Source organism: Sphingomonas sp. EC-HK361, assembly GCF_902498785.1.
Lineage (GTDB): Bacteria > Pseudomonadota > Alphaproteobacteria > Sphingomonadales > Sphingomonadaceae > Sphingomonas.
Map to the genome: position 1 here is coordinate 166,968 of NZ_LR701492.1, position 48,033 is coordinate 215,000.

Below are 48,033 nucleotides of genomic sequence, written 5' to 3' on the forward strand. Positions count from 1 at the left end.
TGGAAAGAGCGCTATGCCCAGGAGCGCGAGGCGCATGCACTGGCGCGAAAGGACGCCGATGCCCGCGTCGCCGCGGAGCGCGACACCTATGCCGGCACGCGCAAGGAGCATGACGCGGCACTCGCCGCCGAGCGTGCGCGTGCCGACGAGCTGGAGCGCGAGAACAACCGGCTTGCAAAGGCTGCACCGGTGACCGCCGCGACGATCGCGCCGCGTGACCGCGCGGTGCCTGCGGACCGCCCCCTCACCGAGACACGCCCTTACCGCAATCGCGGCGGCTGGTTCGGCCGCGGCAACCGCATCGGCACTAACGGCTGACGCAACCGATCAGCGCGCCTTCAGCGCCGCCTGCGCCGCGGCAAGGCGCGCGATCGGCACGCGGTAGGGCGAGGCGCTGACGTAATCGAGCCTGACGTCTTCGCAAAAGGCGATCGACGCCGGATCGCCGCCATGTTCGCCGCAAATGCCCAGTTTCAGCCCGGCGCGCGCCGCGCGGCCGCGTTCGGCGGCCAGTTTCACCAGCTCGCCGACACCGTCCACGTCGATCGAGACGAACGGATCCTTGGCGTAGATCCCCTGTTCGACATAGCTGGTCAGGAATCGTGAAGCGTCGTCGCGGCTGACCCCCAGCGTCGTCTGGGTCAGATCGTTGGTCCCGAACGAAAAGAACTCCGCGCTCTCGGCGATCTCGCCGGCGCGCAGCGCCGCGCGGGGTAGCTCGATCATCGTGCCGACGAGATAGTCGAGTGCGTGGCCGCGTTCGGCGAACACCGCCTCGGCGGCCTTGTCGACGACCGTTTTCATCAGATCGAGCTCGCGTTTCGTCGCGACGAGCGGGATCATCACCTCGGGAATCGGAGCCTCGCCTGACTTGTCCGCCACGTCGAGTGCCGCCTCGAAGATCGCCCGCGCCTGCACCTCGTAGATTTCCGGATAGGTGACGCCGAGCCGGCAGCCGCGATGGCCGAGCATCGGGTTGAACTCGTGCAGTTCGCTCGCGCGGCGTTTGAGCTGATCCACGCTCACCCCGGTCGCGGCCGCCACGTCGGCGAACTCGGCTTCCTCGTGCGGCAGAAACTCGTGGAGCGGCGGATCGAGGAGGCGGATCGTCACCGGCAACCCTGCCATCACCTCAAAGATCTCGGTGAAATCCTTGCGCTGTTCGGGAAGGAGCTTCTCCAGCGCGGCGCGCCGGCCCTTCTCGTCGGTCGCGAGGATCATCTGGCGGACCGCGGTGATCCGCGACGCCTCGAAGAACATATGTTCCGTCCGGCACAGCCCGATGCCTTCCGCACCGAACTCACGCGCGGTGCGGCAATCGGCAGGCGTCTCGGCATTGGTGCGCACCTTCAGCCGGCGCGCGACATCCGCCCAGGCCATCAGCGTGCCGAAATCACCGGAGAGCTCGGGCTGGACGGTCGCGACACTGCCGATCATCACTTCGCCAGTCGTGCCGTCGATGGTCAGCGTATCACCCTCGCGCACCTCGCGCGCGCCGACGCGCATCACCCTCGCCTTCGCGTCGATCGAAAGCGTACCCGCGCCCGAAACGCACGGCCGACCCATGCCGCGCGCGACGACGGCGGCGTGGCTGGTCATCCCGCCGCGCGCGGTCAGGATGCCCTTGGCCGCGTGCATGCCGTGAATGTCCTCGGGGCTCGTTTCGGTGCGCACCAGGATCACCGCTTCGCCGGCCGCGGCGCGCTTCTCCGCGGTATCGGCATCGAACACGACCTTGCCCGACGCAGCGCCCGGCGAGGCTGGCAAACCCTTGGTCAGCACGTCACGCGTCGCATCGGGATCGAGCGTGGGATGGAGCAGCTGGTCCAGCGCAGCCGGATCGACGCGCAGCACCGCCTCGTCGCGGGTGATCAGCCCCTCGCCCGCCATGTCCACCGCGATCTTCAGCGCGGCCTTGGCGGTGCGCTTGCCGGAGCGCGTCTGGAGCATCCAGAGCTTTCCCTGCTGCACCGTGAATTCAATGTCCTGCATGTCGCGGTAATGGTCTTCCAGCCGGTCGAACACCGCCGCAAGCTCGGCATAGACCGCGGGCATCGCCTCTTCCATCGACGCCGGCTTGGCCCCCGCCTCCTCGCGCGCCTTCAGCGTCAGATATTGCGGCGTGCGGATGCCGGCGACGACGTCTTCGCCTTGCGCGTTGATGAGGAACTCGCCGTAATATGCACGGTCGCCTTTGGACGGATCACGGGTGAAGGCGACACCGGTCGCCGAGGTTTCGCCCATATTGCCGAAGACCATCGCCTGCACGTTGACCGCGGTGCCCCAGTCGCCGGGGATGTCGTTCAGCCGGCGATAGACCTTCGCGCGCTCCGACTGCCACGATCCGAACACCGCGCCGACCGCGCCCCAGAGCTGGTCGTGCACGTCCTGCGGGAAGGGCTTGCCCCATTGCTCCTCGACCAGACCCTTGTAGGTCGCGACGAGCGCCTTCAGGTCGTCGGCGGTGAGATCGGTGTCGAGATAATAGCCGTTATCCTCCTTCGCGATCTCCAGCGCTTCCTCGAACGCACCGTGATCGAGCTCCAGCACGACATCGGCATACATCTGGATGAAGCGACGATAGCTGTCCCAGGCAAAGCGCGCGTCGCTCGACACGGCGGCCAGCCCCTCGACGGTCGCGTCGTTCAGCCCGAGGTTGAGGACGGTATCCATCATCCCCGGCATCGACACCCGCGCGCCCGAACGGACCGAGACGAGCAGCGGATCGGCCGCGTCGCCGAAGCGCTTGCCCGTCACCGCCTCGATATGCGCGAGGCCGTCTGCGACCTCGGCACGGAGACTCTCGGGAAACGCCTCGCCCTCGTCATAATAGCGCGCGCACATCGCGGTAGAGATGGTGAAGCCCGGCGGCACCGGCAGTCCGATCGACGCCATCTCGGCCAGGTTCGCGCCCTTGCCGCCGAGCAGGTTCTTGTCGCCCTTCCCGCCATCGGAAACGCCGCCGCCGAAGCGATAGACGTAGCGCGCCTCCGGTGCCGGGTTCGCTGCGGTCGCCATCGTCACGCCTCCTCACATACGTATGTTGTGCACCGCACCACACGCTTTGCCGGGGGTTTGCAAGCCCTGTTTGGCGTGCGCAGCGGCTGTAATCGGTTACGCTCCCTGCGCCCCGTGCCGGAAAGCGGACGGAGTGGATTCAGCTCATCTTTCAATAGCTATGCAAGCGCGCAAACGGCGAGGCGCCGGGTATTCGGAAAAGGAAAGCGCGGCGTTTTCGGCTCAGCCCTCGATCCGCGAGAAGTCGGCGACACCGTGCACCGCCGAACGCACCCGCGCGAGCAACGCCAGCCGCGCGTCGCGTTTCGCGGGATCGGCGTCGTTCACCGTCACATCGGTGAAGAACGCGTCGATCGGCGCACGCAGCGTCGCGAGCGCGGCCATCGCCCCGGCGAAGTCCTCCGTCGCTACGGCTGCAGCGGCTTGCGGCTCGGCAGAGTCGAGCGCGGCGATGAGCGCCGCCTCCGCGGGCTCTGCGGCGTAGCCTTCTCCCCTCCCTGGAAGGGAGGGGTCGGGGGTGGGTCGGCCCGTGGCTGGCGCATCGTGGTCCGGCGACGCACCCACCCCCGGCCCCTCCCTGCGTGCAGGGAGGGGAGCAATGCCCTCCTTCTTCAGAATATTCGCCGCACGCTTGTAGCCAGCGAGCAGGTTCGCCCCATCCTCGGTCGCGACGAACGCCTGCAGCGCATGGACGCGGGCGAGCAGCCGGACGAGGTCATCCTCCCCACCGAGCGCGAACACCGCGTCGATCAGGTCATGGCGAACCCCGGCTTCGCGTTGCTGGACTTTGAGGCGGTCGGCGAAGAAGTCGAGGAGGTTATCAGCCGTTGAAACCGCGTAGCTCAGAATTTCTTGGACTGCGGTGCGAGTAGCAGGAATCTCTTCGAGAACCGCCGCATCGACGGTCGTTGTAAGCGCCTTAATTAGCAGCCGATCCGACCGTTCGAACAAATCGCGCCTGATACCATCGCCGGCCGGGAAGTTGCGCGCGCCAAGCGGCAATGCATGCTTCGCCAACATGTATCGCAGACAGATCCTGACCCTACTTGCGAATAGCAATTGCAAAACGGCAATCGCTGCGCGGCGAAGTGCGAAAGGGTCTCGCGATCCGGTCGGAGGTAAATCCTCGCCGAAGAATCCAACCAACGTATCCAGCTTGTCCGCCAGCGACACCGCCACCGTCACCGGATCGATTGGCACGTCGTCGCCCTGCCCCACCGGCCCCTCGACTTTGCTCGGGACAGGCTTGTAGTGGTCGCGGATCGCGTCCGCGACGCGGGGGTCCTCGCCCTGCGCGCGGGCGTAGTAGCCGCCCATCACGCCCTGCAGTTCGGGGAACTCGCCGACCATGCCGGTGACGAGATCGGCCTTGGCGAGCCGCGCGGCGCGTTCGGCGAGGTCGGCCAACTCTCCCCTCCCTGGAAGGGAGGGGGCGGGGGTGGGTCGGCTCGTGGTTGGCGAAGCGATCTCCCCGAGCGCACCCACCCCCGGCCCCTCCCTGCGTGCAGGGAGGGGAGACGAGCCGACGATCCCTTCTTCCACCAGCCAGCGCGCGAGCTTCGCGACGCGGTCGACCTTGTCGGCGACGGTGCCGAGCTTGTCGTGGAAGACGATCTTCTCGAGCTTCTTCGCCTGATCCTCGAGCAGCACCTTGAGATCGGTGTCGTAGAAGAACTTCGCATCCGAAAGCCGCGCGGCGAGGACCTTGCGGTTGCCCTCGACGATCTTCGCGCCGCCGTCCGACGCGTCGATGTTGGCGGTGCAGATGAAGGCATTCGCAAGCGCCCCGGCGCCGTCGCGGCACACGAAATATTTCTGGTTCACCCGCGCGGTGAGCTGGATCACCTCCGGCGGCACGTCGAGAAAGGCTTCGTCGAAACGGCCGAGCAGCGGCACCGGCCATTCGGTGAGGCCGGCATTCTCGACCAGCAGCCCTTCATCCTGGACGAGCTCGAGCCCGGCCTTGCGCGCCGCCATCGTCGCGCCGAGCGCGATGATCGACCGGCGCTCGTCCTGATCGACGATGACATGCGCGTCGCGCAGCTGTTCGACATAGGCGCCAGCACCGGTGAGGGCGATCGTGCCGGGGCTGTGGAAGCGGTGGCCGACGGTGGCGTTGCCGCTGGCGATTCCGGCGATCTCGAAAGGCACCACCGCACCGCCCAGCAGCGCGACGATGCCTTGCAGCGGGCGGACCCAGCGCAGCGATTCGGTGGAGGCGGACGCCTCGCCCCAGCGCATCGACTTGGGCCAGGGGAAGGCGCGGACGATCGCGGGGATTGCGGTGGCGAGCACATCAGCGGTCGCGCGACCGGCACGCTCGATCACCGCGAACCACACGCCGTCGCGATCGACGAGCTGGTCCTGCGTCAGCCCGGTCTTGCGCAGAAATCCCTCCAGCGCCTGCGGCGTCGCGGACGTGCGCGGGCCTTTCACGTCCTCGGCGGTCGCTTCGGCCTGCTCCGGGAGGCCATGCGCGATGAGCGCGAGACGGCGCGGGGTGGCGTAGGTGGTGATGCGCTCGGCCCTGAGGCCGGCGGTGGCAAGTTCTGCGGTAAAGAGGCGGGCCAGGTCCTCGCGCGCTTTCGCCTGCATGCGGGCGGGGATTTCTTCGGAGCGGAGTTCGAGGAGGAAGTCGGTCATTTTGATTCACGCGGAGGCGCGGAGACGCGGAGAGAAGAAGATGCGGCACGAGACAGGGCGCGAAGCCTGCCTTGAGCTTCGTCGAGGGGGCGCAAAGATAGAGGGTGTCGATCGTCGCGCGTCAGCGCGACCTTATCGCTTGCCAGGCGCGAGTGATTTGAAAGCCGCTGGCGCGGCAGACACACCACCTCCGCGTCTCCGCGCCTCCGCGTGAAACTCTTCGTCTTTGCGCCCCTTCGACGAAGCTCAGGACAGACCTGGCACCTTGGCGTGAGCACGCTCACGCCGCCCATCCGTTCTTCGTCATCCATGCCGCGCACGCCCCCTTCGCCAAGTCGCGCACCCGTCCAATATAGGCTTGGCGTTCCGCGACCGAGATCACGCCGCGGGCCTGAAGCAGGTTGAAGGTGTGGCTCGCCTTGATCGCCTGTTCATAGGCCGGGATCGGCAGATCAGCGGAGAGGCAATTCTCGCACTCGGCCGCCGCCTTGCGGAACAGGTCGAACAGCGTGTCGGTATCGGCGATCTCGAAGTTCCACTTCGACATTTGCTTCTCGTTTTCGAGAAACACGTCGCCATAAGTCACGCCGGCATCATTGAAAGCCAGATCGTACACGCTGTCCTTGTTCTGGATATACATCGCCAGCCGCTCGAGCCCGTAGGTCAGCTCGCCCGCGACGGGCTTGCAGTCGAAGCCGCCCATCTGCTGGAAATAGGTGAACTGCGTCACCTCCATGCCGTCGCACCAGACTTCCCAGCCGAGCCCCCATGCGCCCAGCGTCGGGCTTTCCCAGTCGTCCTCGACGAAGCGGATGTCGTGGAGCAGCGGATCGATGCCGATCGCCTCGAGCGAGCCGAGATAGAGCGCCTGGAGGTCGGGCGGGCTCGGCTTCAGGATCACCTGATACTGATAATAATGCTGGAGCCGGTTGGGGTTCTCGCCGTAGCGGCCATCGGTGGGGCGGCGGCAGGGCTGGACGAAGGCGGCGTTCCACGGGTCCGGCCCGAGCGCGCGCAGCGTCGTCGCGGTGTGGAACGTGCCGGCGCCCATCTCCATGTCGTAGGGCTGGAGGATCAGGCAGCCGTGGCGGCTCCAATAGGCGTGGAGCGCGAGGATCATCGCCTGGAAGGAAAGCGGCCGGGTCGGTGTCGCGTCTGTCACGCGCGCGGCTTTGGCGGATGGCCGGCAAGGAGGCAAGTGGCCGGTTGTGGCGTATTAACCCAGGCGCCCCTACATCCACGCGGTTCGAGACAATCCAGGACCCGTCCGTGACCGCACATCCGCTCAAGACCCTCGGCCGCGCCGCCGCCCTCCTTCTCGCCACCGCATCGCTCCCGGCCTGCGCCCAAACCGCGCCCAGGTCCGCCAACGATGCCGATCCGGCGCTGTGGGTGGTGAAGGACCAGGACACGACGATCTACCTGTTCGGCACCGTCCATGTCCTGAAGCCAGGCCTGACCTGGTTCGACGAGGCGGTGAAGACCGCGTTCGACAAGTCCGACACGCTCGTCCTCGAACTCGTCATGCCCGATACCGCGACGATGCAGGGGCTGGTGCAGGCAAAGGGCGCGAACCCGACCGGTCCGACGCTCACCGAGCGCCTGCCCGCCGACAAGCGCCCGGTGTTCATCAAGGCGGTGACCGATCTCGGCCTGCCCGCCACCGCGCTCGACCGGGTGAAGCCGTGGCTGGCCGCGACGACGCTGTCGGTCGTGCCGCTCGGCAAGCTCGGCTACGATCAGGCGAACGGGCCGGAGGAGGTGCTGACCACCGCCGCCAAGGCCGGGAACAAGCGGATCGAGGGGCTGGAAACCGCCGAACAGCAGCTCGGCTATTTCGCGGGGCTTTCGGATACCGCGCAGCTATCGTTCCTGACGAGCACGCTCGACGAACTGCCCAAGCTGGGTTCGACGATGAGCGAGATGGTCGACGACTGGGCGGCGGGCGATCCCGACAAGCTGGCGAAGCTGCTGAACGAGGACCTGAAGACGACGCCCGAACTCGGCAAGGTGCTGCTCGCCGATCGCAACGCGCGCTGGGCGAAGTGGATCGAGGCACGGATGGCGAAGCCGGGCACCGTCTTCGTCGCGGTCGGCGCGGGGCATCTGGCGGGCAGCGAAAGCGTGCAGGCGATGCTGGCAAAGGACGGGGTGAAGGCGACGCGCATCGCCTATTGATCTGCGGTTCGGCCGTGCGGCGGGGGTGGACTTTGCCCCCCCGCCGGCCTTACCGCGTCCGATCAAAGGAGACACGCACATGGCCGGCATGGGCCCTTTCGACTGGTCGGACCCCTTCCTTCTCGACGAGCAGCTGACCGACGACGAGCGGATGATCCGCGACACCGCGCGCGCCTATGCCGAGGACAAGCTCGCGCCGCGCATCATCGATGCGTTCGCCAACGAGCTTACCGATCCGGCGATCTTCCGGGAGATGGGCGAACTGGGGCTGCTCGGGCCGACGATCCCGGAGGAATATGGCGGCGTCGGCGCGTCCTACGTCTCCTACGGACTCGTCGCGCGCGAGGTGGAGCGGATCGACTCGGGCTACCGATCGATGATGAGCGTCCAGTCGAGCCTCGTGATGTTCCCGATCAACGAATATGGCTCGGAAGCGCAGAAGCGGAAATATCTGCCGAAGCTCGCGACAGGCGAATGGATCGGCTGTTTCGGGCTGACCGAGCCCGATGCGGGCTCCGACCCCGGCGGCATGAAGACCCGCGCGACGAAGGTCGACGGCGGCTACCGGATTTCCGGGTCCAAGACGTGGATCAGCAACTCGCCGATCGCCGATGTCTTCGTCATCTGGGCGAAGAGCGACGCGCATGGCGGCGGCATCCGCGGGTTCGTGCTCGAAAAGGGCATGAAAGGGCTGAGCGCGCCGAAGATCGAGAACAAGTTGAGCTTGCGCGCGTCGATCACCGGGATGGTGATGATGGACGAGGTCGAGGTCGGCGAGGACGCGCTGCTTCCCGATGTTCAGGGACTGAAGGGTCCGTTCGGCTGCCTCAACCGCGCGCGCTACGGGATTTCCTGGGGCGCGATGGGCGCAGCGGAGTTCTGCTTCCACGCCGCGCGGCAATACGGGCTGGACCGCGCGCAGTTCAACAAGCCGCTGGCGGCGAACCAGCTTTACCAGAAGAAGCTGGCCGATATGGAAACCGAGATCGCGCTTGGGTTACAGGCGAGCCTGCGGGTCGGGCGGCTCATGGACGAGGGGCGGTTCGCGCCGGAAATGGTCTCGATCGTCAAGCGCAACAATGTCGGCAAGGCGCTCGATATCGCGCGGATGAGCCGCGACATGCACGGCGGCAACGGGATTTCGGGCGAGTATCAGGTCATGCGGCACCTGATGAACCTTGAGACGGTGAACACCTATGAAGGCGCGCATGACGTGCATGCGCTGATCCTTGGCCGCGCGATCACGGGGATCGCGGCGTTTTGATCGGGGCGAGATGTATCCCCGCGAAGGCGGGGATCCAGACTGGGCTCCCGCCTTCGCGGGAGCACAATAGTGGCTAAGCCCCACCCCCTCACCGGCATCAAGGTCGTCGAACTCGCCCGCATCCTTGCAGGCCCGTGGGCGGGGCAGATCCTCGCCGATCTGGGTGCCGAGGTCGTCAAGGTCGAAAGCCCCGCTGGCGACGACACCCGCACCTGGGGTCCGCCCTTCGTCGAGACCGCGGACGGTGACCGCTCCGCCGCCTATTTCCACGCCTGCAACCGCGGCAAGACCTCGATCGTCGCGGACTTCACCGATCCCGACGACGTCACCCGGGTAAAAGCGCTGATCGCCGACGCCGATGTCGTGATCGAGAACTTCAAGGTCGGCGGCCTCGCCAAATACGGCCTCGACTATGCCTCGCTCGCCGCCGAGCACCCGCGCCTCGTCTACTGCTCGATCACCGGTTTCGGGCAGGACGGCCCCTATGCGCCGCGTGCGGGCTACGACTTCATCATCCAGGGCATGGGCGGGATCATGTCGCTGACCGGCGAACCCGACGGCGCGCCGCAGAAGATCGGCGTCGCCTTTGCCGACATCATGACCGGGCTCTACGCGACGATCGGCATCCAGGCCGCACTCCTGATGCGCGAACGCACCGGCCGCGGGCAGCAGATCGACATGGCGCTGCTCGACACGATGACGGGCGTGCTCGCGAATCAGGCGGCGAACTACTTCGCGAGCGGTGAAAACCCGGCGCGGATGGGCAATGCGCATATGAACGTGTCGCCCTACGCCGTCTTCCCGTGCGCCGATGGCTGGTTCATCCTGGCGGTGGGCAACGACGCGCAGTATCGCCGGTTCTGCGCAGTCGTCGGGATCGATGAAGACCCGCGCTGGGTGACCAACGCCGGCCGCATCGATCACCGCGACCCGCTGTTCGCGCTGATCGAAATGCGCACCCGCACCTTCGCACGCGACGCTCTGCTTTCGAAGCTGGAAGCCGCGGGCGTGCCGGCAGGACCCATCAACACCGTCGAACAGGCCTTGAATGACCCGCAGGTTGCGGCGCGCGGCATGGTGCTATCGGCGAACGACGCACGACCGATCGCGGGGCTGCGCACGCCGATCCGGTTTTCCGATGCCAACCTCGCGCTCGATGCGGGAGCGCCGTCGTTGCCGCGCGGCTAGGACAAAATGATGTATTGGATCCAATCTAATTTCCGTTCGGGCTGAGCCTGTCGAAGCCCCTTATTTTCTTGCCTCGGAGAAGAACGGCACTTCGACAAGCTCAGTGCGAACGGGTTCGGGTGTGTTTGGCGCTCAAGCGCCTGCCACCGCCGGGAAGAAGCGCTGGACGATATCGCGCGCCAGCCGTGCGGGGCGGAGCGTCTCCGCGTCGATGCAGCACCAGCTCGATTTCACTTCGGCCAGCACGTCTTCGCCGCGCTTGATGATCGTTTCGTAGAAAGCGCGCGCGCCCTGCACCTTTTCGAGCAGCACGGTCGCGATCACGTCATCGCCGAGGAAGGTGGGCTTGCGGTAGGTGATCTCGTGCTTCAGCGCGACCCAGAGATGCTGCGCGACAGCGTCTGCGGGCGCGAGCGAGCGCCAGTGATCGATCACCGCGTCCTGCACCCATTTCAGGTAGCTGGCGTTGTTGACGTGCCCCATGAAGTCGATGTCGGCGGGATCGATGCCGATCGGATATTGATGGGGGGCCGCGTTGCTCACATAGATGTAAGTAGCACTCCCGCGCCGCAGCCGCCAGCGCCCTAGCGAAGCGGCCAGACAAAAAGAATGAGCGGGGTGCCGACGATCAGCACGATGACCGACAGCGGCGCGCCGAGCCGGGCATAGTCGCCGAATTTATATCCCCCCGGCCCCATGACCAGTGTGTTGCACTGATGCCCGATCGGGGTGAGAAAATCACACCCCGCGCCGACCGCGGTCGCCATCAGGAACGCCTCCGGCCGGTAGCCGAGATCGCCCGCAAAGGTCGCCGCGATCGGCGCCATGACCAGCACCGTCGCGGCGTTGTTGAGGAATGGCGTGACCGCCATCGCCGCCGCGAGAATCAGCCCGACCGCGCCCCAGGCGGGCAGCGTCTGCGCGACATGCGCAAGCCCGGTCGCGATCACGTCCGACGCGCCAGTGGTGCGCAGCGAGTCCGACACCGGGATCAGCGCGCCGAGCATGATGAGGATCGGCCATTCGACATGGTCATAGGCCTCGCGCACCGGCAGCGCGCCGGTCACGATCACCGCCCCCGCCGCAGCGAAGAAGGCGACCGCGACGGGGACAAGGCCGAGCGCGGTCGCGGTCATCGCGATGCCGAGGATGATGATCGGCAGCCATCCGCGCCGTGCACTGCCCAGCCGCAACTGCCGTTCGGCCAGCGGCAGGCAGCCCAGATCGCGCAGCCGTTCGGGCATCAGCTCGAGCGGCCCCTGCATGACGACGACGTCGCCGGCGTTGAGCACGGTGTTCGCCAGCCGCCGCGACAGGCGTTCGCCGGACCGCGAGATCGCGATAAGATTCACCCCGTAGCGCGCCTGGATCGCGAGCTGGCTCGGGGTCGATCCGATCAGGATCGAGCCGGTGTTGATGACCGCTTCGATGACGCCGATTTCGTCGCCGTCGCTTTCCTCCGCATGTTCGCGGTCCTCGCCCTCCAGCTTCAGCTTGTCGCCCGCGATCGCACGTTCCAGCGCGTCCGGCTCGCCGCCCAGGATCAGGATGTCGCCCTCTTCCAGGTGCATCTCGTGATGCGCCGCGCTGCGCAGGCCGGCGCGCAGCATCTGGGTGATGACGATCTCGTCCTCATGCCGCTTCAGGAAGTCGCCGGCCGTCTCGCCGATCGCAGGCGAGCCGGGTGCGATCGTCACCTCGGTCACATAGCCCTTGATGTCGAGCGCCTCGCCCATCGTCGGCGCCGCGCGCCGGTCCCGCGGGATCAGCCGGTAGGCGAAGCGCAGATAGACGAGTCCGACCGCGAGCAGCACGAGCCCCACCGGCGCATAGTCGAACATGCCGAAAGGGTATCCGGTCATCTGCTCTCGCACGCGGCTGACGATGATGTTGGGCGAGGTGCCGATGAGCGTCACAAGCCCGCCGAGCAGCGACGCGAAGGCCATCGGCATCAGAAAAACCGACGGGCTGGCGTCGTTCTTCTTCGCCATCTGGAAGGCGGCGGGCATCATCATCGCCAGCGCGCCGATATTCTTGACTAGCCCCGAGGCTATGCCGACCGAGCCGGTAAGGACGAGGAGTTGCGAGCGGACGGTCGTGATCCGCCGCGAAGTCGCACGCAGCGCGCGCTCGATGATGCCGGAGCGCTGGACCGCTCCCGAGATCACGAGCGCGGAGCCGACGATGATGACGATATCGTCGGAGAACCCCTTGAACGCGTCCTTCGGGCTCACGATGCCGAGGCACAGCGCGACCAGCAGCGCGATGATGGCGGTGACATCGTAGCGGAAGCGGCCCCAGATGAAGAGCGCCATCATGCCGACAAGCGTCAGGATCGAAAGTGTCTGCGGTACGGTCATCGTGCCCCGGTTGCGACGAACTCAGGCGTAAACGTCACGGCCCAGCAACGGTTGCGGAGCCAGCCTCAGTAATCCTTCGAGACGCGGATATTCGCGCTCTGCCGCCCAAGCGTAGAGATGCTGGAGAGGATCGAGAGCCAGCGCGTGACCTGGAACTCGACCTGCGTCGCGGAATAGCCCTGACCGTCCGTCACGATCTCGGCATAGAAGCGCCGGGTGATATACTTGCCCGCGGCGACCGACGTGCCCTGCCCGGTCTGCGGATCGGCCGGCAGGATACGCAGGCGATCAAGCCCCGCCGCGCGGCGCACCGCGTTGATCGGGTTCAGCCCGTTGCCGCCATTCTGGAGCGCCGCAACCGCGGCGGCGAGTTGCAACGCCTCCGGCGCCGACAGGTTGGTGATCGAGGTGCCGAACAGCAGCCGCGACAGCAGCTCGTCCTGCGGAAGCGCCGGCACGCTGGTGAAGGCGATCTCCGGCTTCTGCGCGACGCCGGTCACGCGGATCGTCGCGTTCAGCCCGGTGACGTTGGCGTTCGCCTCGATATCGAGCGCGGGGTTGGCGGGGACTTCGCCGGCGAAGCGGATGACGCCGCGTGCCAGCTCGAACTCGCGGCCGGCAAACTCGAAGTCGCCGCGCACCAGGTTGGCGCGGCCGGTGATCGCCGGATTGTCGGGCTGGCCGCCGATCTGGAGGTCGGCCGACCATTCGCTGGTCAGCCCCAGTCCGGTGACCGCGAGATTGCCCGGCGACCGCGCCTTCAGGTCGAGCCGCCACGGCGTCGTCGGCACATCGTCTTCCTCGCCGCCGCCGGGCAGGTTGATCTCGCGGATGTTGAGCTTGGGCACCGCGGTCGCCGCGGTCGCCTGGCCGAGGCGGTAGCGGCTGCGATTGAGCACGACATCGCCCGAGATGACGCCGCCGGTCCCGCTTGACCGGATCACGATCGGCCCCGTCACCGTCGCGCCGATATCGTCGCGGTCGATCATTACCGCGTGATCGGCCTGAAGTTGCAGGTCGAGCCCGATGCCGTTGGCGGCGGCGAATTCGAACCGGCCGCTGCCGGTGACGCGCCCGCCCTTACCCGCGTCGGCGGCGAAGCTGTCGATCGACAGCCGCGAGCCGACGAACTGGCCGCCCGCCCGCACGTTGGTCAGCACCGTTCCCGTCGTCGCGCTCTCGATCCGTGCGCCCTGCGCCCGCACGACACCGCGGATCGCTGGTGCCGCGACGGTGCCGCGCACATCCGCGCCGATCGCGACGGGGCCGGACAGATCGAACAGCTCGACCCCGGTCAGCCGCCACAGCGTGTCCGCCGGCCCCTTGTAGCGCAGCTGCGCGAACACCCCCGCATTGGCGTAGCGCGACGCGAGGTCGCCGCCTGCTGTCGGAGTCAACACCGCTTGCGCGCGGCCGATCGTCGCGCCGCCCGATGCCATGACGGCGCGCACGACCGCGCGCTGTTCGGTCAGCAAGCCGGCGACGCCGACATCGATGGGCCGCGACGACAGCACCAGCCCGGAGCGCGAAAGCCCACGGATGGTGAGGTTGACCTTGCCGGTCGGCGCGCCGCTGCCCACCCACGCATAGTTCAGCGTGCCCGACGCGGCACCACCAAGGCCAAGCCCCGGATAGCCGATGTCGAGCAGCGACAGCGGCAGCCGCGCCAGCGTCGCGTCGATCGCGGAGCCGGCGGTGGAGAAATGCCCGCCGATCGTCGCCTCGCCGCCAGCAAAGCTCAACTTCGTCGGGGACAGTCGCCAGCCGTCGCCGTCCTGCTGGATAACTGAAGGGCTGAGCAGCTTGAGCGGCTTGCGATCGACGGTGCCCTGCCCGGTGACGACATAGCGATCGGCGGTGATCTGCGTGACCGTCTGGATGTCGAACGCGCGGCCGTGCTGGCCCGAGATCGATGCGCGCACCTCGCCGACGCCACTGCGAAGCTTCGCGCTGCCGACGAAGCGCCCGATGCGGAGCTTGCCGCGCGACAGACCAACGCCGCTGGCGGTCGCGTCGATCGTCGTGCCGGCGGGGTCGAGCAGGATCGTCGCGTCCACGCGCGCCCTTCGCACCCGCCAGGCGCCCGCCAGCTGCGCGTTCTCGGCGGTAAGCTGCACCTTGATCTGCTGGATGCCGCCGACCGGCTGGAGCGCGATCTCGCCGCCGATACCGCCGCCAGCGACCTTGAGCGTCCCCGCAAACCCGCCGTCGACGATGGCGAGCAGCCCAGCTGCCCGCGTCCCGCTAACGACCAGCTCGTCCACCGCGATCGCTGCCTGACCGCCGCGCGGCAACAGAATGCGCCCGCGCCCCGCGAACGGCCCCAGCCGCGATCCGCCGTTCGCGGTGAAGGCGAAGCCGTCCGCGGTCGGATCGAGGTGCGCCTTGACCGCGCTCAGCCCCAGCGCTGCGTTCGGATTGGCGAAGACGAGGTCGAGGGTCGGCTTGTCGATCTTGCCGTCGAGCTTCAGCGTCAGCGGTCCATAGGTCGCCTGCCGCCCCTGCCCTTCGAAATGGAAGGTCCCGTCCCGCCGGCGATAGCCGTTGCCGGTCAGCCGGATCGCGGGTGCGGTCAGCACGAGGTTGGTGAAGTGCAGGATGCCGTCCGGCGTCCGCTCCAGCCCGGTCACGATCCGCGGCAGGCCGCCCGCGAGGCTGCGGAAGAAGGCGTTGTCGAGCCGCACCATCTGTGCGGTTCCCTGCCCGACGACGCGTGTGCCGTGCCCGCCAGGCCCCGGCACGACGCGCAGGGTGGAGGTCACATCGACGACGCCGAGCCCGGGGATCAGATAGCGCCCGAGCGCGCCGTTGAGACCGACCTGATAGCGCCCGGTCGCGAGATCGAGGACGAGCGAGATGCGCCCCTTCAGCTTGTCCGACGAGAGCTTGAGGTCGTCGCCGGTCACCAGCTTCGACGTGACGCGCAACACGCCGTCCACCGACAGATTGCCGAGGATGCCCCCCGCGACATCACCGACCCCGGTCACCCGCCGCGCGGTAAAGCGCACCGGCACGACCACCGGCGCCTTGGAGAACCGGCCATGTCCCGCCGCGCGCGCACCCTCGAACCCGGTCTGGTCGAAGGCAAACCGGTCCGCGGTGATGCGGTAGTCGAACTTCGCGGTGCCGAATGCGCCGTCGAGAATCGCGCGCAATTCCATGTTGCGCGCGGTCATGTTCGGGAACAGCGCTGCCGGACGCAGCAGACGCGCCTTGATGCGCAGGTTGCGAAACGCGCTGCTGCCCAGATCGACGACGCCGGTCGTATCGATCGCCAGCGCACTCGATCGCAGCGACACCCCGCCGTCGAGCCGCCGGTTGGCGAAGGTCGCGTTGCCGTTGACGAGGATGCGCTGCCCGCTCATCCGCTGGACCTTCCCCTTGGTCACGGTGGCGAGCGCCAGGTTGCCAGTGAGCGTGTAGCTTCCAGCACGATTGCCGAGCAGCAGTTCGGCCACCTGCGTGCCGCCGACTTTGGCGACTGCGCTGCCGTCCCATTTCGCCCAGCTACCGTCCCCGCTGACGTCGAGCGCGATCGGCTTGCGGAAACCCGACAGCCGCGCGAGCACCCCGTCTGCGGTCCCCCGCGCGATCACATCGATATCGAACCGGTCCTTGTCGGGGGCAGCGTCGATCGCGAGTTTCAGCCGGTCGCTGCCATCGACCACAGCGGCCAGATCGACGAGCGCGCGCCCGGCCCGGATATCGGCACGCCCATTGATCCGCCCGGTCCGTGCTACCCCCGTCACAGCCTTGTCGACCACCAGCCGGTCAACCGCGAGGCGTCCGATATGGATATCGAAGTCGGGAAGCAGCGGGCCTTGCCTGCCGGTCGGTGTCGTTCTGGGCAATCTGGCGAGCGTCGCCTGTGAAATGTGGAGCTCTGCGATTTCCAGCCGATTGCGGAACCAGAGCAGCGGCGACCAGTCGAGATCCGCGCGCGGGGTTACGAAGAAAAGGCCTTGGCGGTCATAGACCCGCACGTCCCGCAACGTCGCACGACCGTAAAGCGACCCGTCGATCCGCCCGATCGTGAAGCGCAGGCCGTTGGCGGTCCTGATCGCACCGATCCGATCGACCACCCAGCGGTGGCCGACATCGCTGTCGACGACAAGCAACGCAACGCCGAAGATCGCGAGCAGCCCGACGACCGCCACCGCGATCCAGCGCAGCCAGCGTCTCAAAACGCCTGCCCCAATGAGACATAGACCGCGATCCGGCTGTCGCCCGGCTGCGGGGTCAGCGGCGTGCCGACGTCGATACGGATCGGTCCGAAGTTCGAATAATAGCGCACGCCGATGCCCGCGCCGTAGCGCAGGTCCTGCAACTTCGGCAGCGGCGACGTGTAGATGTTGCCCGCATCGAAGAACGGCACGACGCCGAACGGCCCGAACGCCTTCACCCGCGCCTCGATCGAGAACTCGGTGAGACTCCGTCCGCCGATCGGATCGTTGTTGGGATCGCGCGGGCCGATCGACTGATAGCCATACCCGCGCACCGATGCGCCGCCGCCCGCGTAGAAGCGCCGCGACGGCGCGATCTGATCGCGCGGGGCGCCGGCGATGGTGCCCAGCCGCACCCGGCCTGCCAGAACCACACGGTCCGAGACCGGCTGATACGCGCTCGCGTCGAGCTGAACCCGCGCATAGCCGAAGGTCGCGCCCTGCAGCGACACTTCGGGGCTGAACCGCCCGCCCAGCCGGAACCCGCGCGTCGGGTTGAGCAGGTCGTCCGACCCGTCATAGTTGAGCGAGGTCGGCAGCGCGCCTATATAATAGGTGCGCCGCCGCGGCGCGCCGGTGGATACGATGACGTCGCGCTCGTCCGAGGTCACCAGCTCGGCGCCCAGCGACCATGTCCATGCCTTCTGGAAGAAGATGTTGGTCTGCCGCTCCAGGCTCCCCGACAGCGAGAAGGTCTTCGCCTCATAGGCGTTGCGTTTCAGGTTCGCGGCGGAAATCTGCGCGGTCAGCACGCGGTCGCGGCCGTGGAAATTGTTGCGCCGATAGATGAGCGAGGCGAGCTGTTCCTGCGTGCCCGCGACCCCGCGCAGCGTCACCGCACCTTCGGGCGGGAAGAAGTTGCGGTGCGTCCAGCTGACCTCGGCGCGCGCGCCTTCGCCGGTGCCGTAGCCCAGTTCGCCCGCGATCGTGCGCGGCGGCGCGGGCGCCAGGTTCACCGCGACATCGACCGTGCCCGGATCGGTCCCCTCGACCGGCTTCACATCCGCGGTCGAGACGAGGCCGGTCTGGATCAGCGCGCGCCTGAGATCGTCAAGCGCGGAGGCGTCATATTCCTGTCCCGGCACGAACCGCGCGATTTCCTGCACATGGCCCGCCCCGAAAACGCCGTTGTCGGAATTCGTCGTGATCTTGCCGAACCGCCGCACGCTGCCCGGCGCGAGGTCGAGCGCGAGCGTCGCGGTCTTGGTCGCGTGATCGACGACGATCTCCGGCTCGCCGATCTTTGCGAAGGGAAAGCCCTCCTCGCCGACCGCGGTCGTCAGCGCGGTCTGCCCCGCGACGATCGTGTCGGCGTTGACGGGATCGTCCGTCTTCACCCCGAACGCCTTGGTCAGCGTATCCGCCTTCGCCCCGGCGGCGGCGACACCATCAATGGTGACGCCCTTGAACCGGTAGAGCGTGCCTGGCGCGGCTTCCAGCACGACGACCGGTTTCCCGGCGGTGATATCGACGCGGGTATCGACGCGGGCGTCGTAATAGCCTTCGCCGCGCAGCAGCGTCGTCAGCAGGTCCGAATCCTCGCGCGCACGGCGATCGAGCTGGGCCGCGTTCGACGTATCGCCGTCATGCTGGTTGAGCGTCGACAGATCATCGAAGCGCTTGCGCAGCACCGCGCTGTCGATGCCGTCCAGCCCGTCGATCCGCCAGCTGTAGCGCGTCTCCGCCGCCGCATTGGTGGTGGCCGCGGTCGGCGCATCGGGCGCGGTCGCGAGATCGGGCCAGGCGACACCGAGCCCCGGCAGGTCCGCCATCGGCGCATCGGGATCGGGGGTACCGGACGGCGGGGTGGTCTGGGGAGGCGCGGGCGCGGGCGATGAGCCGCCCTGCTGCGCCCCGGCAGCAGGCGCCGCGATCAGCGCTAACCCTGCGGCGACGCCGTACACCGCGCCCAGCCGCCCCACCCGAGGATACATCGCGCGACCCTAGCGGGCCGTGCCCGCGCGGCAACAGCGAAGTTGGCTTTGGCGCGCCCTCGCCTAGTGGACCGTGCCCACCGCGCGGTCGGCCGACATCAGCACGATCAGCCGCTCGATCTGCCGCCAGCGGCAGAAATGGACGAGATTGCCGATATCGCGCGCCTGATCGGCCTTCGCCGCCGCGGCAAAGGCCGCGTCCTCGCCGTGCGCGGCAATCAGCGCCGTCGCGGTCGACACCTCCCCGCGATCGACGACATAGGGAAGGGGCGATGCGGGATGCGGCTCTTCAAACACGCGCGCATCCTCACAAGCCGCGTGCCAAAGTCCGAAACCGGCGCCCGTCCGCCCGACACGAAGGTAAACGGCGCGCAATGAAGTGCCCCGCCCCGTCCCGTCCATCCCGCAACGGAACACTGGCGTCCGGATATGGGACGTGGCAGGACGCGCGCCGATGACCAGCCCCCCGTCACCGCCCGCCTCTCCCCCCGCCGCAGGCGGAGCCCTGATCGCCCTCGGCGCGATCGGTGGCGCGGTGATCGGCTTCCTGATCGGCGAAGCGACGCCGGGCTTCCTGATCGGCACCGGCATCGGGATCGTCGTCGCGGTCCTGCTCTGGCTGCGCGACCGGCGACGCTGATCCGTCAGCGCGGCTTGCGGATGAGGAGCTTCACGCGCCCGCGCACATCGGCATCGATCATCGGCACGGTTCGATCCGGATAGGCCGGGTTGTCGCTGGCGACGATCAGCGCATCGCGATCGCGCCGCAACCGCTTGACCAGCAGATCGTCGGCCAGTCGCACGACGAAGATACCGCCGGCTGCGTCAACCCTGCGATCGGCCCCATCCACCAATAACCGGTCGCCGTCGAGGATGCCGGGCGCCATCGAATCGCCGCGCGCATCGATGATCGATGCGTCCGCCGCGGCGACACCGGCCTCACGCAGGAGCGAGCGTTCGAGCATCACGTCGCGCAGCCGTCGTTCGGATTCGCCCGTGCGGCCCGGCCCGGCGGAGGCCGCGACGGACAGGCGCGGGACCGCGACGACAGCCGGCGGTTGCGCCTGCGGCGCGCCGAGCACGGTTTCCTCCACACCGAAATGGTCTGCTAGCAGCCTTCGCTCCGCCTCTGGCAGAATCCGCGGCGAGCCGCGCTTCACATATTGCTGGAGATAGGCGGGGTTGCGCCGGAGCATCCGCGACAAGGCCGCAAGGCTGTCGCCTGCCGTCTCCGCCAGCGTCGCAAGGCGCATCCTGGGATCATCACCGGACATGCCCGATCCTAGTCATAGGAAATTTCCTAGACAAGTTGGAAAATGGAGAACAGATTGAGAACACACATAGCAACGGAGTCGCGGGTGTCATGGAATTGCTGGTCAAGATCGAACGTCATCTGCGCGCCACCGGCATGCCGCGGACGCGGTTCGGGCGGGATACGGTGAACGATCCGCGGCTGGTTGATGACATGCGCCGGGGGCGCGTGCCGGGCGCGGACGTGCGCGCCCGGATCGAGCGCGCGCTGGCGGGAGCGCGCGCGCAATGAGCAGAGGTCCGGACGCGGCGACCTGGTTCGAGCGAGAACTTGTCGCGATGGCGAACGATGCTGGCGTCGCCATCGCGCTCCATGCCGTATCAAGCACACCCTGGCTGAGCGCGACCTTTGCTGGCACGCAGCTGACCTTGAACGTCGATGCGCAGGATACCCTTGCACTCGACCATTGGCTGCAGGCGTTGCCCGAGGCGGAGTTTCGGCCCGGACGCTATCTCGTCGCCGATCTGGCAGTTACCCGCCGACCTCGCGCCGATAAGGGCGCCCGCGCGGAACTCGCGGTCCTGATCGTTGAGCGTTGCTGAACCGCGCGCTCAGGTTTTACTGCGCGGCGAGTCGCCGAAGCACGCCGATCGTGTCGGCGACCGAATGCCCACTGGGGCGAACCGGGCGGCCATTGGTCTTCGCCTCCAGCCGGTCGATGAGCGCGGTGAGGCTCGGGCGATCCTCCGGCACCGGCATGTCGCGGCGCAGAGGAGTGAGTTCGAACGTTTCCAGCCTTTCGGGTCGCGGCCTGGCGGCGATCGCACGCACCGGCTCTGCCGGAACCGCGGGGATCGCGCCCGGATCATAATAAGCCAGCGGCACGTCGAGATTGCGCGGCAGTGCCTGCGCGGCGGGCTGGGGCAGCGGCGCGGGCGCGGCGGCAATGACCGGATCGATCGCCGGCAGCGGCGGCCCAAGTTCCTCGCTCGCCCGGATCGGACGCCGGGCCGGCGCATCCGGGTGAACATCGGCGCGGCGCAGGACCGGCATGCTCCCCGCGCCGGCGCGGCGCGTCCAGTGGGTGCCCACCGTCAGGACGATCACCGCCCACACGACCGCAGCCATGACGGCGCCTGCGGCGATCGCCAGCGTCACGCGCCCGGTGACCCCGATCGGCGGCGCGGCGGCGGCGACCAGATCGGGCAGCCCGGCCGCATCGATCAGGGCGCCGAGGGTCGCGGCCGGGCTCGCCGCGATCCCGGCCGCGACCAGCGCGCCCGCAAAGGCGGCGCCGATGGCCGCGACGGGAAGGGTCAGGGGTGCAGTGCGGGGGTTCGCTGCCATTATTCGTCCATACGCTTGAGGCGAACGAGCCTCTGGTAAACCGGGGTGTAACGCGAAATATTTGACGACCAGTTACGCTCGGCCGCGACGAACGCCGCTGCGCGGTCGCGCCGGGAATCCCAGCCGCCGCGGTTCACGAGCAGATCGGTGAGGGCGCGGGCGATCGCTTGCGGGTCGTCGGCGGCGAACAGCGTGCCCGTCTCGCCGTCACGGACGAGTTCGCGGTGGCCACCGACATCGGACGCCGCCACCAGCCGCCGCTGCGCCATGGCTTCCAGCGGCTTCAGCGGAGTCACGAGATCGGTGAGCCGCATCCGCTTGCGCGGATAGGCCAGGATATCGACGAGGCTGTAGTAGCGCTCCACCGCGTCATGCGGCACGCGCCCGACAAAGGTTATCCGGTCCGCAACGGGCGAGGCCGCGGCTTGCGCGCGCAGCGCCGCCTCCATCGGGCCGCCGCCGACGAGCAGCAGCCGCGCCTGCGCGCGCTGCGCCACGAGCATCGGCATCGCCGCGATCAGATCGTCCAGCCCTTCATAATCGTAGAAGCTGCCGATGAAGCCGATGACCTCGCCGTCGAGGCCGAGCTGCGCCGCGAGCGCATCGTCGCGCGGCGGCGGCGCACCGAACAGCGACAGATCGACGCCATTGGGGGACACCACGATCTTGTCCGGATCGATTCCCCGCGCGATCAGATCGCCGCGCAACCCTTCGCAGATCACCGCGACCGCATCGGCACGGCGCACCGCCCATGTCTCCAGCGCGCGAGTCGTGCGGTAGCGGATCGAACCCTCGCGACCGGTGCCGTTGCCGACCGCCGCATCCTCCCAGAATGCACGGATCTCGTAGACCAGCGGCAAGCTCCGCTTCCGCGCGACCCACAACGCGGCAAGCGCATCGAGCACGGGCGAATGCGCGTGGAGGACGTCCGGGCGGAATGCCGCGACGGCCGCGTCGATCCGCCTTGCAAAGGCGCGGATTTCCGACAGTTCTCCCAGGGGTGAGGGCAGTGCGCCCGGCGGGAGGGTGCGGTGGAAGTCAATGCCATCGACGGTCTCGAACGATCGATCCACATCCCCCTGCCGTGCGCCGGTCACCGCCGCGACGGTGAGCCCGCTCGCGATCTGCGCCTTCAGGATCGCGCGCGTCCGGAACGCGTAGCCGCTGTGCAGCGGCAATCCGTGATCGAGGATGTGGAGGACGCGCATGTCGGCAGCGTCCCTGCCACGCGACTGTTTAACGCGGCGTCAACCCGGCTGGGCTTAGGCGGGGAAAAGCCCCTTCCCGTTCGGGCCGAGCCTGTCGAAGCCCTCCACTGTCTCAGCAGGAAAGGACGGCCCTTCGACAGGCTCAGGGCGAACGGCGCAGGGCACGGGAAACGGCACAGAGCACGGGAAAGGCGTTCGACATGATCGACAATCTGGCGCTCGGCCTCAGCCACGGCCTGCTCCTGCTCGCCGCCTTCCTGCTGTTGCGCCGCGACGATCTCGATCACGAATCGCGCCCCGGCGAGACGAAGCGCGCGCGCTTCGGGAAGCGCTGACCGCTTGCGCGATCTCGCCTTTATCGGATTTCTCGTCGCGCTCTTCGGGATGGGCTTCAGGAAGCCGTTCCTGTTCGTCCTCGCCTATGTCTATATCGACATCGTCTCGCCGCAGCGGCTGACCTATCTGCTGCTCAATTCGGTGCCGATCTCGCTGATCGCCGGCGCGCTCGCGATCGGCGGCTGGGCGCTGGCGGACGACAAGAGCGACGCCCGGTTCGCCCCGCGGCAGGGGATGATCCTGCTGCTGATGGCCTATTGCTTCGCGACGACGCTCGGGGCGGATTTCCCGCTGGAAGCGAAGGACAAATGGGAATGGGTGTGGAAGGCGCTGGCCTTTGCCGCCTTCCTGCCGCTGACCCTGCGCACGAAGCTTCGCATCGAATCGCTGCTGGCGTTCATGGTGCTGTCGGCGAGTTCGATCATCATCGTCGGCGGGATCAAGACGCTGGCGGGCGGCGGCGGCTATGGCCAGCTGAACCTCATGGTCGAAAACAATGCCGGGCTTTACGAGGGCAGCACGATCTCGACCGTTGCCGTCGCGATCATCCCGATCATCCTGTGGTTCAGCCGCCACGGCACCATCTTCGCGCCCGATTGGCGGGTGCGGACCTTTTGTTACGCGCTGGTCTTCGCCTGCCTGCTGATCCCGGTCGGCACATCGACGCGAACCGGCCTGGTCTGCATCGCGCTGCTCGCGGTGATGATGCTGCGCGATGTGAAGCGTCGAATGCTGTATCTCTCGGCGCTCGGGCTGGCGGGACTCTGCGCGGTGCCGCTGCTGCCGTCCGCCTTCACCGAGCGGATGGATACGATCGGCAGCTATCAGGCCGATGCCTCGGCCTCGACCCGGATCGCGGTGTGGCAATGGACCTGGGATTACGCGAAGACGCATCCCTTCGGCGGCGGGTTCGAGGCGTATCGTCAGAACCGCATCCGCTATGACACCGTCGCGGTGGTGAAGGATGGTGCCGGCGCCTCGGTCGAGCGCAATCTGCAGGTCGACCAGGGCCGCGCCTATCACAGCGCCTATTTCGAGATGCTGGGCGAGCAGGGTTATTTCGGCCTGGCGCTCTGGCTGCTCATCAACATCGCCGGCATCGTGCGGATGGAGGTGATCCGCCGCCGCTACCGCGATGCGGGCGAGACCGAACGCTGGATCGCCCCGCTCGCCAGCGCGCTCCAGCAGGGGCACATCGTCTATCTGCTGGGCGCCGCGTTCATCGCCATCGCCTTCCAGCCCTTCGTCTACATGCTGATCGGCGCGCAGATCGGACTCGACACCTATCTGGCGAGGAAGCGCAGGGAGGCCGAGGTGCGCCCGCTCCGGCGCCCCCGCGCCACCCCGCTGCCGACATGAGCATCCAAACCGAACTGCGCGGGCTGACCGGCGCGCGCGGAGTCGCTGCGTGGTTCGTGGTGCTATATCACATCCGCTACGGCATCGCCGGCCTGCCCGATCCGCTGCTGCGCATGTTCGCCAAGGGCTATCTCGCGGTCGATTTCTTCTTCCTGCTGTCGGGATTCGTGATCTGGCTCGCCTGGCACGATCGCCTGCGCGCCGCGGGTAGCGCCGGCATAGCTGTCTTTCTCCAGCGCCGCGTCGCGCGGATCTGGCCGCTCCATCTCGTCATGCTCGCCTTCGCCGTGGCGCTCGCCCTGGCGATGCTGGTGACGGGTCGCGATGCCTCGGCGGAGTTTCCGTGGCCGGAACTGCCGCTCCATATATTCCTCGTCCAGAACTGGGGGTTCACCGACAGCCTGACATGGAACGATCCCGCCTGGTCGATCAGCGCCGAGCTTTCCGCCTATCTCGCCTTCCCGCTGCTGGTGCTCGCGACCGACTGGCGCCGCTGGCCGACATGGGCGCTCATCGGCGCCGCGGCGGTCGTGCTCGGCATCCTTCATATCGTGATGGCGCGCGCCGGGGCGCCGACGCTTGGCTGGCAAATCCAGCGTTTCGGCGTGCTGCGCTGTCTGGCGGAATTCACGACGGGGTCGATCCTGTGTGCCCTATGGCTGCGCTGGCGTGACTGGCGGCCGGCACCGCTGCTGACCGGCACGGTGATGATCGCCACCGCCGGGCTTTGGGTAGCGGGCGTAGCCGAAACGGCGACGGTCCCCGCGCTGTTCGCCGCATCGCTGCTGACGCTCGCGCTGATCGACCCCATCAACCCGCTCGCGCGCCGCCTGCCCCATTATCTGGGGGAGATCAGCTACGCGACCTATCTGTCGCATTTCCTGCTCTTCGTGGTGTTCAAGCTCGTTTTCGTGACCGATCCGCGCGCGATCCCGCCGGCCTATGTCGCGCTCTATCTCGCGCTCGTGCTGACGGCTTCGATCGTGCTCTACCACGGCGTCGAGCGGCCGGCGCAGCGCTGGATCAACCGCTGGTCGCCGGTGCGGGCGCCGCATTGGTCGGGCGCCCGCACCGGCTGAGCGTCACGCCGCGGCTTCGGCGGCGATTTCGGCTTCGAGCATCTTGAGGATCGCCGCGTTGAAGGCGGGGATGTCGTCGGGCTTGCGGCTCGTGATGAGCTTTTCGTCGACCACCACTTCCTCGTCGACCACATCGGCGCCGGCATTTTCCAGATCGGTGCGCACCGATGGCCAGCTCGTCATGCGGCGCCCGTCGACGACGTCCGCCTCGACGAGCAACCACGGCGCGTGGCAGATCGCGGCGACGGGCTTGTCGTCCTCCATGAACTCCTCGACGATCGCGAGCGCGCGGTCCTGCAGGCGCATCTTGTCGGGATTGGCGACACCGCCCGGAAGCAGAAGCATGTCGAATTCCTCGGTATCGACCTCGTCCAGCGTCATGTCGGGAGTGATCGTCTTGCCCTCCTCGCTGTCATGGACGACGCCCTGGATCGCATCGGTCCTGATCGACGCTAGCTTCACCGTCGCGCCGGCGTCGAGCAGCGCCTGACGCGGTTCGAACAGCTCGGCCTCCTCGAACCCGTCGGTCGCGAGGATGAGGACTTTGGCGCGCGAAAGATCGGCCATCGGATAAGCTCCTGTCTGCGGGATTGATGCCGTCAGAACGGCCTGCGCGCGCCGGGCGTTCCGGAACGAAGCGATGGCCCGCGCATTTTTCGGGGGCGAACCGCAAGGGAGGTCCAGTGAGCGGCCGGATAGTCTATTCCGATGACAGCGAACCCGGGATCACCCGCCGCAAGGTCCGCCACGGCTGGGGCTATTGGGACGCGGAGGGCAAGCGGATCACCGACCGCGACGAGATCGACCGACTGAATGCCGTTGGCCTGCCTCCCGCCTACCGCGACGCCTGGTTCAGCCCGAAGGCGAACGGCCATATCCAGGCGGTCGGCTGGGACGAGAAGGGCCGCAAGCAATATCGCTACCACGCCGATTTCCGCGCCGCGCGCGAGGACGAGAAATACGATCTTTGCGGGGCGTTCGGTGAAAAACTTCCCAAGCTGCGCGCGCGGGTGGAGGCGGACCTGCGCCGGCGCAACATGGGCAAGGACAGCGCGGTCGCCGCCATCGTCCGCCTGCTCGATCTGGGGCATCTGCGCGTCGGCAACGAGGGCTATGCGAAGGCCAACAAGTCGTTCGGCGCCACCACGCTGCGCAACCGCCACGCGGTGCTGAAGGGCAAGACGCTGAAGCTGCAGTTCAAGGCCAAGTCCGGCAAGCTGCGCGTGCTGACCATCACCGACAATTCGCTCAGCCGCTTCGTGCGCAAATGCCAGGATCTGCCGGGCCAGCATCTGTTCCGCTGGCTGGACGATGCGGGCGAAAGCCACCCCGTCTCCTCGTCCGACGTCAACGACTATATCCGCGACGCGATGGGCGACGAATTCACCGCGAAGCATTTCCGGACCTGGGGCGCGAGCGTCGTAGCCTATGAGGCGCTGGCGAGCGCGAAGACCGACATCAGCTTGAAGACGATGCTGGAGCCCGTCGTCGAGAAATTGGGCAACACCCCCGCCATCGCGCGCAAATCCTATGTTCACCCCGCGCTCATCGCGCTTGTGAAAGACGGGCAGGCGGCGTTCCGCGCGGGGTTGAAGCTGCCACGCGCCACGCGCTACCTTGGCCGTGCCGAACGCGGCCTGATCGCCTTTCTGGAGACCGGCCAGGCGCCGCTCCGCAAGGCCGCCTGATCCAGTTTTTCGGGAACCGCATGACCGTCAAGACTACGACTGCCGCCGCCAAGACCCCGGTCATCGCGCCTGAAAAGGTGCAGGATCAGGTCAACGATCTCTACGTCGCGAGCGTTCAGTGGCTCCAGAGCCACTGGCTGCAGATCCTCGTCGGCATCGGCGTCGCGACGGGAATCGCGCTGTTGCTGTTCTGGCTGCGCGGCTTCGGGCCGAAGCTCGCGCTGCGCAGCAAGAGCGGCAAGGGGTGGCCCGCGGTCTTCGGCCGCGCGATCCAGCGGACCGGCACCTTCTTCATCATCATGCTTTCCGCGCGGCTCGTCACGCGCTTTGCCGGCGCGCCCGATCAGGTCGCGTCGACGATCAACTTCCTGTTCACGATCGCAACCGTCTTCCAGGCGGCGGTGTGGGCGCGCGAGATCATCCTCGGCGCGATCGAGCACCGCGCGCGGTCCGAACATTATGCGGGCGAGGCGCTCGTCTCGGCGATGGGGCTCATCCGGCTTCTCGTCACCTTCGTGCTGTTCGCGATCGCGCTCATCGTCGTGCTCGACAATCTGGGGGTCAACGTCACCGGCCTCGTCGCGGGCCTCGGCGTCGGCGGCATCGCGATCGGCCTGGCCGCGCAGGGCATCTTCGCCGATCTGTTCGCCGCGCTCGCGATCATCTTCGACCGGCCGTTCCGGCGCGGCGATGCCGTCAGCTACGACCAGACCTCGGGCACGGTCGAGGAGATCGGGCTGAAATCGACGCGCATCCGCGGGGTGAACGGCGAGGAGCGGATCATCTCGAACAAGCAATTGCTCGACAAGGAAATCACCAACAACACCCGCCGGGAGTTCCGCCGGACGAAATTCGTCATCGGTGTCGCCTATGAAACGCCTGCCGAGACGCTTGAGCGAATCCCCGCGCTCTTCAAGGACGTTATCGAGGGACTGGAGGGCATCTTCGTCCGCTCGGGCTTCGCCGTCTTCAACGCCTCCAGCCTCGATTTCGAGCTGGAGTTCGACAGCCCCCATCCCGATTTCCAGCACGCCTATGATCTGCGCCACAAGGTCGGCCTTGCGATCGTCAAGCGCTTCGCGGACGAAGGAATTTCGATCCCCTACCCCACGCAAACGACCTTCACCGCGGCACCTGACGGGCACTTCATCATGCCCTATGCCGATGTGCAGGCCGTCAAGCGGGTCGATCTGCGCGAGGGTGAAGCCTAAATCGTCACCCCAGCCCTTCGACTGCCCGCAAGGCAGGCGCTCAGGATAAACTTCGGCCTTGGGCCGAAGGCTGGGGTCAATGTCTGGCAGGTGTGCCACCCGATAGAGACATGGATCCCGGCCTGCGCCGGGATGACGATCAGATACCGCCCTCGTCCAGCGACAACAGGGACGCATTCCCGCCCGCACTCGTGGTATCCACCGACACCGCACGCTCGACGCAGAAGCGGTGGAGGTAATGCGGGCCGCCCGCCTTGGGGCCGGTGCCCGACAGCCCTTCGCCGCCGAACGGCTGCGAGCCGACGACCGCGCCGATCATCGACCGGTTGACGTAGAGGTTGCCGACATTGGCCGTCGCCTCCGCCACCTCGCCCGATCGCGCGATGCGGCTGTGCAGGCCCATGGTCAGCCCGTAACCCTTGGCGTTCACCAGCGCGATCGTCTCGCCAAGCTCGCCGGCCTTCCACGTCGCGACATGGAGCAGCGGCCCGAACCATTCGGCGGTCAGGTCCTCGATTCTATCGAGCCGGATAAGCGTCGGCGGGACGAAGCGCCCGTCCGCAGGCGCATCGAGCGTCTTGATCCACTGGCCCTGCGCCTGCGTGCGGTACGCCATCAACCGGTCATAGGCCGCCCGATCGATCACCGGCCCGACATCAGTCGCGGGGTCCGCCGGATCGCCGAGCGTCAGTGTCTCCATCGCGCCCTTCAGCATGGTGATGACGCCGTCTGCGACCTCCTCCTGCACCAACAACAGCCGCAGCGCCGAGCAACGCTGACCCGCCGATCGGTAAGCGGAAGTCACGACATCGGCCACGACCTGTTCTGGCAGCGCGGTCGAATCGACGATCATCGCGTTGATGCCGCCCGTCTCCGCAATCAACGGCACGATCGGACGCGCATCGTCTTCCAGCAGCGAGCGCGCGATCTTGCGTGCCGTCGCGGTCGATCCGGTGAAGGCGACCCCCATGATGCGCGGGTCGGCGGTCAGCGCCGCGCCGACCTCGGGACCGCCGGGGACAAGGATTAGCGCGTCCTCGGGGATGCCCGCCTCATGCGCGAGCCCGACCGCATAGCCGGCGATCGCCGGCGTCTGCGGCGCGGGCTTGGCGACGACGGTGTTGCCGGTGACAAGCGCCGCCACCGTCTGGCCGAGGAAGATTGCGAGCGGGAAGTTCCACGGTGCGATCGTCGCCCACACCCCGCGCCCTTCGAAGCGCAGCGTGTTGCGCTCGCCCGTCGGGCCGGGGAGTTCGATCGGCACCAGCCCGCGCCGCGCCTGCATCGCATAATAGCGGCAGAAATCGGCGGCCTCGCGCACTTCGCCCAGCGCGTCGGGGATGGTCTTGAACGCTTCCTGCACGCAGATCGCCATCAGCGCGTCGCGGCGCTGTTCGAGGAGATCGGCGAGGCGATCGAGGCAATTGGCGCGCTCTTCGATGGGAGTGGATGACCAGGCAGGGAAGGCGGCGTGCGCGCGGGAGATCGCTTCCCTCACATCGGCACCACCCCGGCGAAGGCCGGGGCCCAGTTGCGGACGGCCCGATGCTGGGCCCCGGCCTTCGCCGGGGTGGCGGGAAACTGTGCCGGCCACCTCGCGCAACACATCCCGATCCGCCAGATCGATGCCCATCGAATTGCGGTGCCCGTCCGCCTGCGCAAACAGATCGACCGGCAGCGGAATGCTCGGGTGCCGCGTCCCCCCGACCGCAGCGATCTTCGCGACGGGATCGGCGAGAATCTCCGCCTCGCTCAGCCGCTCGTCCGCCAGCTGGTGGACGAAGCTGGAATTGGCGCCGTTCTCCAGCAGCCGTCGGACGAGATACGCCAGCAGGTCGCGGTGGCCGCCGACCGGCGCATAGATGCGGCAGTGATAGCCATGCTCGCGCACCAGCCGCTCATACAGGCCTTCCCCCATGCCGTGGAGCCGCTGGAACTCGAAGTCGCGGGAATTGCCCGCCCATTCCATGATCGTCGCGACGGTCAGCGCGTTGTGGCTGGCAAAGGCCGGCCGGATGTTCGGCGCATCAAGCATGTCGCGCGACACCGCCAGATACGACACGTCGGTCGCCGCCTTGCGGGTGAAGAGCGGGTAGTCGGACAGCCCCTCGACCTGGGTGCGCTTGATCTCGCTGTCCCAATAGGCGCCCTTGACCAGCCGCACGTTCATCACCCGGCCGAGGTCGTTCGCCCACGCGACGACCGGCCGCGCGCGCTTGCCATACGCCTGCACCGCCATGCCGAAACCGTCCCAGCCCTTCAGCGACGGCAGCGCGGCGACCGCACCGATGATGTCGAGGCTCATCTCCAGCCGCTCGGACTCCTCGGCGTCGACGGTCAGCGCGATTCCCTTGCCCGCGGCCTGCACCGCCAGCGCCTCCAGCATGCCGGTGAGCGCCGGCACGCACTCGTCCCACTTCGCGACCTCGTAGCGCGGGTGGAGCGCAGAGAGCTTGACCGAGATCGAATGCCCCGCCGCCGGATCGCGCCCCACCGCCTCGATGGCATCGGCGTAGGATCGCAGATAGCGCTCGGCATCCTCGTGCGTCCGCGCGGCCTCGCCCAGCATGTCGAAGCTCGCGGTGAAGCCGCGATGCTCAGGCTTCTTCATCCGCCGCATCGCCTCTTCGATGGTGCGACCCATGACAAAAATCTCGCCCATCATCCGCATCGCAGCACCGACCGCCTGCCGCACGAACGGCTCGCCAGCCCGCGCGATCAATCGCTTGAGCGGCCCGGCCTCCCCCTCGCCGACCAGCACGCGGCCGACGACGAGGCCCCAGGTCGCCGAGTTGACGAGCTTGGACGCCGACTTGCCGGTATGGGCGCGCCAGTCCGCGTCGCCCAGCTTGTCCGCGATCAGCAGGTCGGCGGTTTCCGGATCGGGCACGCGCAGGAACGCCTCGGCCAGCGACAGCAGCGCGACGCCTTCCGACGAATTGAGCCGATATTCCTGAAGGAACTGGTTCACCCAGCCCTTGCCCTGTGCCGCGCGCAGATCGGCGAGCAGCCCGGCGGCATGGCCCATCACGCGCTCCCGCGATTCGGCGGTCATCGCTGCGCGGTCCAGAAGCGGCTTTAGAACATCGGGTTCGCTCGCGCGGTGGAGCTTCGCCATCATTGCGCGAGGGGCGGACGTTACGGCACTGGCCATGTTCAAGCTTTCGGTCGGCAAAGGGTTGCGAGGGCGGGCTGCCCCCGCCTACAGGGATGCGGAGCGCTTAGCGCGGATGAGGCTGGAAAGGGAATCCCCGGGGCGATGACCGCAGACGAGATGAAGGCCGCGATCGGCAAGGAAAGCGTGTCCGACTGGATCGAGGTCACGCAAGCGATGATCGACACGTTCGCCGATGCGACCGGCGACCACCAGTTCATCCATGTCGACCCCGAGCGCGCCAAGCTGACCCCGTTCGGCACGACGATCGCGCACGGCTTCCTGACGTTGTCGCTCCTGCCGCAGATCGCGATGAAGACACAAGACGCGCCACGGCTCGACGGGGTGAAGATGGGCGTCAATTACGGCGGTAACAAAGTCCGCTTCCTCGCGCCGGTGCCGTCAGGATCGAACATCCGTGGCCGATCGAAGATCACCGAGTTCGAGGAAAAGCGCCCCGGACAGTTCCAGTATACGACCGAAACGACGATCGAGATCGAGGGCTCCGACAAGCCCGCGATGATCGCCGAATGGATCACCCAGGTTTTCGTCTGAACTTCTCCCCTCCCTGCAAGGGAGGGGCCGGGGGTGGGTCGCGAGCGCAGTGAGCGTCCGGCATCAGTCCCAAGCGTAACCGCCGACGCTGACGCGTCGGCACCCACCCCCAACCCCTCCCTTGCAGGGAGGGGAGCAAAAGCGAGGCTAACCCATGCGTTCCGCCGTCATCGTCTCCACCGCCCGCACCCCGATCGGCCGCGCCTATCGCGGGGCATTCAACAACCTCCCCTCCCCGACGCTCGCGAGCCACGCGATCAAGGCCGCGGTGGAACGCGCGAAGATCGACGGCGCCGAGGTGCAGGATGTCGTCTTCGGCGCGGCACTCCAGCAGGGCGTCCAGGCCGGCAACATCGCGCGCACCGCTCTGCTTCGTGCGGGCCTGCCGACGAGCGTGTCGGGCATGTCGGTCGATCGCCAGTGCGCCTCCGGACTGATGGCGATCGCGACCGCGGCCAAGCAGGTGATCGTCGACAATATGGACGTATGCGTCGGCGGCGGTGTCGATAGCATCAGCCTCGTGCAGACGCCCGAAATGCGCGTCGCGCCCGACCGCGAGCTGCTGGCGATGCACAAGGATATCTACATGCCGATGCTCCAGACCGCGGAGGTCGTCGCCAAGCGCTATGGCATCAGCCGCGATGCGATGGACGAATATGGCTACCAGTCGCAGATGCGCACCGCCGCCGCACAGGCCGCGGGCAAGTTCGATGACGAGATCGTCCCCGTCACCGCGACGATGGCGATCGTCGACAAGGAAACGAAGGCAGTCTCTCACAAGGAGGTGACGCTCGCGAAGGACGAGGGCAACCGCGCCGACACGACGCTGGAAGGGCTCAAGGGTCTGAAGGCCGTGCTCGGCCCCGAGATGACGATCACCGCCGGCAACGCCTCGCAGCTATCGGACGGCGCGTCGGCGAGCGTGCTGATGGAAGAGTCAGTTGCGGCAAAGAAGGGCCTGACTCCGCTCGGCCGCTATGTCGGCATGGCGGTCGCGGGCACCGAACCCGACGAGATGGGCATCGGCCCGGTCTTCGCGATCCCGAAGCTGCTCGAACGCAACGGCTTGAAGATGGACGATATCGGCCTGTGGGAATTGAACGAGGCCTTCGCGGTGCAGGTGCTCTACTGCCGCGACAAGCTCGGCATTCCGGACGAGCTGCTGAACGTCAACGGCGGCGCGATCTCGATCGGCCATCCTTACGGTATGTCCGGCGCGCGCATGACCGGCCACGCGCTCATTGAGGGCAAGCGCCGCGGGGCGAAATATGTCGTCGTGACGATGTGCGTCGGCGGCGGCATGGGCGCGGCCGGGTTGTTCGAGGTGCTTTGAGGTTGAAAATCGTAAGTTTGTCGCTTACAACGATATCGCAACGCTCATTGGTATTCCTTTGAGATCTGAACCCCGGCCGTGCCAGCGGTCGGGGTTCTTTGCATTCGGGGCTCAGCTGCCAGGCCGAGCCCCTCCTGTGTGTCGATTACTTGGTGCGTTTCGCGATCTCGACCGCAAGGGCCGCGAACGCGATCATCACGCCAAGGATCGAACACAAGTCTGCAACGCTCATCGTTTCTCCTTTGATTAGGCAGCGAAATTGCTGCCGCACATAGGGTTAGCAGAACTGTTGCAGATTGTTACCGCCGTCAGATACCGCGCAACCAACCGCCGCGCTCCTCGTTTTCGGATCAGTCATTCACCGCCGGAGATTTGCCGTGGCCGATCAGGATATCGCCGAAACCTTTCTTTCGAAGCTGAAGTCCAGCCCCTTCGTCATGGTCGGATTGACCGGCACCGGCGAGCATAGCGAGCCGCTGACCGCGCAGATCGACGATACCAAGCCGAACGCGCTGTTCTTCTTCGTCGGCCGCGACAACCGCGCGATCGGCGGCGGCGACGCGATGGTGCAGTTCGCGGCCAAGGGGCACGACTTCTTCGCCTGCCTCCACGGCCAGATTTCGCAGGACAATGACCGCGCGCAGATCGATACGCTGTGGAACAGGCAGGTCGAGGCCTGGTTTCCCGGCGGCAAGGACGATCCCAACCTCGCGCTGCTGCGCTTCGACGTGGATTCGGCGGAACTCTGGGAAACCGACATGTCGCTGTCGGGCAAGGTCAAGATGCTGTTCGGCGGCAAGATCGAGGGCGACGAGGAAGGAAATCACGCGGTCGTCGGGTCGCTGGGCTGAAGTAGCCCACGTTCGATCACTAACGTCACCCCGGCCCCTTCGGTGAAGCTCGGGACAGGCTCGAGCCGGGGGTCCTGCTTCCCTGCGATTTAGCGGGACTCCGGATCAGGTCCGGGGTGATGGTGAGGCTGTGGGCGGGTGCCAAACACCGTCATCCGTTTACCCTGATCCAGTCCTCGACGACCGGCGCGATCTTCGTGCGCCATTTCGAGCCGTTGAAGATGCCGTAATGTCCGGCGCCCTCGGCAAGCAGATACTTCTTTTTAGCAGCTGGCAGCTTCGGCGCGAGCGTCAGCGCGGCCTTTGTCTGGCCGACGCCTGAAATGTCGTCGCGTTCGCCTTCGATCGCGAGCAGCGCGATGTCGGTGATGGCCGCAGGATCGACCGGGCGACCGCGGTGAGTCATCGTGCCATTGGGCAAGGCGTGAGTCTGGAACACGAGATCGACCGTCTGGAGGTAGAACTCCGCCGTCATGTCGCAGACCGCGCGATACTCGTCGTAGAAATCCTTGGTCGCGTCCGCACTCTCGCCATCGCCCTGGACGAGATGTTTGAACATCTCCCAATGGCTCGTCATGTGATTGCCGAGGTTCATCGACATGAAGCCGGCAAGCTGGAGGAATCCCGGATACACCTTGCGCCCACCGCCCGGATACATGGCCGGCACCGTCGCGATGACGTTCTGCTGGAACCAGGCATGCGGCCGTTCGGTCGCGAGCGTGTTGACCGCGGTCGGCGCCTCGCGCGTGTCGATCGGGCCGCCCATGAGCGTCAGCGTCTTCGGCCGGCAGGGATTCTTGTCGGCGCTCATGATCGCCGCAGCGGCATAGCAGGGCACCGACGGCTGGCAGACGGCAAGCATGTGCGTGCCGCCCGCATCCGTATTGGGACCCATCACCTCCAGGAACGCGACGATATAGTCGATATAATCGTCCAGATCGAAACGCCCGTCGGCCAGCGGCACCAGCTTTGCATCGCGCCAGTCGGTGATGTAGACGTCCGCGGTCGGCAGCATCCGCTCGACCGTCCCGCGCAGCAGCGTGGCGTAGTGGCCCGACATCGGGGCGACGATTAGCAGCCTGGGGCCGCCTTCCACGCCGTCACGCACGAAGCGCTTCAACTGCCCGAATGGCTTTTGCAGCACCACCTCTTCCCGCACCGCGACTTCGCGGCCATCGACGGTGGTCGTCGTCAGCCCGAACACCGGCTTGCCGCGCGGCGCGCTTGCGTGCGCGAACACCTCGAGCGCGGAGGCGAGGACCGAACCGCCGCCATAATAGGAAAACGGGTTTGCCGGGTTGCTGAGCAGGCCGGCGCCGAAATTGGCCATCGCACTCGCGCCGGCAAGCATCGATCGCTGCATTTCATAGGCATCGTAGAGCATCAGGTATCCTGTAACGCCAAATCCTTGCCACCATCGTAACGCGTTTCGGGGTAGTGACAACGGTATCAACGTTGCAACGCAGCAATCGGGCCCGCGTGGTGGCCGTTGAGCCACAGGTGCGCGGCTGCTAGATCGCGACACGACATGGCCGACACCGCACCCGCCGCCCGCCCCGAATCTTCCGAAGCGGCGGAGGCGAAGCCGCCGCGCCGGCTCGGCAATCTCGCCATCGTCTGGCACACCGCCAAACGCTATCCCCGCCAGATCGCCTTAGCCTGGGGCGCCTTGCTGACGACGTCGGCGGCCACCATTGCGATTCCCTATGGCTTCAAGCGCGTGATCGACCGCGGCTTCGGCCCCGGCGGCGGCGGCGATGTCGGCACGTCGTTCCACTATCTGCTCATGATCGTCGTCGTCCTCGCCATCGCGACCGCGATCCGCTTCTATTACGTCTCCTGGCTGGGCGAGCGGGTCGTCGCCGATATCCGGCTCAAGGTGCAGCGCCACCTGCTGACCCTCGCACCGCGCTTCTTCGAGGAGAACCGCCCGTCGGAGATCGCCTCGCGGCTCACCTCCGACACCGCGCTGATCGAACAGGTCGTCGGCACCACCGTCTCGGTCGCGCTGCGCAATCTGTTCACCGGGGTCGGCGGGCTGATCTACCTCTTCGCGATCTCGCCCAAGCTTGCCGGGCTGCTGGTGCTTGGCATCCCGCTGATCATCGCGCCGATCGCGCTGCTCGGCCGGCGGGTGCGCAACCTGTCGCGCACCTCGCAGGACCGCATCGCCGATGTCGGCAGCCTTGCGACCGAAACGCTCGGCGCAATGAAGATCGTCCAGGCATTCGGGCAGGAAGACCGCGAGGCTGCCCGCTTCGACGCCGCGGTCAGCGCGACCTTCGCCGCCGCCAAGCGCCGGATCGCGATCCGCGCGTTCATGACCGCGATCGTCATCGGGCTGATGTTCGGATCGATCACGCTGGTGTTGTGGGAGGGCGCGATCGACGTCGCCGCCGGGCGCATCACCGGCGGTGCGATCGCCGCGTTCGTGCTGACCGGCGGTATCGTCGCTGGCGCATTCGGGGCGCTGACCGAGGTGTACGGCGACCTGCTGCGCGGGGCCGGCGCGGCGGGGCGCCTCGCCGATCTGCTCGCCGAACGCTCCGAGATCGCGGTGCCCGCCCATCCGATCGCGCTCCCGGCGCCCGCCGTTGGACGGCTGGCGTTCGAGCATGTCGAGTTCCGCTATCCGACCCGGCCCGAAGTCGCGGCGCTGCACGACTTCTCGCTGACCGTATCCCCCGGCGAAACCGTCGCAGTCGTCGGCCCTTCGGGCGCCGGCAAGACGACGCTCTTCCAGCTCATCCAGCGCTTCTACGACCCCGCCGCCGGTCGCCTGACGATGGACGGCATCGACCTGCGCGACGCCGATCCCGCCGCGATCCGTGCGCGCATCGCGATGGTGCCGCAGGAAACCGTGATCTTCGGCGCCTCAGCCCGCGACAATCTGCGCTACGGCCACTGGGAGGCGAGCGACGAACAGCTATGGGCCGCGGCCGAGGCGGCCAATGCGGCAGGCTTCCTGCGCGAGTTGCCGCAAGGCCTCGACACTTTCCTCGGCGAAGGCGGCGCGCGCCTGTCGGGCGGCCAGCGCCAACGCGTGGCGATCGCGCGCGCGTTGCTGCGCGATGCGCCGGTCCTGCTGCTGGACGAGGCGACGAGCGCGCTCGATGCGGAGAGCGAACGGCTGGTCCAGCAAGCGCTCGAACGGTTGATGACGAGCCGAACGACCCTCGTCATCGCCCACCGCCTTGCCACCGTCCGCGCGGCGCAGCGGATCATCGTCATGGACGGCGGCCGCATCGTCGAAGACGGCAACCACGCCGCACTGATGGCCAGGAGCGGCCTCTACGCGCGGCTCGCAAGCTTGCAATTCAGCGAAGCAGCCTGAGCGAACACCGCATTCCATAACTTTTGTCATGCCACGCTTGCGATCGCGGCATGGTTCGCCTTACGCCTGTTGCCTCAACAGGAGCGCACGGCATGGCCAACCCACCGCTGACCGGACTTCGCATCGTGGAAATGGCGGGGATTGGCCCGGGTCCCTTCGCGGGAATGATGCTTGCCGATCACGGCGCAGAGGTGATCCGGATCGACCGGCCGGCGAAGGGCGGGATCACGATCGACGCGAAAGACCCGCTGCTTCGGTCACGCAGGTCGATCGCGCTCGACCTGAAGCGCCCCGAGAGCATCGCGGCGGTGCGGCGGATCGTGGCGGGCGCGGATGGGCTGATCGAGGGGTTTCGCCCCGGCGTCATGGAGCGGCTGGGGCTCGGGCCGGACGTGCTGATCGGGGAGAACCCGCGACTCGTCTATGGCCGGATGACCGGCTGGGGGCAGACGGGTCCGATGGCGCAAGAGCCCGGCCACGACATCAACTATATCGCGATCTCGGGCGCGCTCCACGCCTATGGCCGCGCGGGCGAGCAGCCGACCCCGCCGATCAACATGGTCGGTGATTTCGGCGGCGGCGCGATGATGCTTGCGTTCGGGATGCTGGCGGCGATTCTCGATGCGCAGCGCACCGGGCGCGGACAAGTCGTCGATGCGGCGATGACCGATGGCTCGGCGCTGCTGATGAGCATGATCTGGGGGTTTCGCGGCATGGGGCGCTGGACGGGCGCGCGCGGCACGAACCTGCTGGATACCGGCGCGCATTTCTATGACACCTATGAAACCGCGGACGGGAAATGGGTGTCGCTCGGCGCGATCGAGCCGCAATTCTATGCCGCGTTGCGCGGCGTGATGGGGCTCGATGAGACGAAGTGGGATGCGCAGTTCGATCCGCGCGGCTGGGTGGGGCTGAAGGCCGAGCTCGCCGACAGGTTCCGGACCCGGACGCGCGACGCCTGGGTCGCGGCGTTCGCGGGGCATGACGTGTGCTTCGCCCCCGTCCTCGATTTCGACGAAGCGCTTGTCGATCCGCACAATGTGGCGCGCGCGACGTTCGTCGAGGCTGGCGGCGTCACGCAACCTGCGCCGGCGCCGCGCTATTCGAAAAGTGAGACGGTGGACCCCGTCATGGCTGGCGAACGCAACGACCGCGAGGTGTTGCGCGGCTTGGGATTCACGGACGAGGAAGCGGCGGCGCTAGGCCATTAAGGGCAGAAATGTATCCCCGCGGAGGCGGGGATCCAGTCTGGGCTCCCGCCTTCGCGGGAGCACATCCTCTCCCGTTCACCCCACCGCCAGAACCTCAGGCGCCGGCCGCCGCGCATAGATTCCGTAGGCGAGGATCATCGCGTAACACAGCGCCGGCAGCAGCAGTGCGAAATGCAGGCTGCCGCTCGTGTCGGCGAGCATCCCCGTCAGTGGGGGGATGATCGCGCCGCCAACGATCGCGGTCGCGATGACGCCCGATCCTTCGGCCGTCCGCTTGCCGAGTCCTTCGGAAGCAAGCGCGAAGATCGTCGGGAACATGATCGAGTTGCACAGTCCGATCGCCAGCAGCGACCAGCCCGATACCGCCCCAGCGGTATTCGCCGAAATCAGGATGAGTGCGATCGACCCGGTCGCGACCGCGGCGAGCACCTTGCCCGGCGAGACGCGCGACAGGACATAGGCGCCGATGAACCGCCCGACGAGCGCGCCGCCCCAGTAGAAGGGCACGTGCTTGCCAGCGGCCTGATCGGTCAGCCCCATCACGCCCGGCTGCATGAGGTAGTTCACGATGAGCGAGCCGATCGCGACCTCTGCGCCGACATAGAGGAAGATGCACGCCGCCCCCATGCCGAAGCGCGGGCGGCCGAGCAGATCGAATGCCTTCAGGATGCTGCCGCTCTGCGACTGTTCCTCGTTCAGGCGGTTGCGCCGCGTCCAAACGACGGCAGCGACGATCGCGAGCGCGATGGCGAGGCCGATATAGGTGTGGACGACCGTCTTCGTCTCCGCCGCGCGATAGGCGTCGAGCGCCGCGCCGGTCAGCTTCGACGCATCGACCGTGGCAAGCCCGCCCAGGATCAGCACCGATCCGACGTAGGGGAAGATCGTCGTGCCGAGCGAGTTGAACGCCTGTGCGAAGGTCAGGCGGCTATGCGCCGTCTTGGGCTTACCGAGCAGCGAGATCAGCGGGTTGGCGACGACCTGGACGATGGTGATGCCTGCCGCCAGCACGAACAGCGCGAAGAGGAACACGCCGAACGTCGCCGAGGCCGAGGCCGGAATGAACAGCAGGCAGCCCGCCATCATCATCAGCAACCCGATCACTGCCGATCGCATATATCCCGCCCGCCGCACGATCGCCGCTGCCGGGATCGAGACGATGGCATAGGCCGCGAAGAACGCCGACTGGACGAGCAGCGCCTGCGCGTAATTGAGCGTGAACAGCTCTTTCAGCTTGGGAATGATGACGTCGTTCAGGCTGGTGATGCCGCCGAAGATGAAGAACAGCGCGAAGACGAAGACGCGCAGGTCGGGGGCGTCATAGCCATGCGCGGCATCGCCCGCCGCGGCCTCGGTGGTGTGGGTGGAATCGACGTGCATGCCCAGAACTGACCCCTCTCGAATATTATGGAACCGGTTTAGAGCCGCCAACGACACAAATGGCAATGCAGATTGCGCGGAAACCGGGCGGGGCGTTTGCGCTCGGCATTCGCCGTCGCCTATAGTTGTCGGCAAATCGAACAAGGAGAGAGCCAGTGGCCACCGCCCTACGCAATGCGCAGATGTCCGCCTCTGAATGGGAGGCGCGCCAGCAGCTCGCCGCCTGCTACCGCGTGTTCGACATGCTCGGCTGGTCGGAGATGATCTACAACCACATCACGGTGAAGCTGGAGGACGAGGACGGCGCGTTTCTCATCAACCCGTTCGGGCTGCATTTCAGCGAGGTCACCGCCTCCAGCCTCGTCAAGATCGACATCGACGGCAACAAGCTCGACGACTGCCCCTACCCGGTCAACCGCGCCGGCTTCGTCCAGCACGCGCTGTTCCACCGGCATTTGCCCGACGCGCACTGCATCATGCACACGCACACGACCGCGGGGATGGCGGTGAGCTCGGTCGAGGGCGGATTGCAGCCGGTCAATTTCTACGCGTGCAATTTCGCGGGGCAGATCGCCTATCACGATTTCGAGGGCGTGACGGTGCGCGACGAGGAGGGCGAGCGACTGCTCGCGCACCTCGGCAGCAAGCGCGCGATGCTGCTGAAGAACCACGGTATCCTGGTGATGGGCAAGACGCTGCCCGAGGCGTTCATCAAGCATTGGTCGCTCCAGCGCGCATGCGAGATACAGGTCGCGACAATGAGCATGGGCAAGCCGCTGGTCGTGGCGGACGAGGTCATCGCGGTGCATCAGCGCGACCTCTACATGGCGCAGGCAAGCACGAAGCCCGGCGAGGCGGATTTCGCGGCGATGGTCAGGAAGGTCGACAAGATCGACACGAGCTGGCGCGACTGACCCTTTCGTCGTGACCCGCCTCACCGTCAACAATCAGGCGATCGAGTATCGTCTGGACCCGGCCACGCCGCTGCTATGGGCACTGCGCGACGCGTCGAATCTGACGGGCACCAAATATGGCTGCGGCACGGGGCATTGCGGCGCGTGCACCGTAGATGTCGACGGGCACGCGGTCCGATCGTGCCGGATGACGATCGCCGAGGCCGAAGGCGCGTTCGTGACGACGATCGAGGGGCTGTCGCGGGAGCGCACCCACCCCGTACAGCTCGCCTTTCTCGCCGAAAACGTCGTCCAGTGCGGCTATTGCGTCCCGGGGATGGTCATGGCGGCGGCAGCGCTCCTCAAGGCGAACAGCGACCCGAGCGAAGAGGTGATCCGCGCGAGCATCACGAATCTTTGCCGCTGCGGCATCTATCCGCGCCTCGTCGAGGCGATCCAGCGCGCGGGCCGTGCGATGCGGGGGATGGAGACGATCGCCGCCGGCGCGCGCCCGGGCATCGACCCGGCCGACGCGGCGCGTGCGGTGCCTGCTTTGAGCGTTGGCCCTTCAAAGTAACACGTCACCCCAGCGAAGGCTGGGGTCCATGTCTATCGCAAATGGCACACCGACCAGACATTGGCCCCAGCCTTCGCTGGGGCAACACGCGGGCAGCTAGCGCGCCACCATTGTGCTGCGCGCGATCTTCCACACCAGCCCCGGCATGCCCTTGTAGCTTGCCTGGTGATAGGGAGAGTCCGCCGCCAGCACATTGGAGATACGCCGATGCGCCTCGCCAAGCGAATGGTACGGCACGCCGGGCAGCAGGTGATGCAGCGCGTGATAGCGTAGCCCGACCGGGGCCCACAGCATCGGCAGCGTCGCCGGCGGCGGCACGTTGACGGTATCGAGATACTGCGCGGTCACGCTCATCGCCTCGCCCTCATTCTCCCACAGATGCGCGACGAGCGTGCGCAGCTGGTTGACCACCGCGACAGCCGACGCGACGCCGAGGAAGATCAGGAAGGCACGCAGCGGGAGCGTTCCGGTCGCGACGAGCACCACCAGCGTGATCGCCCACAGGCTCGTCACCGTCTCGATCCGGTTCCACTGGGTGCGAAAGGCGCCTTCCGGCATCCGCCTGCGGAACGACGGATTGATCGCGAGCGCCGAAAAGCGCTCGACCACGACCTTGCGAAACCCCGGAATGACAACCGAGAGCGGCGACAGGATCGCATAGCGGATCAGCAGCCCGACCGGCGCCAGCGCGGCGATGACGATGAACAGCGGCAGCGTCCAAGGCTTCATCAGCGCGAGCGGCAGATATTCGGGGTCGTCCGACGTGCCATACCGCGTCTTGGCGTGGTGCAGATTGTGCACGCCTTCATACATGAAGGACGGCGTCAGCATCGGCACCCCGATCAGCGCATTATAGCCCAGCCGGAAATGCGGCAGCGACGCGTGCTTCACATGGGTCAGCTCGTGAATGAAGCTGATCCCGCGATAGAGCGCGAGCATCGACACGACGCCAGCCAGGATCGTGACGAACACCGACGATGCCGTGATCGCAAGCACAAGCGCGCCCCATCCGACGACCGCCGACGCGACCAGATCGCCCCAATAGATGGCTTGCGAAGGCGCATGCAGATCGCGCGTCGCCTCGGCCGCCGCGCGCAGCATCGCCTTGTCGTCGGCGACGCGGTGCGTCGGCACCTTGGTCGGCGCAGCGCTCGCGGTGCCCGCGCGGTCTAGGGTCAGGCTCTGGTCCATGGCGTGAGGCATTACCGACAGATAGTGGCGATTGCGTGGCTTTTAAGGGTCGACAGGCAGCGTCCGGGTGACGGAAACGTCACTCGCCATGATCGACGGGGTCGGTTAGGAAGCGCGCGCAGAATTGGGGGGATAGAGCCAGGACATGACCGTGACGATCCGGCCCGTGACGACCAGCAAGGACCGCAAGGTCTTCATCGATTTTCCTTTCCGCCTCTATGCCGACGATCCCAACTGGGTTCCGCCGCTCAAAGGCGAGGCGCTTGGCCTCATCACCCCGGAAAAGAATGGCTGGTACAGCCACGCCAAGGCACAGCTTTTCCTCGCCGAAGATGCGGGGCGCGTCGTCGGCCGGATCTCCGCCCATATCGACACGCTCGCGCTGGACATGCCCGCCGGACAGGGTTTCGGCCCCGGCACCGGCTTCTGGGGGTTGATGGATGCCGAGCGCGAGGATGTGTTCACGGCGCTCCTCGCCGCAGCGGAGGGCTGGCTGCGCAACGAGGGCATGACCCGCGCGCTCGGCCCCGTGTCTCAGTCGATCTGGGAAGAGCCGGGGCTGCTGACCCAGGGCTTCGATCATCCGCCGACGATCATGATGGGCCACGCCCGCCCCGAATATCAGGGCTGGATCGAGCGCGCCGGCTATGCCGCGGTCAAGCAGCTGCTCACCTACGAGCTCGACATCACCCAGGAATTTCCGCCGATCGTCAAACGGATCATCCAGTCGGGCGAGAAGAACCCGCGGATCCGCATCCGTGAGGTCGACAAGTCCAAGTTCGATTCCGAAGCGGCGATCATTCTTGGGATCCTGAACGATGCCTGGTCGGAAAATTGGGGCTTCGTCCCCCTCACCCCGCCCGAGATCAAGGATGTCGGCGTTAAGCTGAAGCCGATCGTCTTCAACGACCTGATCCGCATCGCGGAGGTGGACGGCAAGCCCGTCGCGTTCATGATTACCCTTCCCGACCTCAACGAGCCGATCAAGCCGCTGAACGGATCGCTGCTGCCCTTCGGCTGGGCGAAGCTGCTGCTGTGGCTGCGCGCACCGAAGGTAAAGACCATGCGCGTGCCGCTGATGGGCGTCGTCAAGGAACTCCAATCTTCGCGGATGGCAAGCCAGCTGGCCTTCATGATGATCGAATATATCCGCCGCGCGTCGGTCACCCGCTACGGGGCGACGCGCGGCGAGATCGGCTGGATCCTCGACGACAACCAGGGCATGCGCTCGATCGCCGAGACGATCCAGAGCCGGGTAAACAAGGTTTATACGGTCTACGAAAAGGCGCTGTAACCGGCGCCGCCCGGACGAGCGGCGCCGTTCAGAGGCTTAAACCTGCGGTTCGATACCCAGACGGTGCCAATCGGCGCGCGTCCGGCACACGCGGCGCACCGCCGCCGGGTTCGACCACCGATCGTCGATACAATAATGTTGCTTGCCGACGCGGCGCTGTTCCGGGGCCGCGAGCGCCCGCGTGAGCAACCGTTCACGTTCGTCCGCGGGTTGCGGGCCGCTTACCCATTGATCGAGGTCCGCTCGGGTCATTCCTGCGGCCTTTGAAACGGCGGGGCGGGCCTCCGCGGTTGCAGCGACCAACAGCCCCGCCATCGTCAGTGCGACGGTCGCGGGATAGTTGAAAATCCTAGCCATGACATTTCCTCCTCGGCGGCCGAGAGGGCCACGAGGTGTCTTGGTGCATTACTCATGCCAAACACCTGTGCTTCGTGTTTTCAATGACTTGGCGCAGCAGACGCTCGCGGTTTAGTGCAACTATTGGGAATGGGCGCCGAATGCTGGCGAACCTCGCGGTCAGAAGCGGCGGGCGAACCCGGCGGCGATCTCCACGTCGGGCGTGTCGCGGTTCAGCCCGCCCGCGCCGAAGAGATCGAACTGCAGATCGTCGCTGGCGCTGTAGGCGACCGAAAGCGCGGCGAGCGCCTGGGTGCTTGCACCTTGCGGATCGTCGTCGCGAAGGACCTGCACTTCCCCGGTGAGCGTCACCGGTTCGGCGATCTTCCATCCGATTCCCGCCGCGCTGCCATAAGCCGCGTGCCGCCCCCGGCGGTCCGTATCGACCGCGGCGTCCAGCTCGGGCGTCGCTTCAAACTGAACCGCGTCCGACAGCGAATAGGTCACCGGCAGGAGGACCCCCGCGCCCCAATCCATCGCCGAGCGCCGCGGCCTGCCGTGCATGGTGGTGGTCGACGACAATGGCACCGGGCTGACCAGCCATGCCGTCCTCGCCTAGTGCCAGGACACCGGGGGCGAGCGGCACTCCATCGCGCCGGGCAAGGCGCTCCTGAGCTTGTCGAAGGCCCGCAGCAGAATGGCTTTGTCGAGAGCTTCGATGGTCGCCTGCGCGGCGAGTGCCTGAACGAGCATCTCTTCCACTCGCTGGCTGCGGCGAGGCGGATCATTGAGGCATGGCGGACCGACTACGACACCGTGCATCAGCACAGCAGCCTTGGCGGCATGGCGCCCGCCGAGTTCACCAACCGCCCTCGTCAAGGGCATGAGAACACCGAAACTAACTATCAGCGGCCTGAAAACGGGGAGATCGCGGGGCGGGAGTGGTCGCAACGTCTGGTGTTGCTGTTCGCATGTGCGAGGGAGCGAGGACGGGCTTTCGAAGATTGTTCTTGTGGGGTTTGTTTTGGATTGTCGGTGGTGGTTGCGGGGACAGGATTTGAACCTGTGACCTTCAGGTTATGAGCCTGACGAGCTACCGGGCTGCTCCACCCCGCGTCACCGGACGCGTCTTTTGATGGACGCGGTGGCCTTCCGCCAAGGGCGGAGGCGTTGCCCTTTTGGGGCGAGGGGTGTGAATGGGTTCTGGTTCGACCTTTTGTCTTTGGCGCTTCACCGGCTGCAATGCCTGGCGACGACCTACTCTTCCACTGCTTGGGCAGTAGTACCATTGGCGCAGTCGGGTTTCACGGCCGAGTTCGGGATGGGATCGGGTGGGACACCGACGCTATGGCCACCAGGCAATGAAGCGGGTGAAGCGCGTTGGGACATGGGGTCTGGGCCCGTCACGGGTGTGTGACGGGTCTTTGAAAAATCGATGCGTGCACGCTTTTGTTGCCAGCAACCCGAAAACACCGGGCGCTGGTGCGTTGCCAGCATCCCGGAACACCGGGCGCTGGTGTGCCAGCATTGCGACGGATGCAATGCTGCTAATCTGGCGTCGAGCTGATCATCCGACCTCGCTGACGTGTCTGGTTTCCGGTTTATCCATCGAAGTCGATACTTCGATGGAGCCTGGCCCAGTATTGTCATTGATGGTGGAACTCTCAAGCGCGAATAGGACAATTAGTATCGGTTAGCTCCATGCGTTACCGCACTTCTACATCCGATCTATCAAGGTCGTGGTCTTCGACCGTCCTGTGAAATCTTATCTCGAGGGAGGCTTCCCGCTTAGATGCTTTCAGCGGTTATCCCGTCCATACATAGCTACCCTGCTGCGCCGTTGGCACGACGACAGGTACACCAGAGGTATGTTCAACCCGGTCCTCTCGTACTAGGGTCAACTCCTCTCAAATTTCGACGCCCACGGCAGATAGGGACCAAACTGTCTCGCGACGTTCTGAACCCAGCTCACGTACCACTTTAATTGGCGAACAGCCAAACCCTTGGGACCTGCTCCAGCCCCAGGATGTGATGAGCCGACATCGAGGTGCCAAACAACCCCGTCGATATGAGCTCTTGGGGGTTATCAGCCTGTTATCCCCGGCGTACCTTTTATCCGTTGAGCGATGGCCCTTCCACGAGGGACCACCGGATCACTATGACCGACTTTCGTCTCTGCTCGACTTGTCAGTCTCGCAGTCAGGCGGGCTTATGCCATTGCACTCTAACAGACGGTTTCCAACCGTCCTGAGCCCACCATTGCGCGCCTCCGTTACTCTTTAGGAGGCGACCGCCCCAGTCAAACTACCCGCCACAGAGGGTCCCTGATCCCGCTTCAGGGATCGAGGTTAGACATCAGAAAACAACAGGGTGGTATTTCACCTATGGCTCCACGCCGGCTGGCGCCAACGCTTCAAAGCCTCCCACCTATGCTACACAGTTCTTTCCTAATGCCACTCTGAAGCTGCAGTAAAGGTGCACGGGGTCTTTCCGTCTAACCGCGGGTACTCCGCATCTTCACGGAGAATTCAATTTCGCTGAGCATGTCCTGGAGACAGTGGGGAAGTCGTTACGCCATTCGTGCAGGTCGGAACTTACCCGACAAGGAATTTCGCTACCTTAGGACCGTTATAGTTACGGCCGCCGTTTACCTGGGCTTCATTTCAGAGCTTGCACTCCTCCACTTAACCTTCAGGCACCGGGCAGGCGTCAGGCCCTATACGTCGTCTTGAAGCCGACTTAGCAGAGCCCTGTGTTTTTGCTAAACAGTCGCTACCCCCTGGCCTGTGCCCCCTCATCCTGCTTGCGCAAGGTGAGGGCCTCCTTCTTCCGAAGGTACGGAGGCAATTTGCCGAGTTCCTTCAGGACACTTCTCTCAAGCGCCTTGGTATACTCTACCTGACCACCTGTGTCGGTTTCGGGTACGGTCTATACGGTGGGGCTATTTCCTGGAACACTTTCGAAGCCAGCTCAATCCGATAAGAGCTGACAACACACAGCATCCGTCACACACCACCAGGCCCACGAATATTAACGTGGTTCCCATCGACTACCCCCTTCGGGCTCGTCTTAGGGGCCGGCTCACCCTGCGCGGATTAGCCTTGCGCAGGAACCCTTGGTCTTTCGGCGAGAGGGCATCTCACCCTCTTTATCGCTACTCATGTCTGCATTCGCACTTCCGATACCTCCACGACCCATTACCAGATCGCTTCACAGGCTTACGGAACGCTCCGCTACCGCGTGATCAAAGATCACACCCAAAGCTTCGGTGCACGTCTTGAGCCCCGTTACATCTTCGCCGCAGGAACCCTTGCTTAGACCAGTGAGCTGTTACGCTTTCTTTAAAGGATGGCTGCTTCTAAGCCAACCTCCTGGTTGTTTTGGGATTCCCACATGCTTTCCCACTTAGACGTGACTTGGGGACCTTAGCTGTTGGTCAGGGCTGTTTCCCTTTTGACGACGGACCTTAGCACCCGCCGTCTGTCTCCCGAGCATCACTCGTTGGTATTCGGAGTTTGGTTAGAGTTGGTAGATCTCGCGACCCCCGCATCCATCCAGTGCTCTACCCCCAACGGTGTCAATCTCGAGGCACTACCTCAATAGTTTTCGCGGAGAACCAGCTATTTCCCGGCTTGA

At 66.4% G+C, this 48,033-nt stretch carries 38 protein-coding genes, 1 tRNA gene, 2 rRNA genes and 1 pseudogene (2 of these 42 running past the window's edge); 21 read left to right on the top strand and 21 right to left on the bottom strand.

All coding sequences use genetic code 11. From position 1 onward, the window contains the following. A protein-coding gene (locus BOS5A_RS01195) for a hypothetical protein (protein WP_151953389.1) crosses the window boundary here: on the top strand, window positions 1-318 show its 3' portion. 96 nt of this gene lie to the left of the window's left edge; 318 of the gene's 414 nt are visible here — the last part of the coding sequence; its start codon lies beyond the left edge, outside the window; it ends in the stop codon at window positions 316-318. Between the two features lie 9 nt (window positions 319-327). Here BOS5A_RS01195 and ppdK read toward each other — a convergent pair whose 3' ends face one another. The 3 genes from ppdK to BOS5A_RS01210 form a co-directional block, all read right to left on the bottom strand. After that, window positions 328-3,018, bottom strand: a complete 2,691-nt coding sequence (ppdK, locus tag BOS5A_RS01200; RefSeq protein ID WP_151953390.1) for a pyruvate, phosphate dikinase — start codon at window positions 3,016-3,018, stop codon at window positions 328-330. Between the two features lie 222 nt (window positions 3,019-3,240). Beyond that, window positions 3,241-5,661, bottom strand: a complete 2,421-nt coding sequence (glyS, locus tag BOS5A_RS01205) for a glycine--tRNA ligase subunit beta (RefSeq protein WP_151953391.1) — start codon at window positions 5,659-5,661, stop codon at window positions 3,241-3,243. Between the two features lie 280 nt (window positions 5,662-5,941). Further along, window positions 5,942-6,781 carry a glycine--tRNA ligase subunit alpha gene (locus tag BOS5A_RS01210; RefSeq protein ID WP_151953444.1) on the bottom strand — a complete coding sequence of 280 codons (840 nt, stop codon included), beginning with the start codon at window positions 6,779-6,781 and terminating at the stop codon, window positions 5,942-5,944. 149 nt (window positions 6,782-6,930) lie between these two features. Here BOS5A_RS01210 and BOS5A_RS01215 point away from each other — a divergent pair, with 149 nt between their 5' ends. The 3 genes from BOS5A_RS01215 (at window position 6,931) to BOS5A_RS01225 (ending at window position 10,291) form a co-directional block, all read left to right on the top strand. Beyond that, window positions 6,931-7,839, top strand: a complete 909-nt coding sequence (locus BOS5A_RS01215; protein WP_234419141.1) for a TraB/GumN family protein — start codon at window positions 6,931-6,933, stop codon at window positions 7,837-7,839. Between the two features lie 79 nt (window positions 7,840-7,918). Continuing rightward, window positions 7,919-9,103, top strand: a complete 1,185-nt coding sequence (locus BOS5A_RS01220; RefSeq protein WP_151953392.1) for an acyl-CoA dehydrogenase — start codon at window positions 7,919-7,921, stop codon at window positions 9,101-9,103. 69 nt (window positions 9,104-9,172) lie between these two features. Then, complete coding sequence (locus BOS5A_RS01225) at window positions 9,173-10,291, top strand: CaiB/BaiF CoA transferase family protein (RefSeq protein WP_151953393.1); 1,119 nt, start codon at window positions 9,173-9,175, stop codon at window positions 10,289-10,291. Between the two features lie 132 nt (window positions 10,292-10,423). Here BOS5A_RS01225 and BOS5A_RS01230 read toward each other — a convergent pair whose 3' ends face one another. The 5 genes from BOS5A_RS01230 to BOS5A_RS01250 all read right to left on the bottom strand — a co-directional run bounded on the left by BOS5A_RS01230 (window position 10,424) and on the right by BOS5A_RS01250 (window position 19,105). Further along, entirely contained in the window at window positions 10,424-10,834 is a 411-nt protein-coding gene (locus BOS5A_RS01230; protein WP_151953394.1) for an acyl-CoA thioesterase, read from the bottom strand. Between the two features lie 41 nt (window positions 10,835-10,875). Further along, window positions 10,876-12,651, bottom strand: a complete 1,776-nt coding sequence (locus BOS5A_RS01235) for an SLC13 family permease (protein ID WP_151953395.1) — start codon at window positions 12,649-12,651, stop codon at window positions 10,876-10,878. A 65-nt stretch (window positions 12,652-12,716) separates the two neighbouring features. After that, on the bottom strand, window positions 12,717-16,835 hold the full coding sequence (locus BOS5A_RS01240; RefSeq protein WP_234419142.1) for a translocation/assembly module TamB domain-containing protein: 4,119 nt from the start codon (window positions 16,833-16,835) through the stop codon (window positions 12,717-12,719). After that, on the bottom strand, window positions 16,832-18,808 hold the full coding sequence (locus BOS5A_RS01245) for an autotransporter assembly complex protein TamA (RefSeq protein ID WP_151953396.1): 1,977 nt from the start codon (window positions 18,806-18,808) through the stop codon (window positions 16,832-16,834). The genes BOS5A_RS01240 and BOS5A_RS01245 overlap by 4 nt, the downstream gene beginning before the upstream one ends. A 63-nt stretch (window positions 18,809-18,871) precedes the next feature. Next, window positions 18,872-19,105 carry a hypothetical protein gene (locus BOS5A_RS01250; protein WP_151953397.1) on the bottom strand — a complete coding sequence of 78 codons (234 nt, stop codon included), beginning with the start codon at window positions 19,103-19,105 and terminating at the stop codon, window positions 18,872-18,874. Between the two features lie 157 nt (window positions 19,106-19,262). Between BOS5A_RS01250 and BOS5A_RS01255 the strand changes: the two genes are divergently transcribed. After that, on the top strand, window positions 19,263-19,448 hold the full coding sequence (locus BOS5A_RS01255; protein ID WP_151953398.1) for a hypothetical protein: 186 nt from the start codon (window positions 19,263-19,265) through the stop codon (window positions 19,446-19,448). A gap of 4 nt (window positions 19,449-19,452) precedes the next feature. Here BOS5A_RS01255 and BOS5A_RS01260 read toward each other — a convergent pair whose 3' ends face one another. Then, the gene (locus tag BOS5A_RS01260) at window positions 19,453-20,082 is read right to left on the bottom strand and encodes a S24 family peptidase (protein ID WP_151953399.1); all 630 of its coding nucleotides are present in this window, start codon (window positions 20,080-20,082) and stop codon (window positions 19,453-19,455) included. Window positions 20,083-20,171: 89 nt separating this feature from the next. Between BOS5A_RS01260 and BOS5A_RS01265 the strand changes: the two genes are divergently transcribed. Together BOS5A_RS01265 and BOS5A_RS01270 are read left to right on the top strand one after the other, a co-directional pair. Next, window positions 20,172-20,351 (top strand): hypothetical protein, encoded by a 180-nt coding sequence (locus BOS5A_RS01265; RefSeq protein ID WP_151953400.1) that lies wholly within the window; start codon window positions 20,172-20,174, stop codon window positions 20,349-20,351. Further along, a complete protein-coding gene (locus BOS5A_RS01270) occupies window positions 20,348-20,662 on the top strand; it encodes a hypothetical protein (protein ID WP_234419143.1) in 315 nt (104 codons plus the stop codon). Before BOS5A_RS01265 ends, BOS5A_RS01270 begins: the two co-directional genes overlap by 4 nt. 16 nt (window positions 20,663-20,678) lie before the next feature. On the opposite strand, the gene BOS5A_RS01275 is transcribed toward BOS5A_RS01270, so the two are convergent. Together BOS5A_RS01275 and BOS5A_RS01280 are read right to left on the bottom strand one after the other, a co-directional pair. Continuing rightward, window positions 20,679-21,407, bottom strand: a complete 729-nt coding sequence (locus BOS5A_RS01275) for a hypothetical protein (protein WP_151953401.1) — start codon at window positions 21,405-21,407, stop codon at window positions 20,679-20,681. After that, entirely contained in the window at window positions 21,407-22,615 is a 1,209-nt protein-coding gene (locus BOS5A_RS01280) for a TIGR04063 family PEP-CTERM/XrtA system glycosyltransferase (RefSeq protein ID WP_151953402.1), read from the bottom strand. The genes BOS5A_RS01275 and BOS5A_RS01280 overlap by 1 nt, the downstream gene beginning before the upstream one ends. A 200-nt stretch (window positions 22,616-22,815) precedes the next feature. On the opposite strand from BOS5A_RS01280, the gene BOS5A_RS16210 reads away from it, so the two are divergent. The 3 genes from BOS5A_RS16210 to BOS5A_RS01290 are packed head-to-tail and all read left to right on the top strand — an operon-like array spanning window position 22,816 to window position 25,389. Continuing rightward, entirely contained in the window at window positions 22,816-22,950 is a 135-nt protein-coding gene (locus BOS5A_RS16210; protein ID WP_267903799.1) for a hypothetical protein, read from the top strand. A gap of 4 nt (window positions 22,951-22,954) precedes the next feature. After that, complete coding sequence (locus BOS5A_RS01285) at window positions 22,955-24,310, top strand: putative O-glycosylation ligase, exosortase A system-associated (RefSeq protein ID WP_151953403.1); 1,356 nt, start codon at window positions 22,955-22,957, stop codon at window positions 24,308-24,310. Then, window positions 24,307-25,389, top strand: a complete 1,083-nt coding sequence (locus BOS5A_RS01290) for an acyltransferase family protein (protein ID WP_151953404.1) — start codon at window positions 24,307-24,309, stop codon at window positions 25,387-25,389. Before BOS5A_RS01285 ends, BOS5A_RS01290 begins: the two co-directional genes overlap by 4 nt. Window positions 25,390-25,392: 3 nt before the next feature. Here BOS5A_RS01290 and BOS5A_RS01295 read toward each other — a convergent pair whose 3' ends face one another. Next, window positions 25,393-25,956, bottom strand: a complete 564-nt coding sequence (locus BOS5A_RS01295; RefSeq protein WP_151953405.1) for a type 1 glutamine amidotransferase domain-containing protein — start codon at window positions 25,954-25,956, stop codon at window positions 25,393-25,395. Between the two features lie 116 nt (window positions 25,957-26,072). Between BOS5A_RS01295 and BOS5A_RS01300 the strand changes: the two genes are divergently transcribed. Together BOS5A_RS01300 and BOS5A_RS01305 are read left to right on the top strand one after the other, a co-directional pair. After that, window positions 26,073-27,077 carry a DNA topoisomerase IB gene (locus tag BOS5A_RS01300; RefSeq protein ID WP_234419144.1) on the top strand — a complete coding sequence of 335 codons (1,005 nt, stop codon included), beginning with the start codon at window positions 26,073-26,075 and terminating at the stop codon, window positions 27,075-27,077. 20 nt (window positions 27,078-27,097) lie between these two features. Beyond that, window positions 27,098-28,288, top strand: coding sequence for a mechanosensitive ion channel family protein (locus tag BOS5A_RS01305; protein ID WP_151953407.1), 1,191 nt, complete (start codon window positions 27,098-27,100; stop codon window positions 28,286-28,288). Window positions 28,289-28,427: 139 nt separating this feature from the next. Here the strand turns inward: BOS5A_RS01305 and putA are convergent, their stop codons facing one another. After that, window positions 28,428-31,406 (bottom strand): bifunctional proline dehydrogenase/L-glutamate gamma-semialdehyde dehydrogenase PutA, encoded by a 2,979-nt coding sequence (gene putA / locus BOS5A_RS01310; RefSeq protein ID WP_234419152.1) that lies wholly within the window; start codon window positions 31,404-31,406, stop codon window positions 28,428-28,430. Between the two features lie 141 nt (window positions 31,407-31,547). Between putA and BOS5A_RS01315 the strand changes: the two genes are divergently transcribed. From BOS5A_RS01315 to BOS5A_RS01325, 3 genes are all read left to right on the top strand, one after another. Further along, window positions 31,548-31,997 carry a MaoC family dehydratase gene (locus BOS5A_RS01315; protein ID WP_151953409.1) on the top strand — a complete coding sequence of 150 codons (450 nt, stop codon included), beginning with the start codon at window positions 31,548-31,550 and terminating at the stop codon, window positions 31,995-31,997. A gap of 154 nt (window positions 31,998-32,151) precedes the next feature. After that, entirely contained in the window at window positions 32,152-33,330 is a 1,179-nt protein-coding gene (locus BOS5A_RS01320; RefSeq protein ID WP_151953410.1) for an acetyl-CoA C-acyltransferase, read from the top strand. Between the two features lie 377 nt (window positions 33,331-33,707). Beyond that, the gene (locus tag BOS5A_RS01325; RefSeq protein ID WP_151953411.1) at window positions 33,708-34,181 is read left to right on the top strand and encodes a pyridoxamine 5'-phosphate oxidase family protein; all 474 of its coding nucleotides are present in this window, start codon (window positions 33,708-33,710) and stop codon (window positions 34,179-34,181) included. A 151-nt stretch (window positions 34,182-34,332) separates the two neighbouring features. On the opposite strand, the gene BOS5A_RS01330 is transcribed toward BOS5A_RS01325, so the two are convergent. Next, entirely contained in the window at window positions 34,333-35,565 is a 1,233-nt protein-coding gene (locus BOS5A_RS01330) for a polyhydroxyalkanoate depolymerase (protein ID WP_151953412.1), read from the bottom strand. 144 nt (window positions 35,566-35,709) lie between these two features. Between BOS5A_RS01330 and BOS5A_RS01335 the strand changes: the two genes are divergently transcribed. Both BOS5A_RS01335 and BOS5A_RS01340 read left to right on the top strand, forming a co-directional pair. Continuing rightward, the gene (locus BOS5A_RS01335; protein ID WP_151953413.1) at window positions 35,710-37,515 is read left to right on the top strand and encodes an ABC transporter transmembrane domain-containing protein; all 1,806 of its coding nucleotides are present in this window, start codon (window positions 35,710-35,712) and stop codon (window positions 37,513-37,515) included. Window positions 37,516-37,607: 92 nt separating this feature from the next. Continuing rightward, entirely contained in the window at window positions 37,608-38,726 is a 1,119-nt protein-coding gene (locus BOS5A_RS01340; RefSeq protein ID WP_151953414.1) for a CaiB/BaiF CoA transferase family protein, read from the top strand. 75 nt (window positions 38,727-38,801) lie between these two features. Here the strand turns inward: BOS5A_RS01340 and BOS5A_RS01345 are convergent, their stop codons facing one another. Next, entirely contained in the window at window positions 38,802-40,106 is a 1,305-nt protein-coding gene (locus tag BOS5A_RS01345; protein ID WP_151953415.1) for a sugar MFS transporter, read from the bottom strand. Window positions 40,107-40,261: 155 nt separating this feature from the next. Here BOS5A_RS01345 and BOS5A_RS01350 point away from each other — a divergent pair, with 155 nt between their 5' ends. Together BOS5A_RS01350 and BOS5A_RS01355 are read left to right on the top strand one after the other, a co-directional pair. Next, complete coding sequence (locus BOS5A_RS01350; protein WP_151953416.1) at window positions 40,262-41,020, top strand: class II aldolase/adducin family protein; 759 nt, start codon at window positions 40,262-40,264, stop codon at window positions 41,018-41,020. Between the two features lie 10 nt (window positions 41,021-41,030). Then, complete coding sequence (locus tag BOS5A_RS01355; protein WP_151953417.1) at window positions 41,031-41,576, top strand: (2Fe-2S)-binding protein; 546 nt, start codon at window positions 41,031-41,033, stop codon at window positions 41,574-41,576. A 96-nt stretch (window positions 41,577-41,672) separates the two neighbouring features. Here BOS5A_RS01355 and BOS5A_RS01360 read toward each other — a convergent pair whose 3' ends face one another. Next, entirely contained in the window at window positions 41,673-42,779 is a 1,107-nt protein-coding gene (locus tag BOS5A_RS01360; RefSeq protein WP_234419145.1) for a fatty acid desaturase family protein, read from the bottom strand. 133 nt (window positions 42,780-42,912) lie between these two features. Here BOS5A_RS01360 and BOS5A_RS01365 point away from each other — a divergent pair, with 133 nt between their 5' ends. Next, window positions 42,913-44,061 (top strand): N-acetyltransferase, encoded by a 1,149-nt coding sequence (locus BOS5A_RS01365; RefSeq protein ID WP_151953418.1) that lies wholly within the window; start codon window positions 42,913-42,915, stop codon window positions 44,059-44,061. 36 nt (window positions 44,062-44,097) lie between these two features. On the opposite strand, the gene BOS5A_RS01370 is transcribed toward BOS5A_RS01365, so the two are convergent. Both BOS5A_RS01370 and BOS5A_RS16060 read right to left on the bottom strand, forming a co-directional pair. Continuing rightward, entirely contained in the window at window positions 44,098-44,418 is a 321-nt protein-coding gene (locus BOS5A_RS01370; RefSeq protein ID WP_151953419.1) for a hypothetical protein, read from the bottom strand. Between the two features lie 159 nt (window positions 44,419-44,577). Further along, complete coding sequence (locus BOS5A_RS16060) at window positions 44,578-44,979, bottom strand: transporter (protein WP_234419146.1); 402 nt, start codon at window positions 44,977-44,979, stop codon at window positions 44,578-44,580. On the opposite strand from BOS5A_RS16060, the pseudogene BOS5A_RS16275 reads away from it, so the two are divergent. Continuing rightward, window positions 44,900-45,276 (top strand): annotated as a pseudogene (locus tag BOS5A_RS16275) (integrase core domain-containing protein); the annotation flags it as partial. The gene BOS5A_RS16060 and the pseudogene BOS5A_RS16275 sit on opposite strands and share 80 nt — an antisense overlap. Window positions 45,277-45,436: 160 nt before the next feature. Here BOS5A_RS16275 and BOS5A_RS01380 read toward each other — a convergent pair. The 3 genes from BOS5A_RS01380 to BOS5A_RS01390 all read right to left on the bottom strand — a co-directional run. Continuing rightward, window positions 45,437-45,513: transfer RNA gene (locus BOS5A_RS01380), tRNA-Met, on the bottom strand. Window positions 45,514-45,641: 128 nt separating this feature from the next. Continuing rightward, window positions 45,642-45,756: ribosomal RNA gene (gene rrf, locus BOS5A_RS01385) — 5S ribosomal RNA — on the bottom strand. Between the two features lie 304 nt (window positions 45,757-46,060). Then, window positions 46,061-48,033: ribosomal RNA gene (locus BOS5A_RS01390) — 23S ribosomal RNA — on the bottom strand (it continues 810 nt past the right edge of the window).

Bases quoted from the DNA above. Each gene is read 5' to 3' on its own strand.
- ppdK (WP_151953390.1), bottom strand. From the start codon at position 3,018: ATGGCGACCGCAGCGAACCCGGCACCGGAGGCGCGCTACGTCTATCGC.
- glyS (WP_151953391.1), bottom strand. From the start codon at position 5,661: ATGACCGACTTCCTCCTCGAACTCCGCTCCGAAGAAATCCCCGCCCGC.
- BOS5A_RS01210 (WP_151953444.1), bottom strand. From the start codon at position 6,781: ATGATCCTCGCGCTCCACGCCTATTGGAGCCGCCACGGCTGCCTGATC.
- BOS5A_RS01220 (WP_151953392.1), top strand. From the start codon at position 7,919: ATGGCCGGCATGGGCCCTTTCGACTGGTCGGACCCCTTCCTTCTCGAC.
- BOS5A_RS01235 (WP_151953395.1), bottom strand. From the start codon at position 12,651: ATGACCGTACCGCAGACACTTTCGATCCTGACGCTTGTCGGCATGATG.
- BOS5A_RS01245 (WP_151953396.1), bottom strand. From the start codon at position 18,808: ATGTATCCTCGGGTGGGGCGGCTGGGCGCGGTGTACGGCGTCGCCGCA.
- BOS5A_RS01255 (WP_151953398.1), top strand. From the start codon at position 19,263: ATGACCAGCCCCCCGTCACCGCCCGCCTCTCCCCCCGCCGCAGGCGGA.
- BOS5A_RS01260 (WP_151953399.1), bottom strand. From the start codon at position 20,082: ATGTCCGGTGATGATCCCAGGATGCGCCTTGCGACGCTGGCGGAGACG.
- BOS5A_RS01265 (WP_151953400.1), top strand. From the start codon at position 20,172: ATGGAATTGCTGGTCAAGATCGAACGTCATCTGCGCGCCACCGGCATG.
- BOS5A_RS01270 (WP_234419143.1), top strand. From the start codon at position 20,348: ATGAGCAGAGGTCCGGACGCGGCGACCTGGTTCGAGCGAGAACTTGTC.
- BOS5A_RS01275 (WP_151953401.1), bottom strand. From the start codon at position 21,407: ATGGCAGCGAACCCCCGCACTGCACCCCTGACCCTTCCCGTCGCGGCC.
- BOS5A_RS01280 (WP_151953402.1), bottom strand. From the start codon at position 22,615: ATGCGCGTCCTCCACATCCTCGATCACGGATTGCCGCTGCACAGCGGC.
- BOS5A_RS16210 (WP_267903799.1), top strand. From the start codon at position 22,816: ATGATCGACAATCTGGCGCTCGGCCTCAGCCACGGCCTGCTCCTGCTC.
- BOS5A_RS01290 (WP_151953404.1), top strand. From the start codon at position 24,307: ATGAGCATCCAAACCGAACTGCGCGGGCTGACCGGCGCGCGCGGAGTC.
- BOS5A_RS01295 (WP_151953405.1), bottom strand. From the start codon at position 25,956: ATGGCCGATCTTTCGCGCGCCAAAGTCCTCATCCTCGCGACCGACGGG.
- BOS5A_RS01305 (WP_151953407.1), top strand. From the start codon at position 27,098: ATGACCGTCAAGACTACGACTGCCGCCGCCAAGACCCCGGTCATCGCG.
- putA (WP_234419152.1), bottom strand. From the start codon at position 31,406: ATGGCGAAGCTCCACCGCGCGAGCGAACCCGATGTTCTAAAGCCGCTT.
- BOS5A_RS01315 (WP_151953409.1), top strand. From the start codon at position 31,548: ATGACCGCAGACGAGATGAAGGCCGCGATCGGCAAGGAAAGCGTGTCC.
- BOS5A_RS01320 (WP_151953410.1), top strand. From the start codon at position 32,152: ATGCGTTCCGCCGTCATCGTCTCCACCGCCCGCACCCCGATCGGCCGC.
- BOS5A_RS01330 (WP_151953412.1), bottom strand. From the start codon at position 35,565: ATGCTCTACGATGCCTATGAAATGCAGCGATCGATGCTTGCCGGCGCG.
- BOS5A_RS01335 (WP_151953413.1), top strand. From the start codon at position 35,710: ATGGCCGACACCGCACCCGCCGCCCGCCCCGAATCTTCCGAAGCGGCG.
- BOS5A_RS01340 (WP_151953414.1), top strand. From the start codon at position 37,608: ATGGCCAACCCACCGCTGACCGGACTTCGCATCGTGGAAATGGCGGGG.
- BOS5A_RS01345 (WP_151953415.1), bottom strand. From the start codon at position 40,106: ATGCACGTCGATTCCACCCACACCACCGAGGCCGCGGCGGGCGATGCC.
- BOS5A_RS01360 (WP_234419145.1), bottom strand. From the start codon at position 42,779: ATGCCTCACGCCATGGACCAGAGCCTGACCCTAGACCGCGCGGGCACC.
- BOS5A_RS01365 (WP_151953418.1), top strand. From the start codon at position 42,913: ATGACCGTGACGATCCGGCCCGTGACGACCAGCAAGGACCGCAAGGTC.
- BOS5A_RS01370 (WP_151953419.1), bottom strand. From the start codon at position 44,418: ATGGCTAGGATTTTCAACTATCCCGCGACCGTCGCACTGACGATGGCG.